This window comes from Psychrobacillus sp. NPDC093180 (genome assembly GCF_044754065.1).
Taxonomy (GTDB): domain Bacteria; phylum Bacillota; class Bacilli; order Bacillales_A; family Planococcaceae; genus Psychrobacillus.
In genome coordinates this window covers 1-57,671 of sequence record NZ_JBIVOJ010000013.1, presented here as the reverse complement: position 1 = coordinate 57,671, position 57,671 = coordinate 1, and the positions used below count along the sequence as shown (strand labels likewise).

The window sequence follows — 57,671 nt, the reverse complement described above, 5'->3', positions numbered from 1 at the left end:
TTTCATCTGAAATTGAACGGGTTGCGGATTTTGCAGTGAACATTGCGAAAGCAACTATTAAGATTGGTAATACAACATCTTTACTGGAGATTACGCATCTAGAGAAGATGAAAGATATATCGATTGAGATGCTCCGAAAAGCACTACAATCTTTTTTAGAGGAAAATATCCTCTATGCAAAAGAAGTTGGTGACTTAGAGGAGGAAGTGGATCAATATAGTGGCGAAACATATAAGAAGCTGACCAATTATCTAAGTGACCATCCCGAAGAAACCAATCAGCTTGTACAATTATTATTTGTTAATCGCTTTCTTGAAAGAACGGCAGACCATATAACGAATATTGCTGAAAGCACGGCATATTTGATTAAAGGTCAAATATACGATTTTAACTCCTAGGACTTAGGAAACTGAATAAAAACTGGAGGAGAAGATGAATCATTTTCTCCTCCAGTTTTTTATATTATGGCCGGATAGAAACCGGAGTTCCTATTGGAATAATACGTGCTAATTCCTCCACGTCTTTATTGTGCATGCGAATACAACCACGTGAGACTGCTTTACCAATGGAACTAGGATCATTGGTGCCGTGGATGCCGTAGTGCTCTTTTGATAAACTCATCCACATTGTGCCGAATGGTCCACCAGGATTAGGCGCTTTATTTATAATGATAAAATCTCCTACAGGTGTATTGTATACTATTCTTCCAACAGCAATTGGGTACTCTTTTTGTAAAATACCATCTCTTAGTAATCGTAGTCGACGATTGTTTATGGAAACCTCTATACGATATGGAAGCGTATTTGGGTCTGGATAGCCAGGTATAACAATGGATTGACCAATGAAAAGTACATTCGGATTTATGGATGGATTAGCACTAATGATTTTGGATAGAGGTGTACGATAGTCTCTGGCTATTTGACTCAGTGTTTCACCTCGTTGAACAGTATGAATCAGAATAAACACCTCCGTTATTATTAGTTGAAGTAATACAGTATATGCTAATTATCAAAAGTGCTTCATCTGTAAAGGGTGGAGTTCAGTTACTGTAGGAGGAAGAACTGCCCGCTGATTGCAGTATTCATGTTTCAGCTGTTTTAATAGCTGTATTTACAGTTTCTCTGCTATAATTTATTAACTAACAACTCAGCAAGTAACACAACATGAGATGGCTGGTCATAATAGTAGGAGGCTTTTAAATGGATAATAACGATATATTAATACGACTAAGGTATGCATTAGATATAAAAGACAAAGAAATGATGGAGATTTTTAATCTTGGTGGTATAGAAGTATCGAAAGAAGAACTATCAAAAATACTGACAAAATCAAAAGATGAATTCTATGATGACATAGATGTGGAAGAAACCGATGATCAAATAAAATGTACGCATAAGATGTTGGATTCCTTTTTAAATGGTTTTATTACTTTTAAACGAGGTAAACAAGACCCAAAACCTGGTCAACCTGAAAATCCTGCACCTCCCGAAAGAAGCGCTAATAACATGCTACTTAAGAAATTGAAAGTAGCATTACAATTAACAACCGAAGATATGATAGAAATATTAGATGAAGGTGGCATTATCGTAACAAAAGGGGAGCTAGGAGCTATTTTACGTAAAGAAGGACATCGAAATTATAAAGTGTGCGGTGATAATTTTGCGCGCAAATTTTTAAGAGGACTAGCTGTGAAACATCGAGAATAAGCAAGCGGAAAAACAGGTAAGATTAATAATCTTTATCCTGTTTTTTTATGTTCTATGGAAGAAAAAGTTTAAATTGTGTTGCTTGTCCAATATTTTTCTCAGAATAAGAGATCATTGTTTCATTGAGTGTATTATAGGAAGAATGTGTGCCAGTCAAAGACTTTACCGTAAAGGGAAACTGTGCGATAGTCATCGGCGTCTCACTCCAAGTAAACTTGTTTTATGAAAAATTGGTTGCTCTCAGGGGTAATTTGGTTGCTTTCAGACTGCCTCTAGTTGCTCTCAACAGTCATTTGGTTGCTCTCAGGCTAGGACTGGTTGCTTTCACTGCTGTTTGGTTGCCCTTATCCATTTTCTGGAGATACTTATTCTACTACTACATAATTGGAGGGATTTAGTGCGGTGGCACGAGCCCCAGCAGTCGCTTGCGACGAAGCCGCTCGTCGCCCGCCCGTGGAAAGCGAAGCGCCGCCGTGCCAAATTCCTAGTGGTCACCTAATAAAATTTCTTACTTCGCAGTTTCCCTATATTGAATGAACTCTCCATCTACAATGGCAGTTTTTTTATTAAAGTTTCTCCAAACTAAAAATGAAGCACCTGTTTCTTGAAAATTCCGTTATCATATAAGGTAGGGGTATGTAAGGGGATAAGCGGGAGAAAGGGGAAATAAATATGGTATCTGGACAATTGTTCAATCATAAATTACTCGATGTCGTATTTGAAAATGCAAACTATGGGACAATCATTATCGATAATAATGGAAAAATACAATATATTAGTAACAAGTATTGCGAGTTTTTGGAAGTGAAAAGAGAAGACTTGATAGGGGGATATATTGTTGATTATATTGAAAATACAAGATTACACCTTGTTGTTCAAACAGGAAAATCAGAAATGGGAGATCTACAGTTTCTAAGAGGAAGCTTTGTCATTACAAATCGTATTCCAATTTTCGATGACAAAGAAATTATCGGTGCAATAGGAACCATTATTTTTAGAGATTTAGATGATTGGAAGAAAATGAATAGCCATATTAAAGACTTATTAGCACGAAATAATTTGTATACACCCGACGGCGATCAAGGAAATGGGGCAAGATATTCTTTACATGATTTGATCGGGGACTCGCAAGCGATGAATGAATTAAAAGCGCGTGTGAAAAGAGTTGCTGGTGGAGATATTTCTGTATTGATAAGGGGCGAAAGTGGGACTGGGAAGGAAATAATCGCACAAAGTATTCATCAACTGAGTCCTCGTAGTACTAAACCATTTGTTAGTGTGAATTGTGGGTCTATTCCAGAGCATCTAATCGAGTCGGAACTGTTCGGCTATGAAGAGGGTGCCTTTACGGGTGCTAAAAAGGGTGGAAAAGTAGGGAAGTTTCAAAGTGCAGAAGGTGGAACTATTTTTCTAGATGAAATTGGAGACATGCCCCAGCATATGCAAGTCAAATTACTAAGAGTCTTGCAGGAGAGAGAATATGAACCTGTAGGAGCAGCAAACCCAAAAAAGGTGAATGTTCGTGTGATTGCGGCAACTAATCGACCATTAGAAAAAATGATGGAAAATAGGGAATTTCGAGAAGACCTATATTATAGGATAAACGCAATTCAATTAGTCAGTCCTCCCTTAAGGGAAAGAACAGAGGATATCCCGATTCTAATCCATCATTTTTTTGAAAGATCGAAAGCACGGATTGGCAAACGAGTCAATTCCATACATGATGATGTCTACGCTCTTCTAAACAAATATGAATGGCCTGGAAACATAAGAGAATTGGAGAATGTAATAGATGCAGGTGTACATTTAGCAAACGAGAATATATTGGAAATCGAAGACCTGCCGGAATATATTAAAAGAGATTCGGGAAAAAACAAAAAGAAAACGTTAAAAGAAATAATAGAAGAAACGGAAAAAAAAGAAATAGAAAAAATGCTAACGACCTGTAAATTCGATAAAAATATGGCGGCGGAAGCGCTTGGAATTAGCAATTCGACCATATACGAGAAGATAAAAAAATATAATATTATTTAAATATATAAAATCCAGGATATCGGAATAGCCTCCGATATCCTGGATTTTTTTCTTTTACCTACTTATTGAGCTGTATCAGTCAAAAGAAAAAAGCGTCTTCCGAGATTTCGGAAAAAATAGATGGTGACAAGTTTATTATATAGAGAGTAATGCCTTGAAAGTTCTTGATTTTCAAACTTGGCATGAATCTTGCTTATATAGAGAGGAGAAACGAAAGGAGGAATTTTCATTGGACGTTGGACTTATTACTAGGAAAATGGCAAATGTGTTAAATGACAATCATCAAGAAAAAATAGCAATACAAGAAGAAATGGGAAAAGCTTGGACGTATAAAGAGCTTCATACAATATCAAATGCATATGCAAATAAGCTTATTGAATTAGGAGTCCAAAAAGGAGATCGAGTTGGCGTATTGCTATACAATTGCCTAGAATATTTCGCTGTATATTTTGCTGTTGCGAAAATCGGGGCAATTGCAGTTCGTCTTAATTTCCGACTTTCGAGTGCAGAACTGGAATATGCATTAAAGGATTCCGAAACGAAAATATTATGCTTCCATTCCAATTTGGCAAATGAACTGGAGGAGATTCGCCCACATGTTTCCGTTGAACAGTACATATGCCTGGAAAATGAGGATGCCATAATTCCGGATTGGTCTAAACCTTGGAGCCTATTGGCAAGTGGCGTGGTGGATGAAGTACCAGATAATAATATTAAATTGAGTGATCCAGTCATGCTGATGTATACGTCAGGTACAACTGGTAGACCAAAAGGCGCTATTTGGACACATGATATGACACTTTGGTTTTCCTCTATGCAATCGTTGAAATGGAAGTTTACGGGACAGGAAATTGGCATGACGACAGGCCCACTTTATCATGTAGGTGCGATGGAAGACATAGGACTTCCCATACTTTTGATGGGTGGAACACTGATCATTACAAAAAGCCAAGGATTTCAAATTGGAAGAATCCTATCGGTCATTGAACAGGAAAATGTGACCGATTGCTTCTTATTCCCATTTATGATTTACGAAATGTTGAATTATGATGGCTTAGATTCCTATCAATTGAAAAACCTAAAAACTATTTACACAGGTGGCGATCCATTATTGCCATCTGCACTAGAGCAATTAAAAAAGAAATACCCGAATGTTGGGGTTGTTCAAGTATATGGATTGACGGAAGGCACTCCAATCGCAGCGTCCCTTGATCCACAGGATGCTTTTACTAAAGGACAAACAGTTGGAAAACCAATGCCACTTACCGAGATAAGCATCTTGGATGATGATGGGCTCCCATTACCAGTAGGTGAAATAGGGGAAATTGCTATTAAAAGTCCTGCTGTTTCAGTAGGGTATTGGCGAAAACCGGAAGCGACAATGGAGACGTTTGTAAATGGTTGGTGTAAAACAGGCGATTTAGGAGTATTCGATCAAGAGGGTTACTTAAAGATTGCAGGTAGAAAGAAAGATATGATTCGAAGTGGTGGGGAAAATATTTACTCCGCTGAAATTGAAGATGTTTTATACCGTCATGAGGAGATAAAGGAAGTTTCTATCATTGGTGTTCCCGACGCAAAATTCATCGAAGCTGTTTGTGCTGTTGTTGTGAAAAAGGAAGGATCGAACTTAACAGAAGAGGACGTAATCAATCATTGTGTGAATAATTTAGCAAGCTATAAAAAGCCTAGAAAAGTTATTTTCGTCGATGAATTACCAAGAACGCCTTCCGGCAAAATACAAAAATTTGTTTTGAGACAAGATTATAGTGAAGTGAAAATATAGGGCGGGGCGAGAAGAATGCAAAAGGTTCAAGTAGTTTCATGGTCGTTACAACAGAATATTGCACAAATTGTTATCGATAATCCACCTGTGAATGTCTTAAGCGCGGATGTTATTGAACAATTGAATACAATCGTAGATGAAATCGAAAAAGAATCTAAAGTGAAGGTAGTAGTTTTAACAGGTGCAGGAGAAAAAGCATTTGTTGCTGGTGGGGATATTAAAGGATTTCCAGAATGGATTGGAAAAGGAGTCGAAGTAGCAAAGCAAAAATCACTTTGGCTTCAAGAACCGCTGAATAAAATCGAACAGCTAACTCATCCGACCATTGTAGCCATTAATGGCCTAGCGTTAGGTGGAGGCTGCGAACTAGCGTTAAGCTGTGATATCCGCGTTGCGGAGGAACATGTAGAGATCGGTCTTCCAGAAGTTAAATTGGGATTATTTCCGGGGGCTGGTGGAACGCAAAGGCTACCGCGCTTAATAGGCAAAGCAAGAGCGAAAGAAATGATTTTCACTGGCGAATCTATATCAGCAGCAGAGGCAGAAAGAATTGGACTAGTGAATCATGTAGTTCCAAAGGGAAAATCGTTAGAAAAAGCACTGGAGATTGCAAGTAAAATTTGTAACCATTCTTCTATTCCAGTTTCTTTCGCGAAGCATTCGATTGATGAGGGTTATGAACAACCACTTAATGAAGGACTAGTTATTGAAGCTAGCTATTTTGGTCATGTTTTTCAAACGGAAGATGTTCAAGAAGGCGTGGAAGCTTTTATTCAAAAAAGGAAACCTAATTTTCAAGATCAATAAGAGTTTTTATAAAGACTTTTTAAAGAAGGAGCGAGATATATGTTTTCTAAAATATTAATTGCCAATCGTGGAGAAATTGCTTTAAGAGTTATCCGAACTTGTAAAAACCTTGGTATTCAAACAGTTGCCATCTATTCAGAAGCGGATGCTGACTCTTTGTTTGTTCGACAAGCTGATGAAGCGTACTGCGTTGGAAAACCACCGGTCAATCAAAGTTATTTGAATATCGACGAAATTATTCGTATCGCAAAAGAAAGTGGAGCAGAGGCTGTGCATCCAGGCTACGGACTTTTATCAGAAAACGCAGGATTTGCGCGTAGATGTGTAGAGGCGGGGCTTGTATTTATCGGACCTTCCTCGGATATTATCGCTTCCATGGGAAGTAAAATCGAGGCACGTAAAATGATGAAAGAAGCTGGTGTACCGGTTGTTGAAGGTATTGATACTGCTTTAGACAATGAAGAGCAAGCAAAAGAAGCAGGAAAAAAAATCGGCTATCCACTTATGCTTAAGGCATCTGCTGGAGGCGGTGGAATCGGAATGCAACTCGTTAATTCTGAGGAAGAGTTAGTAAAAGCTTTCGAAGGAAATAAAAAACGAGCAGAATCGTTTTTCGGCGATGGAACAATGTTCTTAGAAAAATATATCGCGGAACCTCATCATATTGAAGTACAAATATTAGCCGACACGCATGGAAATGTCATTCCACTTTGGGAAAGAGAATGCTCCATCCAACGTCGAAACCAAAAAGTGGTGGAAGAAGCACCTTCTCCATTTATCAGTGAAGAAACACGACAAAAAATGCTCGATGCAGCTGTCCAAGCAGCAAAACATATCGGATATTCCAATGCGGGGACGATTGAGTTTTTAGTGGATCGTGAGCAAAATTTCTACTTCTTAGAGATGAATACAAGACTACAAGTAGAGCACCCAGTTACAGAAGAAATCACGGGACTCGACCTAGTAGAACAACAGTTGAAAGTAGCGTATGGAGAACGTTTGTCTATTAAACGAGAAGACGTCGAGCGAAAAGGACATGCGATTGAAGTGCGTATCTATGCAGAAGATCCTAAAACATTTTTCCCTTCACCTGGCAAGATAACAGCGTTTCAGTTGCCGCAAGGAGAAGGTGTCCGTAACGAATGTGCGATAGAAGCTGGCTCACAAGTGACGCCATTCTACGATCCAATGATTGGCAAACTAATCACCTGGGGAGAAACTCGTAGTGAGGCATGCGCCAGAATGAAAGAAGCACTTGAGAATTACAAAGTAGAAGGTATTAAAACGAATATCCCAATGCTTATTGAAACAGTCAGCCACGAACAATTTTTAAGCGGTTATACAACAACTGATTTTGTAAATAAATATTATTTAGCTGAAAAAGCAACCAACTAAGGAGGAAATGAATATGACAAACATCGTAGCAAGTATGGCAGGTAGTGTATGGAAAGTATTAGTGGCAGAAGGGGAAGAAGTAAAAGAAGGGCAAGATGTAGTAATTCTTGAATCAATGAAAATGGAAATTCCAATTGCAGCTGAGACAACTGGCGTTGTAAAGAAAATTCATATTAATGAAGGCGATTTTGTTAATGATGACGATGTATTACTTGAGGTTGAATAGGAGGTTAAATCTTTGAAACTACCAAAAAGTGTAAAGATAAAAGAAGTTGGACCAAGAGACGGGTTACAAAATGAAAAACAAACTATTTCAACAGAAGATAAAATTACTTGGATTGACTCACTATCTAAAACGGGTCTGTCCTATATTGAAGTGAGCTCTTTTGTCCATCCGAAATGGATTCCGCAGTTAGCAGACGCATCGGAAGTACTTGGGAAAATTCAGCGGGAAAAAGGGGTCACGTATGCGGCCCTTGTTCCTAACATAAGAGGACTTGAGCGTGCATTAGAAGCAAATGTAGATGAAGTGAGCGTCTTCATGTCAGCAAGTGAAGCGCATAATAAAAATAATATTAACAAATCGATAGAAGAAACGTACCCAATTTTAAGCGAAGTAGTTAAGGAAGCAAAAGCAGCAGGAAAAACGGTAAGAGGTTATGTATCTACAGTGATAGGTTGTCCATATGAAGGACCAGTAGCGGCTTCACAAGTTAGGAAAGTGAGCGATCATTTATTTTCCATGGGAATAGATGAACTTTCGTTAGGTGACACAATCGGCGTTGGCGTGCCAAATCAAGTAGAACGTTTGCTAGAGGAACTACTCCCACATTTTGAAGCTAGCAAGCTAGCTATGCATTTCCATGATACAAGAGGGACTGCTCTTGCAAATATTGTGAAATCACTTGAAATGGGAATCACTATTTTTGATAGTGCGCTTGGTGGATTAGGAGGCTGTCCTTACGCCAAAGGAGCATCTGGAAATGTGGCGACCGAGGATTTATTGTATATGCTCCATGAGATGGGAATTGAAACTGGAATCGATATAAATGCGGTAATGAAATCTGCCAAGCTTATTGAAAAAGTAAGAGGGCAAAAGCTGAATAGTCGCCAAATTGATATTTTGAATGCGGAAGAAGGGGCTGTTTGCAATGGTTGAAAACGTATTAACTAATGTACAAGTAGAAAAGCGCAGCGATGGAATAGCAATTATCACTTTAAATCGAACAGATGCAGCAAATGCTTTATCAAAGCAGATGCTTCATGATTTGAAAACGGTTGCTAATGAGTTAAGAAATAATCGGGAAGTCCGTGTCATCATTTTAACCGGTGCCGGAGAAAAAGCTTTTTGCGCCGGTGCTGATTTAAAAGAGCGAAAGACAATGTCAGAAAATGAAGTTAGACAAGCTGTTCGATCTATAGGAGCTGTAGTAAACGAAGTTGCTGCACTTCCACAACCGGTTATCGCTGCTCTAAATGGAGTAGCGTTTGGAGGTGGGCTTGAATTAGCTTTGGCATGTGATATCCGTATTGGAGCCCTAGAAACAAAAGTAGGCTTAACGGAAACTTCCTTAGGTATTATTCCTGGAGCAGGAGGAACACAGCGTTTACCTCGTTTAATCGGTCTTGGAAAGGCAAAAGAACTCATTTATAGCGCCAAGAGACTGACAGCTGAGGAAGCAGAAGCACTTGGGATACTAGAATATGTAGTCCCTCGTGAAAATTTACTAGACAAAGCGCTCGAAATAGCTACATCGATGGCGAAAAATGCCCCACTTGCATTAATTCAAGCAAAAACAGCCATAAATAATGGAATCGAAGTAGACCTTAACACGGGACTAAAAATAGAAGAACTTGCATACAACGAATTGCTGCCAACGGAAGATAGATTAGAAGGTTTACGTGCATTTGCAGAAAAACGCGCACCGCAATATACGGGCAAATAAGGAGGAAACAACATGACATCGACAGTTTCACAAACAGATTATCAAATCAAAAAAGATGCCATCTTGCAAGGTGGACAGGAAAAGTATCATAAAAAAAATCAAGAACAGGCGAAAATGTTTGTTCGTGATAGATTGAATTTGCTGTTTGATGATGGCTTAAAAGCAGAAGATGGGATGTTTGCGAATTTATTAGCGGATGATCTTCCAGCAGATGGAGTAGTTACTGGGATTGGTAAAATTCATGGCCGTACGGTTTGCGTGATGGCTAATGATTCTACTATTAAAGCAGGTTCTTGGGGACAACGTACTGTAGAAAAAATTATCCGCATTCAAGAAACAGCTGTAAAGCTACGCTGTCCAATGTTGTATCTTGTTGACTCTGCTGGTGCTCGCATAACAGATCAATTAGAAATGTTCCCTGGTCGTAGAGGAGCGGGACGAATTTTCTACAACCAAGTTAAAATGTCAGGTAAAGTTCCACAAATTTGTCTTCTATTTGGACCATCGGCGGCTGGCGGAGCATATATTCCTGCATTCTGTGACGTCGTTGTAATGGTGGATGGCAATGCTTCCATGTATTTAGGCTCACCTCGTATGGCAGAAATGGTTATCGGTGAAAAAGTGTCTCTTGAAGAAATGGGCGGAGCGAAAATGCATTGTTCCGTTTCTGGATGTGGAGACGTCCTCGTTCCAAGTGAAGAAGAAGCGATCGCGTACGCTCGAAAATATTTAACGTATTTTCCGGAAAACTATACGGAAAAACCAGCTAAAGCAGAAGCGAAAGAACCAGCTTTCTTTGAAAAAAGTATAGAGCAGTTAATACCGAAAAACCAAAATGCGCCATTTGATATGTATCAACTGATCGAACGTCTTATCGACGAAGATTCTATGTGTGAAATTAAGAAGCTTTTTGCCCCTGAACTGATCACTTGTCTAGGGCGGATCAATGGACAACCTGTAGGAATTATTGCAAACCAACCACGTGTTAAAGGCGGGGTATTATTCCATGATAGTGCAGATAAAGCTGCCAAATTCATTAATCTTTGCGATGCTTATCATATTCCACTACTATTCCTTGCAGACGTACCGGGCTTCATGATTGGAACGAATGTAGAAAGAGCAGGGATCATTAGACATGGTGCAAAAATGATTTCGGCAATGAGTGAAGCGACTGTTCCTAAAATGACAGTAATCGTACGCAAAGCTTATGGTGCTGGGTTATATGCAATGGCAGGTCCAGCATTTGAACCGGATTGCTGTATTGCACTTCCAACAGCTTCCATTGCGGTAATGGGACCAGAAGCTGCAGTAAACGCAGTATATGCAAACAAAATTGCTTCTCTTCCAGAAGAAGAGAGAGCTGCTTTCATTGCTGAAAAGCGTGAAGAATATCGCGAGGACATTGATATTTATCGTCTAGCATCTGATTTAATTATTGACGATGTGGTGGAGCCGAATCGTTTACGTGAAGAACTTGCATCACGTTTAGACGTTTACATGTCTAAGTATTTAGTTTTCACTGATCGCAAGCACGGGGTGTATCCAGTTTAACTTGGCCCAGCAGATAAAACATACTGCGAAGCCATGTTAGCCTCAGTAGGAGATTCAGATTTTGATCAATTTAAAATCTGGGCGAACTCCGCTGAGGCATAATTATTCTAGTAGTATTTATAAACAAAGGGGATGTAGAAATGTTCGATAAATACTTTGAAGATTACCAACTTGGGGATGTTTGGGAGTCGAAAGGAAGAACGATAACGGAATCCGATATCGTTATGTTCTCCGCTTTAAGTGGGGATTGGTTCCCTCTTCACACGAATATTGAATATGCGAAAGAAACTCAATATAAACAACGAATTGCTCATGGAATGCTAGTACTTTCTATTACGACGGGCTTGGTACATTTTGAACCAGGGGTTGTTGTAGCATTTTATGGAATGGATAAGGTAAGATTTACAGCTCCGACTTTTATCGGGGATACGATTCACCTTGAGGGGAAAGTAATTGATTTGAAGAGTAAAGAATCGAACCAAGGGGTTGTAACGGTATTACAAGAAGTTAAAAAGCAAACAGATGAGATAGTGGCGGTTTTTGAAATGAAGCTCTTAGTGAATCAAAAAACGATAGAGTGAATGAGTAAAAAGGGGATGAAGATGGAATAACAGAGCGGTGAATATAAAATAGCTTCTAACTGAAGAGCAATATGATTTACTGTGAGTTATCGCTAGATTCATAAACCTTCCTAAGCTTTCTTTGCTAGTAAATATATCTATAGAAGGAGAAGATTTATGGATCTAATTATTATTTTATTAGCTCTAGGACTACTCATGTTTTTAGCTTATCGTGGATTTTCCGTTATTATCATTGCTCCGATATGTGCTTTACTTGCCGTGTTTTTAACGGACCCGAGCCATGTATTACCGTTCTTTTCTAATATTTTTATGGAAAAAATGGTTGGCTTTATCAAATCTTATTTTCCTGTATTTTTACTTGGAGCGATTTTCGGTAAAGTAATTGAGATGTCCGGTATCGCAGCAAGAATTGCAAAGGTAATTATTCGATTTATCGGTGTTAGACAAGCCATTTTTACTGTTGTATTGATGGGCGTTATTTTAACGTATAGTGGAGTAAGTTTATTCGTAGCCGTATTTGCGATTTATCCGTTTGCTAATCATTTATTCCGTGAAGCAAATATTCCAAAACGACTTATCCCGGCCACGATTGCTTTTAGTGCTTTTACTTTTTCTATGGATGCGATACCAGGATCGCCACAGATCCAAAATGTTATTCCAACAGGTTTCTTTAAAACGACCGTCTATGCAGCTCCAATGCTAGGTGGAATTGGGGCCCTATTTATTTTTGTAGTAGGTATGTTGTACCTAGAGAGCCGTCGCCGGAAAGCAGCGAAGAATGGTGAAGGTTATTATGGTATAGGGAAAAATGCGATTAGTGATTCCCCGGCTGCCAGTGAAATGGCTGCGACGAGTGATGCTATTGCAACTCCTAGTTCTATGTTAAACACTAAAATAGATGTGAAGGACTGGCTAGCTTTTGTTCCGCTTCTATTGGTCGGCGTGATGAATAAGCTTTTCACTACTTATATTCCTGAATGGTATGCAAATGGGTTTGATTTTGCCAAAATCAACGATAATTTAGCTAATTACGGAACCGTTAATATGGATCAACAAGTTGCACTTTGGTCGGTAGAGCTAGCGCTACTTATAGGAATCTTCGCTGCTATCGCTTTGAACTTCGATACGGTTAAAGTGAGTTTTAAGGATAGTTTAAGTGTCGGTATAAGTGGTGCTTTACTTGCTACGATGAATACCGCTTCCGAGTTTGGTTTCGGAGGAATTATCGCAGCTTTACCAGGTTTTGCTGTCGTTCAGAATTTCCTATCTACCACCTTTACGCATCCTTTAGTCAATGGTGCAGTGTTAACAAATGCACTTGCAGGTATTACAGGTTCGGGTTCGGGTGGATTGAGTTTTAGTCTAGGTATTATGGCAGATAAGTATGTGGAGGCTGCAAATGCTGCCGGTATTCCTTTAGAAGTTATGCACCGTGTCATTGCGATGGCAGCGGGTGGGATGGATACTTTACCACATAATGGAGCAGTTCTTACATTACTAATGGTTTGTGGACTCACTCATCGCCAAGCCTATAAAGATATCTTTGCGATTACGATTATAAAGACAGTAGCTTGTTTCTTTGTTATTGGTGTATATTTATTGACTGGACTTGTTTAAGAATCAAATTTAGAAATAGCCGCCAATCCTTAAGGGAATGGCGGTTATTTTTTTCTGAAATTTTTTAGTTGGAAAATTAGAGAGTTTAGTTGGAAAAATGGAAGGGTTAGTTGGAAAAATGGAGCTTTTAGTTGTAAAAATCATCGGTTTAGTTGTAATAGTAATTTTATGGAAGTGGAATTGTGATAAACAATCGACTAACATCGAGTTTCTTCAGTGGAGTTTTATATCTCAGGCATTGGGAGATAACTGATAGGAGAATAGGTGGAACGGGGTTGTAAGCAAGTGCACATTATGAATATTACTATAGAATTGATTGTCGGTTTTTTTCTTCTTTTTTTAATTGTTAAGTTTGTAGGGAAGAAAATTATTAAACAAATAAGCCCTTTTACTTTCATTGCTGCGATAGTATTAGGTGAATTACTTGGAAATGGATTGTATCATAATGATGTAGGGTTATTTTATATTATCTATACGATGGCATTATGGAGTATTTTACTTTTCATCGTTGAATTTCTTGGACAAAAGTTTTTAGCTATACGTGGAATCTTTGAAGGGAAACCATCCGCATTGATCAAAAATGGCGTGGTGGACCGAGAACAATTAAAGAAAAACCGAATGAATTTGAATCAGCTTCAAAGCTTACTTAGACAAAGTGAAACCTTTTCTATTCGAGAGGTCGCATATTGTTATTTAGAAGCAAATGGATCGTTAAGCATTTTAAAGAAATCCAAGTATCAAAAAACAACTCAAGAGGATCTTAATCTAGTTTCTAAAACAGTTTATGCGCCGGTAACCTTAATAAGAGATGGCAAAGTTTTATGGGATGAAATAGAAGACTTAGGTTTTGACGAGGCATGGCTAACCGATCAGCTTCATGCGAAAGGGATTACAAGCGATAAAGATATTCTCATCGCTGAATGGTTAGAAGGAGATGGGCTTTTTGTCCAACTTCTTCGCGATACGCCTTCTCATTTAGATAGAAAATGAAAAACAGGAAAGGGTGGATATAGTGCAACTAACGATTAGAGCAACAGGTGAAAATGTACAAGTTCTCTCTCATCTGCTTGCTAAAAATCCGAGTAATTTATACGAGCGAACCCAAAAAGATCATGCGATACGGCTCTTTTTTTCTACATTTACAGATAAACAGATGGAGATGACAATCTTTGTTACGCCTGATTCTCTATCACTTATCAATCAGTCGTCTGGTGCTTATGACATTACACATTTCATAAACGACAGGGAATTTGCGGTGAGTAGTATTTTCACTTCGCTTATTCGTCCTGCTTTGAGTACTGCATTAAATGGCAAGCCAAAAGAAGCTTATGAAAAATGGGTAGAGCACTCTTTTTCTTTCCATTTTAGTTTTGGTCCTGTGGCAACGGAGTTAAGTGAACAAGAGATTCGCAATCTTTTTGAACCGTTAGGCTATGAGATTAACATCGAGTTTGGAGAAACGGACTATTCATTTAAAATAAAAGAGAAAAGCTCAGCCTGCTATATTACACTGTCAGGAATGACCACACTCCAAAAAGGACTTCACCAGTTATTTATCCTTATCCCGGTATTGGATAACTACAAGCATTATTTTATTGACGATACAGAAATTGAAAAGTTGAAACGATACGGAGAGGGCTGGCTCGATACGCATCCCGAAAAAGAATTCATAATTCGCAAGGCATTAAGATTCAAGGAATTATACGATCAGTTTGAAGACCAAGAAGAAACCCAGCAGCCGATTCGTGCGAAGCAATTACCGTTAAACGAGCTGCGCTATGAAAAAATAGTGGACAAGGTATCAACACTTTCAAAGAAACATAAAGTAGTCGATTTTGGTTCGGGAGAAGGAAAGTTATCTGCTAAACTGGGCTTTGTAAATGGGATAGACGAAATACTAGCGGTAGAGCCTTCTGAATCTGAAACGATAAAAGCAGCGAAACGTTTTGAAAAGCTAAAGGAACAAAAAGGCTTCAACATGCCAACTATGATTTGGGGATCCCTGTTTTATTTCGACGAACGATTGAAAAACAAAGATGTCATTATTTTATGTGAAGTGATTGAGCATATAGATGAAGAAAGACTACCTAAAATAATGGAGCTTATACTAGCACACTATCAACCTAGTGCCTTAATCGTGACTACTCCAAACAAAGAATATAATCATGTCTATGAAATGTCAGAAGAAATGCGACATAGCGATCATCGTTTTGAATGGACACGACAAGAATTTAGAAAATGGTGTCAGCAAATGAATCACTCAGGTCAATATGAGCTAGTGTTTGAAGGGATAGGGGAAGAAGACATGCAGTACGGTTCTCCAACCCAAATGTGCACGTTCATCAGGAAGGAGAAGCAGCAATGAAAATTATTCTACCAAACGCTGGAATTGTCTTGCTCGTTGGGGTATCCAATAGTGGTAAAACGACGCTTTTGAATAAGTGGATAGATGAGCAGCTGATATTATCATCTGAAGTCATTAGTTCGGACGAGTATCGTGTAGTCGTTGGAGATACAGAATTTATACAATGGGCGGATCGGCCAAGAGATGAAGCAGATAGTCTTTCAGATGATTACCATGCCCTATCTCGTGAAGCCTTTCGCTTGTTAGATTCTGCTTTAGAAGCAAGATGTCGATTGAATAAATTAACATTTGTCGATGCAACTCATCTTTATGCGGAAGACCGAAAACATTATATTGAACTAGCCAAAAGACACCATGTCCCGATTACAGCGATTGTGTTAGATATCCCACAAGAAATACTTCTTGAAAGAGATGCACAACGTAAGAATCCTCGTGGGAAAAAAAGAGTAAAGCAACAGTTTCAAAATTGGAAAAGGGAATTAAGATTTATTAAGAAAGAAGGCTTTAAATCTGTTTATTTTATTCGTGAAGAGGATGATATAGATCTTATAAGAAAAGGAAATCCGCTTCTTGTGGATGTTGGAAAAGGCATCGATATGATCGGAGATGTACATGGCTGTTATGAGGAATTGATATCGCTTTTAATACAACTTGGATATGAACGGAATGAGGAGGAACTTTATATCCACCCAGAAGGCAGAAAGTTTATGTCTGTTGGGGATATCATGAGTAGAGGTCCGGAGTCATTAAAAACGACGCAATTTTTTCAACGACATGTGGAGCAGGGCTTAGCATATATGACGGACAGCAATCATGGATGGAAAATTGCCCGGTGGCTAGATGGACGGAATGTAGAGCTAAAGCATGGGGACGAGAAAGTTGCGCACGAGTTTGAACTGTACGAGAAAGAGCATGGTTTAGCTAAAGTGGAAGAATTGAAAGAAACATTAAAAAAGTTTCTTCTTCAAGCTCCCTCCCATTACGTGTTAGTGAAAAACGGGGTAAAGACAGCAGTTTGCACCCATGCCGGCATAAAGGACGAGTATATTGGGAAGCAATCTACTACTATCCAAGATTTCTGTCGGTACGGTGATACGGATGAAACAAATACTGACGGAAAACCGATTCGTAAAGACTGGTATGTTCACCACAAAGGAAGCTTAACCATTGTATGGGGGCATGATCCAAAGCCACAGCCGCTTCGTATAAATAACACGATTAATATTGATCAAGGGGTCGTTTTTGGAGGTAAGCTCACAGCGATGCGGTACCCGGAACAACAATTTGTCTCTGTCAAAGCTCTAAAAGATTATTCAGGAACATCAGATAATCCGCTGAAAAAGTGGGAAATGGAGCGTCTAATTCCCCCTAATATTGAAAAGTTTATAAACGGATATTCTGTACAAACGGAACAACTAGGGGAAGTAAAGATTCACGGAAATATTGCAAAATCTGCTATCGATACGGTTTCTCATTACACCGTCCCGATTGAACAGTTACTTTATATTCCACCTACAATGAGCCCGACTCCATCGGTATCTGCGCTTTCAGATTACTTAGAGCACCCAAAAGAAGCGATTGAATATTATCGAAGTCAAGGGATTGAAACGATGGTTGCCGAGAAAAAGCATATGGGTAGTCGAGCAGTTCTACTTCTATTTAAAAATCAAGCAGTCGCTAAAAAAGAAATTGGCTTCGAAATAGATGGGGTTATATATACAAGAACAGGCAGAAGATTTTTTGATAGATCAACAGAGCAAGAAGTGGTACGAAAGTTAACGGAAGAGCTCACACATAAACGCTATTTTGAAAAATATCAAACGGATTATGTGCTTTTAGATGCTGAAATCATGCCATGGAATTTAAAAGCGAAAGAATTGATTAGTAGCCAGTACGCACATGTATCGGAAAATGCATTGTTAGACCGGATAAAAATCTTGGAAAAGCTAAAGTCTGCAAATGATATAAATGTAGAGAATTGGATAAGGGAGTATGATGAAAAATTAAATAATGCAGAAATCTTTAAAGAAGTTTTCCAAAAATATTGCTGGGATATAGAAGAAACAGAGGCCATTCAAATTGCACCTTTTCACGTATTGGCTCATAGTGGAGAAACATTCTTTCATAAACCGCACACTTGGCATATGGAAATGAATAAGGAATTTGCAGAGGATTCCTCTCTTTTCGTAACAACCGAATATAAAATTATATCGGATAGTAATAGCGAGCAAGATGTCATCACTTGGTGGGAAGAAATGACAAAAGAAGGGCATGAAGGAATCGTCATCAAACCTGAAATTTTCACTTCTACATTTAAAGGGCGGCTAATCCAACCTGCCATTAAAGTAAGAGGCCGCAAATATTTGCATATCATTTATGGAATGGATTATTTAAGCCTGGAAAACTTGAAGCGTTTAAAAAATAGAAATACAGGCAAAAAACAAAAGCTTGCTTTAAAAGAATTTGCCTTAGGGCTGGAAGGTATAAGACGTTTTGTTGACGGCGAATCCATAGAACGTGTACATGAATGTGTACTCGCCACACTGGCATTGGAATCAGATCCGGTAGATCCTAGGCTTTAAAGAAATCATCGGATTGAATAAAAATAGTAGTACAAATCTTATTAATGATTTGTACTACTATTTTTAAATGTTTTACACACTACTATTTTTATTCTTTTGAAATAGAGAAACTATTAATTCAATTAAAGCAATCACTATTAACGACAAGCCGAAGAGTGGCATTATTATACCGAGAATTACTAACAGAACAATGAATCCTCCAAAACTTTTACCCATCGGTGTTTTGGGTGGAGCTGATAATTGACCTTTTACTTTTCTATCTCCCCACATCTTGTAGCCCCAAATAATAATCGTTAAAAATGCCAAACAAACGAGTAGATTAATTATTTTATTTGGCCATCCAAATAAATGTCCTTCATGTAATGGGATACCCCAAGTATACCATTTTCCTAAGATACCATAATCTTCGTAACCAACTTTCGATATCAACTTGCCGCTATATTGATCAAAATAGCTAGTCACTTCTTCATTTGGACTAACATCTAGACCAGTGACACCCGTATTGCTCCCTTTTGAAACGGTATATACACCATCTTCACTCATTGGATAAACGATAGAGTATGGTTTAGAGATATGTGATTCGTCAATTTTCTCCATCAGTTGTTGCAAGCTGATCATATTTTCGTTATCGGCCATATTACTAGCCATACCATGATGGTGAGCGTGAGCATCGGCTGAAGTAGGAGCTTCATTTTTACGAGTAGCCCAAGGGATTTCGTTTATCTCTGATGTTGGTGGAACTTGTTGTAATTCTGGAATACCAATGGATGGATGTGATTGTGCCGTTGAGTATATGACATCACCCATAAGAGCTGACCAAGGTAAACCAGTAAAGATTAATATAACCATTGGAATGGCTATTATTGTACCAGTAATAGCATGAAGTTTTTTATGCTTTTGTCTCTTATTTTTGGTTCCTTTCTGTCTTTTAAAAACCTTCCCTTTAAAGGACATATAAACTCCTGAAATAAGTAGAAATATAGCCCAACATGCTGCTAATTCAACCAAATAGTTTACAACGGTGCCACCTACAAATAAAGAACTATGTAAACCTCTCATCACATTCGAATAAGTAGTTGCTGTATTCTGACTCCCTACGATCTGATTATGATCATCAATAAAGACATATTTCTGATCGCCTTCTGTATTAGTCATTGTAAATCTTGTATTATAATCATCATTCAAAACGCTAATCTTTGCTACACTATACCCGTTAAAGTTGCTTTCTGCATTTTCTATCGCTCTGTCTATAGAGACACTTTCATCTTTGTTGCTGTTACCAAAAAATAAATGATCATACAATTGATTTTCCACATTTGTATAAAATAAATATCCGATACCACTGATTGTTAACGTTATCAGTAAGGGGGCAATAAATATCCCCGCGTAAAAATGCCACCGCCAAAAAATAGTATAAAAGCGCTTTTTATTCTTCAAATTTGTTCCCCCATATTTGAATTTCCGTTCTGAATTTTATTTTATAAAACGGTTGTGAAATTTGATTGAAATATAAAGCTTATGTAAAAATATTTTGGAGTGTAGTTGGCAACGAAATGCTGCTTCTATTTTAATTAAAATCATTACCTTGACTTCAAGATAAAAACACAATAAACTTAATTAAACCAAGAAGAAAACTATGTATTTAAAAATTATTAAATAGAAGAGGATGATAAAAATGGAAAAGCAGCAGAAAAAAGCACCAAATGAAGTGGATGAAAAAGGAAAATTTAATCGTCAACAAAATCGCTTTAATACCCCTTTTGGAAATAACGCTGGTGAACTTCCGGTAGAAGCAGGACGATACCGTCTTCTATGGGCTGCTGTTTGTCCATGGGCGCATCGCTCTGTCATTGTGAGAAGCTTACTAGGTTTAGAGAATGTCATTAGTTTAGGTACAGCAAGTCCAATGCGTCCTAATATCGAACGCGTAGATTGGGAATTTTCTTTAGATAAAGACGGAGTAGACCCTGTTTTAGGTATTCAATATATAAGCGAAGTGTATAAAAAGGCAGACCCAGAGTATGTGGGTAGACCAACTGTTCCTGTTATTGTGGATATTGAAGAACGAAAAGCAGTGAATAACGATTATTTTAGATTAACCAATCATTTGGAAACTGCCTGGGCTCCATTTCACAAGGAAAATGCACCAGATTTATATCCGGAGCATTTACGCGAAGAAATCGACGCATTAAGTGACGTTATTTTCCATGAAGTAAATAATGGTGTGTACAAATGTGGATTTGCCCGTTCACAAGAAGCGTATGAAGAGGCATATGATGTGTTGTTTGAGCGATTGGATGAATTGGAACAGCGTTTAGCCACGAAGCGCTTCTTATTTGGAGACTTTATAACTGATTCCGATGTTCGATTGTATGCAACGCTTGTCCGCTTTGATGTTGCGTATTATTCTGCTTTTAAAACGAATCGAAATCGTATTGTAGACTTCCCGAATTTATGGGGATATTTAAGAGATTTATACCAAACACCTGGTTTTGGAGATACAACGGATTTTGAGGCGATTAAAATACATTATCATTTATCTAATCATATCGCGAGTGATGATCAAAAAAGCCTAAATATTTTACCAAAAGGTCCGGATACTTCTAACTTCCATTCTGCACATAACCGCGAAGATTTAAGTGGAAATAAAGAAAAGTTTCTCATTCACGAAAGTAAATAAGATGTAAGGAGATGGAGAATCAGTGATTATCCGAGATGCTGTACCAGAAGAACTTTCTTATATAAGCGAGCTAAGATTAGCTGCATATGACGAGCATGCAGCAAAAATACCAGAAGCCCATTGGCAGGCTCTAAGAAAATCCATCTTATCGGATGGAGATATTGAAACTGGTGTGGAACGAATAGTAGTAGAAGATGACGGAGAAATTTTAGGAAGTGTTGCTTTGTTTTCTCCTGATATAAAAGCATATGAAGGTCTCTTGGAAGACGAACTTGGATATCCCGAGTTACGAATGCTTGCTACCTCTTCTAAAGCTAGAGGTAAAGGTGTGGCAACATTGCTCATTAATGAATGTATTAAACGAGCAAAGGAGAAGGGTTTCTCGGAAATGGGTCTTCATACTGCAGATTTTATGGAAAATGCTATAAAATTATATGAACATTTAGGTTTTGAACGGTTGCCTCAGTTTGACTTTGAACCAGCAAATGATGGTATTATCGTAAAAGCTTTTCGCATTCGTTTTCAGTGAAACATTTTCAAAAGAACCGGCTACAACGACTTAAGGGTCACTATAGCTGGTTTTTATTATGTATGAATTCACTCTATCTAGATATACGCGTAAATGAATCAGAAAAAAGTTTAGTTGTATAGTAGGTAGATTTAGTTGGAGAAAAGGGAAAGTTAGTTGTAAAATATGAGCGAATAGTTGTAATAGTTTTTTTACGGAAGAAATATTTAGAAAAGGAGAAATCAGCCATCAATACTAGCCCAAAAACTTTAAGAAAATGCGAAAAAGGACACGAATACTACAAAAGTAGCGACTGTCCTACATGTCCGACTTGTGAACAGGAACGAAAACCTGCAACTGGGTTTCTTTCTCTACTTTCTGCCCCTGCAAGACGTGCATTAGAAAACAATGGAATCACCTCATTGGAGCAACTATCAAGCTTTAGCGAAAAAGACATTCTAAAGTTTCACGGTATGGGACCGGCATCTTTACCAAAGCTAAGAGTTGCGCTAGACACGGAAGGCTTATCATTTAAAAAATGAAGTATTTAAAGGTATCAGATTCTGAAATTTATTAGAATCCGATACCTTTCTTATTTTAATGGAATACTCTGAATATAATGTTATACAATTAAGATAACTAATTTTCATTAGAAATGAAATGGGGGATAGGTAGCATGAGTGACCATTTGAAAAAAGAGTTTACTAAGCAAAAGAAAGTATTAGAGAATCTGGACCGAATGAATGTAAATTTAAATGTAGAAGAGTTCTACGATGATTTGACAAAGCTAGCAAATCGGAAATATTTTACCGAATTTCTTTCACAATTGTGGAATGATGAAGGCAGTGCAGATATCTGGGTGGCTTTACTAATTATAGATCTTGATTATTTTAAACGATATAATGATTTTCATGGTTCTATAGAAGGGGACCGTGCTTTACAGCAAATAGCAGCTTGCATGAAGAAAATCATTGAAAAGCATGGAGGATTAGTAGGAAGATTTGGTGGTGATGAGTTCGTTGTTTTTTTGAAGCATATTAGACAAAGTGAATTAAAACATATTGCAAAAGAATTGAGGACTGCCGTAGAGGAAATGTCTTTACTCTATTGTTCGGAACAACACGCTTACACTGTAACGATTAGTGTAGGGGGAGCATGGGGTCAGTGCAACCAGTTTGATAGCTTGGATAGTATGTATGTGATTGCTGGTGAAGAGTTAAATAACGCAAAAATAAACGGACTGAACCAACTAAAGATTTATGTAAAATAGGAGGATTGAAATGGCTAATACCCATTGTCCGCTTTGCGGAGAGGAAAACAAATGCATGGTAGATGCAACCGAGCCAAATGGATGTTGGTGTACGATAGAGAAATTTCCAAAAGGGATTTTTGAATTAGTCCCGGAAGAAAGTATAAGAAAGCATTGTATTTGCCAAAATTGCGTAACGAAATATAAAGAGGAAGTGCAAAAAATCTGAATGCCGTTTTCTGTGGTATTCAGATTTTTTTCTATGGAGAATTTGATTAATCTTATATTCTAAAAGAGTTACAAGTAAAGCTTGCTTGCAATTTCATATAATTATAAAGAAGTCGAGCATGTCTTCCTTGTTGTGTATAAGAGTTCATATTAGGACGTAGACGCTCGAGAAACTCGCGGTCACATTCACATCGATTTCTACCTCTACTATAACATTCATCATGGGCTTTACATGCTGCATCTACTTCATTTATAGGTGCACCGGGGCCGCTACAACCAGGTCCACACCAATTATATCCTGGAAATATACAAAAACGAGGATTTCTTCTACGTGTCAATTTTATAACCTCCTTTGATTATTTTTTACCTCTTATAAGCTATTCAATAAAAAACACATATGTATAAACTACTACCTATTCTTTTCTGGATAATAAAAAATATTTTGATGCTGACGATTGAAGGACAATCAAGTACATAATTATATAAAAAATTAACAAATACTTAACACAGCTATAGTATAATAGTAACTAACAATAACGGGACTATTATGATGGGGTGCTTATATAGATGAGTAGGAGAAAATTCACGTTTTTAATAAGTATTCTTGTAATAAGCTTCATCATAACAAGTTGTGCTACTACTCCTAAAAAATTAACAATCGGAATGATTCCTGTAAAAAATGCAAATGAAATGGAAATGGAGTTTGAACCTATTCGACTGTATCTAGAAGAACAATTGGGTATTCCTATAGAAGTATACGCAACCGATAGTTATGTTAGCTTAATAGAAGGAATGAAAAAAGAAACAATCGATATAGGGTGGTATGGAGCATTTTCTTATGTTGCGGCTGAAAGTGAAATGGAGCTTACACCTTTAATTGTTCAACAAAGAAAAGGTACAGACATTTACTATAATTCACTAATTATAGCAAGGAAAGATTCAGGTATTAGCAGCATTAAGGAACTAAAAGAAAAGAAGTTTGCATTCGTTGACTCTGGTTCAACAAGTGGATTTGTACTTCCTTACGCATTGTTAAAGAGTAGAAATATAGCATACAAAACGTACTTCAACGAAACCCAGTATGCAGGTTCACATGATCAAGTGCTAGCTAAAATTCTTTCAAAAGAAGTAGATGCCGGAGCTATTAGTAGTGTTCAGTATGAAAACTTAATCGAAAAAGGGGAAGTAAGATCGGAAGATATGATCATCATTTGGAAATCGGAAAATATTCCCGGAGCTCCCTACGTTGCAAGAAGTGATTTAGACAAGAAAATACAAAAACGTTTTTCAAAAGCTATGTTAGAAATACATACAGAAAAACCAGATGCTTTGAATAGCTTTGATAATACAATTGAGAAATACATAGAAGTAGACAATAAATATTATCACTCTATAAGAAATATAGCGAACATACTTGGCAAAGAGTATATGTACGAGTATTTCTTAAAAGGCGAATAATAGACATGGGTTGCAGGAGATGGGTGGACCTTTTGAAAATAAGAAGTATTAAATTTTGGATAACAACTTTGATTGTGTCAATGTGTATTGTGACAATGTCTCTATTTATTTTATTGTCATATAAAAATTTAAATGAAAGTTTGGAAGAACTGTATAAAAAGGAAGCAGAATCTGTCCTCATGCAAACCTTTTTATCTTTTGGATATCAATTTTTAACGGTGGAGAATACGTTGAATCAGCTTAGTCATTCCTTGCTAATGTTAAATGACTATTCTAGTAGTCAAGCTGAGATTGCATCCATGTTAGAAGAATATCAAAAAAATTCTGTTGTGAATGGAAAAATGATGTATGGCCTAGCGAATGGTGAATTTTACAGAGGAGAATATAAGGAAATTCCGGACGATTATCATCCAGCAGAACAGCTTTGGTACAAGCTTGCTATGCAAAATCCAGGAGAAGTATGTTGGACGGAGCTTTACCTAGACTATGTGACACAGGAGATAATAATAACAGCTTCCAAATCCATCGAAAGTCCAAAGGGAACACTAGGTGTTATTGCGATAGATATGAACCTCCCAAAAATGAGTAGTCAAATAAGTAACTCGAAAATTGGAGAAGATGGATTCGTTCTATTATTAAGTAGTAATGGCACCATATTAGCTAATCGTGATAATCATATGATTGGTGAAACGCTTTTTGGAAATGAACACGCCAAAATTGTAAAAGAAACAGAAAAAAGTTATGTGCCATACACTATACAGAATAAGGACTATATAGTACGGTCTCATCCGATTGTGGAAAATGACATGAGTATTGTCACCGTGATAAGCAAAGAAGAAATAATTAGAAACCTTATAAAAAGGCATCAACCTATACTGGCAATCGGACTATTTTGTCTTCTCCTATTTGGTGTTATTGCTTATTTTGCTACGTTAAGAGGCGTTCGACCATTAAAAAAACTTGGAAAACTAATGATTTCCGTTGAAAATGGAAATTATGACGTGCAGGCAAAGGTACATGATTATGAGGAAATAGAGCGTCTAGCGAATGGCTTTAATAGTATGATTTTGGCTATAAAAACGAGAGAGGACAAGATAAAACATTTAGCATCCTATGATTCGCTCACGGGTTTATTAAATAGAAGAAGCCTACAAGAATCGCTAACTGCAGCCTTACAAAACAATCTAAGTGAGCACTTAAAAGCAATTATTTTTGTTGATTTAGATAATTTTAAAACAGTGAACGATACTCTTGGACACTCTTTTGGAGATAAGCTAATTGCAGAGGTAGCCAAAAAGCTAAATGCATTATCAGCCGCAAATAAAGAAATTGCGCGCATAAGTGGTGATGAATTTATCGTCGTTATGCATGATTTGGAGTCAGTAGAACAAGCAAAAAGCTTGGCGGAGGAAATCATCCATCAGTTTGATATACCTTTTATGGTAGATTCTAGAATCTTAAATGTTACCGCAAGTGTTGGCGTTTCCTTATATCCACTTCACGCTAATACGTCAGAAGAATTATTAAAGCTTGCTGATATGGCAATGTACCAAGCGAAAAGCTTAGGGAAAAACGGATATAGAATATTTGATGAAGGAATGAAAAAGCAGCTAGAAGATAAATTTAAAATAGAAAATGGAATTCGAGAATGTCTCGATAAAGATGTATTTGAGTTGTTTTTCCAACCATTATTTAAACCGGATGAAGAAAGAATTGCTAGCATAGAAGCACTTTTAAGAACAAACGCACCAGCGCTTTCTAATTACAATATTTTACAAATAATTCAAGTCGCTGAAATGACTGGTCAAATAGTAGATATAGATAAATGGGTATTAAAGCAAGCATGTAGAACAATTCAAGAAATCAATAAAGATAGGAAACGTCCAGTGAGCATAGCCGTCAACATTTCTCCAGTGCATATTATGCAACAAGATTTTGTCGATAATATAAGAGAAATAGTAGAATCTTCGGGTGTTTCTCCTAACTGGATAGAACTCGAAATTACAGAAACTGCTATGATGAAATCATTTGATTTAAACAAGCAAAAACTAGTGGAACTAAAGAAACTTGGATTTTCTATTCATCTTGATGATTTCGGAACCGGCTATTCTTCTTTAAGCTACTTAAATAGCTTACCAATCAATCATGTAAAGATTGATAAAAGCTTTGTAGACGGAATGCTTCAATCTGAAAAAGACGCTAAATTTATAGAGACGATTATTAAGCTAGCGCATACAATAGGCTTACATGTTGTGGCAGAAGGTGTGGAGCATAAGGAACAATATGATATGCTTCAAAGCTATAATTGTGAGTTGATTCAAGGATATTATATAAGTAAGCCGGTGAGCTATAAAGAGATTGTTAATCTTTTAGAACAACCTTCGTAACGTACCAGTATGAATTAATAGTAGATCAAAAAGAAGTGTAGACCAAATGATGGAACTGCACTTCTTTATTTATTTTAGTATGAAAATGAGAAGAGATGTTGCGCATAATAGGGATAGTGCGAAATAAGAGGTAGGCAAAATGCACAACATTTCCCTTCAAACCTGCAACACCGTAATCCGATTGCGCAATGATTATAAATAACTGGTTATAATCATCGGCGTCTCACATCAAGTAAACTTGTTATTTTAAGAAATGGTTGCTTTCACTAGTAATTTGGTTGCTCTTCTGCTCATTTAGTTGCTTTTCAAATAGAATTGATTGCTTTTAACGACTGGTTGGTTGCTCTTAGCCATTAACTGGATTTACATAGTCGAAGAACTGTTTAGAATTTGCTTGTTAGCATGTTCCTACAACTGTAAATTAGCATTAAACAATTTCTAAATGACCATTTTCAAGGGTAATTTTTTTGTCTAAGTTTTCATTTGGAAAAATAAACGTCCATGGCATACTACTTTTCGCTTGAATGCTAATCGAAGGTATTGTGAAGGTATGCTCGATGAGAACATCATTTGATTCAATATATCTTAGTTTTGTGTTTTGAAAGGAAAAAGCATGCATGGTGAAGTTATGGATAAGTACGGTTACTAATAATTCACCTTTATGATTGAAAGCTTGCCATAGTGGTGTAAGCTGAATACCCTGATTGTCGGATTGGCTTGTTTCGAGAAAGATTGCTTCAATTTCTTTGCGGTCCTTATTGGATATCGTTTTATCCCATGCTGATTCAAATATAAGCTTTTGCATTAACTCATTCCCCCAATATAAATAATTTCATTTTAACACATCTACTAATACGCACTTCGTTTGTACTAGTATTAATCATAATCCAATTGTTCATGCTAGAAATGAGGAGGTGTGAAACTATGGCTCAAGATGTTCTTTGTGAAGTAAACAACTGTACGTATTGGGGATCTGGAAACAAGTGTAATGCTACTGCTATTTATGTTGTAAGTAATAAAGGGAAACAAGCTTCCAATAGTGAAGAAACAGATTGTAAAACATTTGAACCAGAAGCGTAGTACACCTAGGACAACCATCTATTTGGTTGTCCTTTTTAAATTTTATAAGCTCTGTCTCATTCAATTGTTGATATTCGTTTCCAACAGGCTTATCTAGGCGATATTTTTATTGTACTATTGGACATAGTTCTTTTGCGATTTCAACATAATAAGAAGTTCCTAAAATTAATGCATCTTCATCTATATTGAATTTAGGATGATGTAATGGATATGCTTCACCGAGTTTCTCATGGTGAACACCGATAAATTGATAGCTAGAAGGTACTTGCTCAGCCATTATTGCAAAATCCTCTGTACCAAACATTGGCTGCTCTAATTCAATGATATTTTCGAATATCTTTAATGCTGCTGAAATTGAGATATCTGTAGTATCAATATCATTAAATACAGCTGAGCAACCAAGCTCCCATGTAATTGAAGCTGTCGCGCCGTGTGTCTGGGCAATACCATGTACCGTTTGTTCAAGTAATTGTCTTGCAAAGATACGGGAGTCTTCATGATGAGAGCGAATTGTACCACCTAGTTCTGCCTGATCCGCAATAATATTAAGTGAGGTACCACAATGGAATTTTGTCACCGATAAAACAGGTGCTGTACCATTGGCGATTTTACGTGAAACAATTGTTTGCAATGCCTGTACAATTTCACTGCCAATTAGAAGGGGATCGATAGTTTCAGCTGGCATACCGGCATGACCACCGCTCCCTAAAACCGTAATTTCAAAATCATCTGCTGCAGAAGAAATAGCCTTCTTACGGAATGCCAACTGACCGCTAAGGTGATTGGGGGATACGTGTAGGGCAAAGGCATGTTCAACATCTTGTAAGACGCCTTGCGCTACCATTTGCTCTGCGCCGCCTGGTGAAACTTCTTCTGCATGCTGGAACAAAAAGCGAATTTCACCTGCAAAGTTTGTACCACGGTTGTGAAGTGCAAACGCAGCACCTAAAAGCATTGCTGCATGTGCATCATGACCGCAAGCATGCATTACGCCAACTACTTGTGAACGAAATGATACATCTGTTTCCTCTTGAATTGGTAATGCATCAATGTCTGCACGGTAGGCAATGATTTTTCCATGCTTTTGCCCCTTTAAAACAGCCATCACACTTGTATTTGTTGGTCGTGTTACGATGAAATTCTTACATTGACGGAGCTGATCCTCGATAAACTGGGATGTCTTGACTTCTTCAAAAGATAGTTCCGGTTGTTGATGCAAAGTACGTCTCCACGTAATCACTTGTTCCTTTAAGGTTGTTGTTGTTGTTGTTGTTGTCATAATATCCACCTCAATTGTTTAAAATGGGCCGTACTGAATCGCTTGGGCGATAATAATAAAAACTATTGCAATTAATGTTAAAAATCCTAAATACGGAAGTATCCATTTGAACCACTTTGTATAGGAAATACCTGCAATTGATAAGCCTGCTAATAATACCCCACTTGTTGGCATAACTAAGTTTGAAATACCGTCTCCTAATTGGAAGGCAAGTACAGTTGTTTGACGTGTCACTCCAATTAAATCTGCTAACGGTGCTAAAATTGGCATCGTTAAAGCAGCTTGACCGCTACCAGACGGCACAATGAAATTCATCACCATTTGTAAAAATAGCATGCCGACTGCATTAACTGAAGCAGGAATATTGCCTAGAACACTAGATACATAGTATAAAATCGTATCAATTAAATTACCGTTTGTTGCAATGACTAAAATAGCTTGGGCAAAACCAATAATCAAAGCTCCTTCAATCATATCTTTTGAACCATTGATAAACCCCTTTGTCATTTCGTCAATCGTTGTACGGCAAATAAGAGACATAACAATCGATGCAAGTATGAATATTGCACAAATTTCAGAAATGTACCAGCCTAATCGAATGACACCGAAAATTAGCAGGGTAAAACTTCCAAGTAACACTAGCAGTGCTAATAAATGACGAATGCTCATTTTAGATGAGACATCAAGATTAACCGTGTCATTTGGGTTGAATTTTCCGTAAATCCCTAGTTCAGGATTTTTTTGAACTTTCTTAGCATGACGAATAATATAAAACACTGTAAAGACATACATCACAGTAAATAACGCAATTCGTAACCCCATCCCCGAATACATCGGTAATTCAGAAATTGTTTGCGCAACCCCAACATTAAATGGGTTTGTAATCCCAGCTGTAAAACCTGTTGCAAGTGTACCAAGCATGACAATCGCAAATCCAGTAATGGCATCAAAACGTAAAACCATCATTAGTGGAATTACGATTGCGATATACACTAACGTATCTTCCGCTGATCCAATTAAAGCACCTAAACTAGCAAAGACGAGTACTAATATTGGTATTACGATGAATTGACGGTGACGGAATTTAATCGCTAGTGCTTGAATAAAGGCATCAATTGTTCCTGTTTTTTGCATAATTCCAAGTGCGCCACCAAATAGAATCACGAATAAAATAATGGGCGCACCCAGCACTAAACCTTGGTGGATACTTGTGAAAATATCAAAAAAGCCAACAGATGTTGATTCAATAAATGTAAAAGACGATGGATCAACGACTGTGCGTCCGTCTATCTCTACACGTTCATATTGTCCCGCAGGTAGAATGTACGTTAAGATGGCCATGGCAATCATAATACCAAACATTAATGCAAATGAATTAATATTTTTAATACGTGGTTGCTTATTCTTTAATAGATGCGAATGTTCTGGCATTACAGTTGAAGTCTGCTTCGAATCAAGTTGGACCATAGAAAAACCCCCTGAATGATTTAATTACATGTGTTCAATTGTTCAATAACAGATGCTAATAAGATCGGCATTTCTTCATATGGATTTTATATGAAGGCGTTTACAAAAGTGATGCGGATCTTTTTTCAAATAGTCCAACTTTCATCAAAGTAGCTGACAGAGTCTAGCCAATTGTAGCAAAGTCTCGACCAATCATAACTGTTACCTCATTTAACATTGGTAGGGAAATAATCAATTCTCAAGATGATATTGCATTAAAATATCAAGAAACAATTGTTCTTTAATAAAGGCATGTACAACGTTTGATCCAACTGAATAACATAAAGATTTTCAGCCTCATTGTAATGTTTGTTGGCTACGAAATGCTTCGCTTGGATGCTCGACAATAATTAATAAAATCTAATGAAAGATACATAGAAAAACAGAACATTATCCCCCTCTCTACTTTTCCGTTGAGTGGAAACGTTTTTCACCTAAAGGAATTCTGTTTTTATTTTCCTTTAATATAAATGAAAAGTCAATAATTTTCGGAAAAATTAATTTATTCGTGAAGTTTAGAAAACCGTCTATTTAGCACCCATCTAATTGCTAGAACCATAGTAATAATAAAAACATTACTAGGTAAAAATAACTATATTTAACTCCATAAAAACCTTTTAGAAAGTGACAAAATACAATTCGAGCGTAATTAGTATTTGTAATGGTACTATTAGAGAAGAAGTTTAACTATTAAAAAAATGAGGTGTAACTAATGGCAATTGAGGTAGTAAGAGATCATTTTAAACAATTTGGAATCGAAGAAAGAATCTTGGAATACGAGGCATCTAGTGCAACGGTTGAGTTAGCCGCTCAAGCTCTAAATATAGAAGGAGCACGTATTGCCAAAACATTATCCTTTAAAAAAGAAGATAAATGTATTTTGGTAGTAGCGGCAGGCGACGCTAAAATCGATAATGCTAAATTCAAAGCGACTTTTGGAGTAAAAGCAAAAATGCTAACTCCAGATGAAGTACTCGACCACGTAGGACATGCAGTAGGTGGTGTTTGTCCGTTTGGTATTCCAGATGATGTAGCTGTGTATTTAGATGAGTCCTTAAAACGTTTTGAAACTGTTTTTCCTGCTTGTGGCAGCAGTAATAGTGCTATAGAACTTACTTGTGAGGAGTTATTTACATATGCAAACGGGCAGGAATGGGTAGACGTTTGTAAAGGATGGGAATAAACATGGATATCTCATTTCAAACAGTAGAAGGCAGATTCAATTACCGGGTAGCAGGGTTATTAATACATGACGGTAAATTACTCATCATGAAAGATGAAAACCAATCGTATTATTATGTTCCAGGAGGCAGGGTAACGCTGAACGAAACAAGTGAAAGGGCAGTAACACGTGAAATGGAAGAAGAGCTTTCCATAAAAGTGAATGTCAAACGTCTGTTATGGGTAAATGAAAACTTTTTTACGGAAGCTATGTTGCAGGAAAAATTTCATGAAATTTGTTTTTTCTATTTAGTAGAGTTGCAAAACGAGGAATTATTAAACAGAGGAAATGAATTTACCGTAAATGAAAATGGAAAAATACATACATATTATTGGATTGCCTTGGAAGAATTAAAAGATATGAGCTTATATCCTCTATTTCTAAAAGAGAGAATATTAGATTTGCCAATGAGTGTAAATCATATAGTAGAATAAAATAATAGGAGAATAAATACTCATGATTACTAGACAACAACTTGAAAATAACCAAGTTTGGCTATATGTTATTGTGTTAGTAATGGGAGCTGGATTTGGACTAATAGTTCCTGATTTTTCAGGACAATTAGATATAATAATTTCTATGATCATTGCTATTTTAATGTATAGCATGTTTTCACAGATTCCTTTTACATCATTAAAAAAGTCGTTCACCAATCGACGTTTTATCAGGGCGCTATTAACCGTTAACTATATAGCAGTCCCTATTGTGGTATGGCTTTTATCTAAGTTATTACCCGATTTTCCACCGTTATTACTTGGTGTCTATTTAGTTCTACTAACGCCTTGCATTGACTATGTTATTGTTTTTACAGCTTTAGGTCGAGGAAATGAAAAGCTGATACTGATGGCAACACCGATCCTCTTTATTACACAAATGCTTCTTTTGCCTTTGTATTTATGGCTGTTTATGGGAGAGGATGCAGCAGGCATCGTGGAACCTGTTCCATTCTTGGAAGCATTTTTCGGTCTCATCGTTATTCCACTAGGAATTGCTATTGCTATACAGCTGCTTGCAAGAAAAGCCCCTGTTGGCAATAAAATAATAAATCTATCAACATGGCTTCCCGTTCCATTCATGGCACTTACGCTTTTTGTAGTTGTTGCATCTCAAATCGGCAAATTATCATCCTATATAGACTTAATTCTCAAGGTTATTCCGATATATGTTGCATTTATGATCATCGTGCCTGTTGTTTCTCGATTTATCGCTAAGTGGTTTAAGCTCGATGTAGAATCAGGTCGTGCTCTTATCTTCAGTGGATCAACACGAAATTCGCTTGTGGTTCTTCCTCTCGCCTTGGCGTTACCTGATGAGTTAAGCATGCTGGTAGCCGCCGTCATAGTAACGCAAACAATCGTTGAACTTGCAGGTGAGCTAATTTATATTCGACTAGTACCGAATTTACTGTTACCTAAATAAACAAAAAGATCTCGAAGTTAACTAAAAGGGGGAGCGTGGAAGATGTTATTTCAAAATGACAAGCTATCTGTTCGATTATTAGAGCAACAAGACAGTTCTTTATTAGCCAAATGGCTTTCCGATCCAGCTGTGCTAGAGTTTTATGAAGGAAGAGACAACCCATTTGACGCCAAAAAAGTGAAGGAGAAATTTTACAACCATGAAAATGAAGTAGTCAGGTGTATTATCGAGTTTGACAAAGCTCCAATTGGATATATTCAATTTTATCCAGTGGATCGTGATGAGCGAAAATTATATGGTTATGCAGATATCACTGAAGTTTTATATGGTATGGATCAATTCATTGGAGAAGTTGCCTATTGGAATAAAGGTATAGGAACACTCTTAGTGAACTCTACTGTGAAGTTTTTACTTGAACAAAAACAAGCAGACAGAGTGGTGATGGATCCTCAAACATGGAATGAAAGAGCAATCCGCTGTTATGAAAAATGTGGATTTAAGAAAGTTAAGCTCTTGCCTAAAAACGAGCTCCACGAAGGTGAATATCGGGATTGCTGGTTAATCGAATATACTAAAAGAGAGCTTATGGATTGATAAGTAATGTTTTGAACACCTAGTTCGATACAATTTTAAATTGTGTCAGAGCTAGGTGTTTTTATGGCTTAGGGAGTTATAAGCTCTCTTTGGCTCGTCGATAAGTATAGGGAAACTGCGACATAGTTGGTTGATGAAGTGTCCGCTAGATTTTCACTGCAGGTCGGACGCTTTCCGCCGGCTTGGCTTCAGCCGCTTCCTTCGCTACGCTCAGTCCAGGGTCTTCACCTCAAGCTAAGATGCCCTTCCGCTACAATCTATGAAGCATAACGCTATCTAATAGCCGTCACTGTTTGACATATAAAACTCCTTCAAAGGTTTTCCAACTATTGAATGCCAATAAACAGTGGAACGTGACGAAGCCGAGCAATACGAAGATTTTGGAAAAGTAATCTTAGTCAATGCTCTATTATTATTTTCATCTCAATCCAAGTTTACTTGTTTTAGGAAAATTGGTTGCTCTCAGGGGTAATTTGGTTGCTTTCAGACTGCCTCTAGTTGCTCTTAACATTCGATTGGTTGCTCTCAGACTAGAACTGGTTGCTTTCAACAGCTTTTGATCGCCCTTATCCATTAACCGGATAATAATGCAGGGAGATACTTAAGTTATGAGCAGACTGCGCAGTAGTTTTCGGCGTCCTAATCCAAGTAAACTTGCTTTATCGAAATTGTTTGCTCTCAGACTAAAACTGGTTGATTTTGACAGCTTTTTGGTTGCCCTTAGCCATTTATTGGATTCATTCAATCCAAATAGGGTTGAGGATGTTGATGTTTTTGTTTTTAGCAACTCGAACATTAATAAAAAAGAGATTACCATTGATTTTTGCTACAGACGGCGACTCCTGTGGGATGAGTGGGCTAATGAGACATCCCAACGACGCCCAAAGCGGAGGGGATGGCTCATCGCTCACCCCACGGAAAGCGTCCGAATGTAGTGAAAATCACGGCGGACACTTCATCAACCACCTACCGCACAGTTTCCCTATAATGTGCGGCATCCCAATATAATTGCACATTTCCATTCGACATATTGGGGCAGAGATATACTCAGTAGCACTTTTGTTCTTTTGAAATGCATAGAAAGACATATCTTAATATCTGATAAAAAATATCTATTCTTAATGTACTAATTTTTTTAAAAATAGTATTGTAATTCTATTTTTAATGACGTATTATGATAATGATAATCGTTATCAATTAAACTCGGCCTAGTTTAATAAATATGAAAAGGAGTTAGTTATAAAATGACAATGAGAAAGTATTGGTTTATTGGTGCATCGGCACTACTAGCTTTAACTTTAGCTGCATGCAGTGATCAAGAAAAGGAAGCAACTGCAAAAGAAGAAAAAACGGAAGAGGTTGCGGATGTAGAACAAGAAGCGAAAACAGAGGTTAAAGAAGAAGCTACCACAGAACAAACGATTACATATTTAGGGGAAGATTATGTCTTACCAGCACAGGTGAATAATATTGTGGCCGCTAGTCTTGAGTCAATGGAAGACGCAGCAATTTTAGGGGTAAAGCCAGTGGGAGTATTGGAAATTGCCGGTGAAATTCCAGGTTATTTAGCAAAAGAACTAGAAGGTGCATCATTAGTTGGGGATAAATTTGCACCAAACAATGAGGCGATTTTAGCGTTAGATCCTGATGTTATTTTAGGCTCCTCTAAACATGGTGAGGATGTCGTATCATCCTTAAACAAAATCCAAACAATGATTCCTTATTCTCATATTTCAACTAACTGGAAAGAGAATTTAAGATTACTAGGTCAATTAACGGGAAAAGATGCTGAAGCAGAAAGTATTATTACAGATTATGATGCAAAGGCTTCTGAAGCGAAAGGGAAAATTCAAGAATCTTTAAAAGATAAAAGTGTCTTAGTTGTTCGTATTCGTCAAGGCAGCATGTGTGTTTATCCAGCAGGCGTTTATTTAAACCCAGTAATTTATGAAGATTTAGGTGTAACTGTTCCAGAAGTAATTACTAAAACGGAGGCACAGGCTGAACTTTCACTGGAAGCTTTAGCGGAGATTAATCCAGATTATATCTTCTTACAATTTGAAACGAGCGAAAATACAGATAATGCAACTGCGCTTGACGATTTATTAAATAACCCTATTTTCAAAAGCGTAGAAGCTGCTAAAAACGATCATGTATTTGTGAATGCTGTAGATCCATTAGCACAAGGTGGAACTGCATGGTCGAAAGTGAAATTTTTAGACGCGGCAATTGAAGACTTACTGAAGTAAAAGATAAGGTGCGATGAATGTAAATGAACAAGACAAATTGGATAGCAACTACTATTCTAGTAACCTCTCCAGTGTTCATCGTACTAGCAATTGTCTTATCCGTTTTATATGGTGCAAAGGATATTAGTGCATTAACTGTATGGCAAGCGATTACGCAATTCGACGCTAATAATGTGGATCACAACATTATTAGAACATCTCGATTACCGCGCGTAATCGCTGCTTTATTAGTTGGCGCATTTTTAGCAGTTGCTGGTTCTGTGATGCAAGGCATCACACGAAATTATCTTGCATCCCCTTCCATTATGGGTGTAAATGACGGTTCGGCATTTGTTATTACGTTGGCGATGGTGTTTTTTCCAGGATTACCAAATTATCAAATGATTTTACTATCAATGGTTGGTTCTGCCATTGGGGCCGGTTTAGTATTCGGCTTTGGGTCGCTTATAAAAGGTGGATTATCACCTGTTAGGCTAGCGATTATTGGGACAGTTATTGGAACGTTCCTTAGCAGTATTGCATCAGCGGTTGCAATGTATTTTCAAGTTTCGCAAAGTGTCAGCGTTTGGTATAACGCAAAAATACATACAGTAAATCCCGATATGCTAGTGCTATCCATTCCTTTTGGTTTAGTTGGGCTAATACTTGCTCTGAGTATCGCCAAATCGGTAACGATTTCTTCGTTAGGAGAAGACATAGCAGTCAATTTAGGACAACGAACAAAATGGGTGAAGGCGATTAGTATTTTATCGGTTGTGTGTTTAACGGGAACTGCAGTTGCATTAGTCGGAAAAATTGCATTTGTTGGTCTAGTCATTCCACATATAACTCGCTTTATCGTTGGAGTGGACTATCGTTTTGCCATCCCCTGCTCTGCCGTTATTGGCGCAGTTTTTTTAGCGTTTTGTGATGTTATCAGTAGATTTATTAACTTTCCGTTTGAAACGCCTGTTGGGGTAGTAACAGCGATTATCGGTGTTCCTTTCTTCCTTTATTTAATTCGGACGAGAGGAGGAGAACAGCGTGCGTAAAGAACAGTTTGGTCGCTTCTTAACAATGATGCTCGTTTTTATAGGGCTAACATTCGTTGCTTTTTATTTTCATATTACAAATGGAGCATTTGACATGTCTGTCATGGATGTGGTGAAGACAATGCTACGAATAGATCCCAATGAGAAACACGACTTAGTTATTTTTGAGTTTCGTTTACCTCGTATTGTTATTGCCGCATTAGTAGGAATCGGTTTAGGAATGGCAGGGACTGTTATTCAAGGAGTAACGAGAAATGGCTTAGCTGATCCGGGTATTTTAGGTATTAATGCAGGAGCTGGGGCATCTATAGTTATTTTTATGTTCTTTTTTCAAATGTCTTCTAATAACTTGACGGATGATAGTTGGTCTTCAATTTTAATGATGCCACTTTTTGGCTTTGTCGGAGGGGCGGTAGCAGCTGGTTTAATCTATCTTTTTTCTTGGCGAAATGGCGTATTGGATATGCAACGGCTTATTTTAACTGGTATAGCGATAAGTAGTGGGTTTGGCGCATTGTCTCTCTATACATCACTTAAAATGAATGCCAGTGATTATGAGATGGCAGCAGTTTGGATAGCAGGTAGTATTTATAGTGCAAACTGGTCGTTTGTTTTATCAATGTTACCGTGGATTGTCATTTTGGGATATGTCATTTATCGAAAAAGTCATTTGTTAGATTATTTTCAACTAGAAGAGGCAAGTGCAAAGAGTCTTGGAATTTCCGTAGAAAAGGAAAAGTCTATTTTGTTATTAAGCAGTGTTGGTATAGTTAGTGCTTGTGTTTCCGTTTCTGGAGGCATTGGATTTATCGGTTTGATGGCACCGCATATTGCCAAACGACTTGTCGGTATTCAACATCGTTTTGTCCTACCGATGAGTGCAATGATTGGAATGTTTTTACTTGTTTTTTCTGATTATATTGCAAAGACTGTATTTGAGCCTTCCGAATTACCAGTAGGAATTGTAGTGTCTATCATTGGAATTCCTTACTTTTTATATTTGTTAGTAAAATCTAGAGCATAGGAGGATTTTAATGGTAAACAGTGTATTGCGAGTAGAGGAATTATGTTCCGGTTACGAAAAGCAAACCGTTTTTACTAATTTGAGTACATCTATTCAAGAAGGTAAAATTACAACGATTATTGGACCAAATGGATGCGGAAAATCCACGCTTTTAAAAACAATCGGACGAATTTTAAAGCAAACTAGCGGAAATGTCTATTTACAAGAGCAAAATATGCAAGCAATCTCCACAAAAGAAATAGCAAAGCAGCTTGCACTGCTGTCACAAAATCCAGAAGCACCTGCACAACTAAAAGTGGAAGAGCTTATATCATATGGTCGTTATCCCCATCGAAAAAATGTTGGAACTCTTTCCAAAAAAGACATCGAAGTAATTGAATGGGCAATGGAAGTGACGAAGACAACCCAATTTCGAAAAAGAGAAATCAGTCAGTTGTCAGGCGGGCAACGCCAAAAAGTATGGCTAGCTATGGCATTAGCACAAGAAACTGACATTCTGTTGCTTGATGAACCTACCACTTACTTAGATATGGCACATCAATTGGAAATGCTTAAAATTGTAGACGATTTAAATAAAAAACATCAATGTACAATTGTGATGGTACTGCATGATATTAATCATGCTGCTCGCTTTTCAGATGAACTGATTGCCATGAAAGACGGAGAAATTATTACAGTTGGAACACCGTCAGAAATATTAACGAAGGATGTAATGAAGCGCGTCTTTCAAATTGACGCCAAAATAATGATAGATGAAGAGAATGGCTCGCCTGTTTGTTATGGCTATGATATTTAAGGTTAAACTTCAAACAGTGGGGAAGGGCACACAGGGCGTCGTATTACCCGTAATGCGGGATAAAATGGAGGATGAAGAAATGATGGATAAAGTTTGGCTAGAAGATACAGAGTTTTGGGAAATGAAATCAAACATAATGGATTATACGTATGACATAAAAGTGTCCATTCCCAATGAAGAAGCGCCAGAAAAAGGGTTTCCAATCTATTATATGTTAGATGGGAATTGGTATTTCCAGTTTGGTCGTGATGTTGTACGATTGCAAGCAGGAAATGGTCCAAAAACGCTCATCTCTCCTGCAATTGTTGTAGGAATCGGACATAAAGGTACGAAAGAAGACGTAGGAAAAAGAAGATTTTATGAGTTTACACCTTTCGCTGAAACATATAAATACCCAGAACGTTTCAAAGGAACACAAATTTGGGATCATGGCGGAGCAGAAAAGCTTCTAGCGTTTATCGAGCAAGAATTGATGCCGGTTATTAATGAAAAATATGCGGTTAATAGGGATAAACAGACACTATTTGGTCATTCATTAAGTGGATTATTTGTAGTTTGGGCTTTATTTAAACGTCCAGATTTGTTCCCTTATTATGTAGCAACTAGCCCTTCTATTTGGTGGAATGAGCATGAGTTATTCATGCATGCAGAACAATATTTTCAGGAAGGCTTGCCACATGCCCATAGAAAGTTGTTAATGTTGGTTGGCAGTGAAGAGGATTTTATGGTCGATGATGCCAAGCAATTGTATGCAAAAATGAGCGAGCACAAAACAGAACAATTGGAAGTTGAGTTGTATATTGCACAAGATGAAAACCATGCCTCTGTGGTTCCCACCATTATGAGTAGAGCCTTTCGCTTTATGAATAAATAAGGAGGAAGACAAGTGACTTCGAAGGTTGAAGGAGAGTTTATCGAGTTAGAAATATTGAGGCGTAAAATAATTATGTACTTGCCTATCGAGTACAAGTTGGATGCTGAACGCATTTTTCCAGTCGTTTTTTTACATGATGGAGACTTTTTATTTAGAAGGTCGATCGATGTAATTGAACAAAATGTAAGAGCAGGTGTGACGGAGCCGGTTGTTTTTGTTGGAATAGAGTCTGAAAAAAGAAATGATGAGTATACACCTTGGGAACAAGAAGCACTATTCGGAAATTGGTCATTCGGTGGTAAAGGAGATGTATATTTGGAATCTATTTATCAAACGATAGTTCCATATGTGCAAAAGCATTTTCGTATCTCGTCGGAGGCTAGAAATATGGCGTTGGGTGGCGTGTCTTTAGGTGGATTAATCACCCTTTACGCAATGTATAGGACAGAAAGCGTATTTAATAACTTTATATTAATCTCCGCTTCTCTCTGGTTTAAAGATTTTATATCATTCATGAAAGACTCTTTGTTGGCGGATGATTTGAATATTTATATGTACGTTGGAGAACGAGAAGGTATGAAAAAGTCTAATGCTCAGAAATGGATGGTTCCAAACAATAAGATTGCTTATCATATTTTGCAGGAAGCGAGTTCAGATCCAAACAAAAGCATAAAGTTTGAAACGGATCCACTTGGTACGCATGAAGACTCTTTCTTCCTTCAATACTTTCCGAATAGTATTAAGTTTTTATTTCCCGCTCGGAAGGACTAACAACTAAAGCCCCGAATCTTAGGCGTAATGATAAATGCTAGATTCGGGGTTATTACTTTAATAGGTTGTAATTTTTAATAGCTTTTGTAGTGAGTATATCCATCGTTGCCACCAAGTAAATCCATCCTGAAATTCCTCTAAATCTACTGTATACATAGCGTCTTCATTATTCCAAAGTCGTTCGAAATAATCTTCCATTTGTAAGACAAGCTCACTATCATTTGGTGCAAGAACTCGCAAGTTATTTTCTAAATTATAATTGTCCAATGTGCGTTCTGTGTAGTTAGCAGACCCGTTTGAAATGATTGTGTGCTTTTTCGTTTGAATCCAAATTGCTTTCGTGTGATATTGGCCGATAACGGTGTTATACCACCTGATGTTCATTTTTCCTTCTGTATCTTCCACCATTTCTTGGACGACGGGGCGATTTGGTAAACCTGATTTTTCTTGGCCAAAGGAGTTTTCATTTGGATCAAGTATTAGATTTACTTCTACTCCGCGGTTTGCAGCATCGATTAATGCATTGACAATATCCCGCTTTGCTACAAAAAACATACCAAGCCAAATTTTGTCTCCTTTTTTGGTAACTGCTACATCTGCAAGTAACTTATCTAAAATCTTTTTCTCTGTTAAATATTGCACTTCATATTCTCCCTTTACTTCTTCTGCTTCGATGCGCGGAAGTTTAGGACCACCAGAGAACAAAGTTACTACCTCTTCTGACTTTAAAATATCATTAATGATAGGACCATCTACTGTTAATGCAATATTTCCATGAAAGCCGCTCGCATCATGTGGATTGGAAGACGTCACCATTGCTTCCTTTTCTGTTATGACTGCTTTTCGATGATTTGCCTTCACATTCAGTAATGTCATATACGAAGCAATTGTCATTTTAGGTGCATCACTTGCCATCGCGTTTGCTATCCAGCCCTTTCCTCCAATATCAAACCACTGAAAAAATATTCGATAAATGCCTGAGTAAATTGGAGTGGAGTCCCGCAATGGATCCAAGTCGGTATAGACTATTTCTACACCAGCATCTCTCATTTTTTTGAACCATTCATTTTCATAAGATCCGTAACCACGATTGAGCGGATCAGTAATGAATACTACTGGCATATTAGGATTCTCTTCTTTCTTATTCGCGAGGGTAGTAGATAAGTTGTCTGCAATTTTGGGGAAGTCTTCATCTTCATCATAATAACCATCAAACAAGAAAAAATCGACGACGACAAATTCTTTTGCCTCGTTAATCATTGTATTTACTTCCTCAAAAATATGATTTTCATGTATCATTCCAGTTCCTTCCCGATCTTGTGCATAGGTAAGGTCTGTTATAAATTCTACATGATTCGTTTTATGTATATTCCCTTCGAAGGAAACCCCTTCTGGCAGTGGTTTATACGTATGCCATAAAATAACCGCTATATAGATAAGAGCGAACAGACATAGAAATCCGATAAATATCCGCTTCTTTTGCTTTTTAACCATCTTTGTTTCCTCCTACTTGCATCATTTCCACATATATATTCCCGAGAATAAGAGAAAGAAAACAATCAGAGAATTTTAATATAACGACTATTGAAAACGGATACAATAATCACTACAATATAATAATAGAGAGAAAATTTGTAAGTTTCTAAAAATTAAACAGTGCGGAGGTGTGAGTACTTGGGAATCTTAAATGGGTTGAAAGTTTTAGACTTTTCGACCTTACTGCCTGGACCATTTGCCACTATGATGTTAGCAGATATGGGAGCAGAAGTGTTGAAAGTGGAAGCCCCAAATCGAGAGGACTTAGTAAAATATTTGGGCCCAATCGATGGGGAAGTATCCGCTACTTTTGGACATTTAAATCGTTCTAAGCGTTCTTTAGCATTGGATCTAAAACAGAGTGAAGCGAAAGAAATCATCTATCAACTGATACAAGAATACGATATTGTTATCGAACAATTTCGTCCAGGAGTAATGGATAAATTGGGAATAGGGTATGAAAAGTTAAAAGAAATCAATCCTAAAATTATTTTTTGCTCCATTACTGGATACGGACAAACTGGTCCTCTACGTAATCGTGCAGGACATGATATTAACTATTTATCATTGGCTGGTCTTTCGAGTTATTCCTTTAGAAAAGATCAGCTTCCTGTACCAGCAGGAGTGCAGGTAGCTGACATTGCAGGAGGTTCCATGCCTGCTGTAATAGGGATTTTAGCGGCTGTCTATCATCGTGAAAAAACTGGAGAAGGTCAGCGGATTGATATAAGCATTACAGATGTATCTTTTTCACTGAATGCAATGTATGGCCCTGGATATCTAGTAGGTAAGGAAGAGCCTGAGCCTGAATCCTTATTATTAAATGGAGGCTCTTTCTATGATTACTATGAAACGAAAGATAAACGTTATCTGTCTATTGGTAGTTTAGAGCCACCATTTCAAGCGATGCTGTGTGAGTTAATCGGCGACCCTAGTTTAATAAAGTTAAGCAGTAGTGAACGTAAAGAAGAACAGCAGGCTTTTAAAGAAATTCTAGAAAAAGCTATTAAGCAAAAAACTTTATATGAATGGGTAAGTATTCTAGAAGAGGGCTTTGATGGGTGCATTGAACCAGTATTGAGTTTCTCGGAAGCTGTTAATCATCCACAAATAAAAGCAAGAGAAATGATAGTTGCTGTACCAAAGAAAGAAGGAGGTACGCAGAGTCAAATTGCTTTTCCTATTAAATTTTCCACGCAACAAGCAAACTACCGTTTTGCAGGGGTGAACACAGGAAATGACTCAGAAGAAATCTTAAGGGAAATGGGTCATAACAAAGATACGATAGACACACTTAAGCAAAAAGGGGTCTTTGGATCAATCGTACAAAAAGAAATTTCATTCTAAAAGAGGAGTTGGTTGGAATGTTTGCTGCATTAACACCATTAGATTGGAAAAGAAGAGCGATCAAATATTATCCGAAAAAAACTGCGGTAATCGATGGAGAGAAACAGTTTACATATGAAGAGTTTGGGGAACGGACGGATAGACTATCTATTGCTTTAGCAAAGGCTGGAGTTCAAAAAGGAGATCATATTGCAGTCATGTTGCCAAATACCCATTATATGTTAGAAAGTTTTTATGGGATTTGTCAGCTCGGCGCTGTACATGTCCCTTTAAATTATCGATTAATTGCAGAAGACTTAGAATACATTATCAAACATAGTGATTCTAAAATACTCATTGTGGATGAAGAATATAGTCATTTAATAGAAGGAATCCGCGATAGCTTGTCCTTAGAAAAAATTATTGTTGTTGCAGTGGAAGGGCATACGAATTTATTGGAAGGTATTTATTATGAAGAATTTATCAATCAAGACTTTGATGATGCTTCACTTCCAAAAGTGGATATAGATGAAAATCAATTACTTACATTAAATTATACAAGTGGTACGACTTCCAAACCAAAAGGGGTTATGCTAACACATCGAGGTAATTACTTAAATGCAGCTAACTTTATGTATCATCTAAGTGTAAAGCATGATGATGTGTATCTTCATACATTGCCGATGTTCCATGCGAATGGTTGGGGTGGGGTGTGGGCAATTACCGCCACTGGAGCAACACATGTGTGCTTACGTAAGGTAGATCCACCGCTTATTTTGGATCTATTTGAAAAACATAAAATCAGCTTATTATGTGGTGCACCTACCGTTGTAAATATGCTAGTGAATGAACCAAAAGCAAAAGAAGTGAAGATTACAACAAAACCTCGAATGGGCACTGCAGGAGCGCCACCAGCGGCAGCACTTATAGGGAAAGCGCAAGAGATTCTTGGACTAAATATGATGCATGTTTATGGACTGACCGAAACATCTCCATTCATTCTATATAGCGAATGGAAAAAAGAATTCGATGATAAATCACCGGATGAACAAGCAACGATAAAAGCTAGACAAGGTATTGAACTAGCATTTAATGGGGAAACAAAAGTGGTCAGTCAGGAAGATGGAAAAGAAGTTGCTTGGAATGGTAAGGAAATTGGTGAAATAATCACGCGTGGGAATGTCGTCATGGAAGGCTATTACAAAGATCCGGAAAAAACAGCAGAAGCTATCGTAGACGGTTGGTTCCATACGGGTGATTTGGCAGTAACACATCCAGATGGGTATATCGAAATTCAAGATCGTATAAAGGACATGATTATTTCTGGTGGGGAGAATATCTCATCTACGGAAATTGAAGGGGTATTATATAAGCATCCGGATGTTTTAGAGACAGCTGTTATTGCTGTACCAGATGAAAAATGGGGAGAGGTCCCTAAAGCGATTGTTGTGCTTCGTGAAGAAAAGAATGTGACGGAGCAAGAGATGATCGACTATTGCAGATCCGTTATGGCACATTTCAAAGTACCAAAATCATTTGAGTTCGTAGAGACATTACCAAAAACAGCAACTGGGAAGCTCCAAAAATTCTTATTGCGAGAAATGTACTGGAATGGGGTTAAAAAAGTAAATTGAAAAGTGTACTGCCCAGAGTTAAGAAACTTTATTAAACTGAAATATTAAGAAGGAGTGAGTTTCTTGTACTCACTCCTTTTACATGTATGTTACTTCGAGGATACGACTAAAAATCGTACCGGTTTATTCGTTAAGTTATACCAATAGTGCGTTTTGTTTGCATCAAACATGGTTGATTGTTGCTCCCCTAATTCTTCTTTTTTCTCGTCTACTACTACAGTTAAAGTACCTTCAATAACATATAAAAATTCATGGCCACTATGAGCAAAGGCATTTCCTTCATTTTCCCCTGGCTGCAGTGTGACTAAGATAGGTAAATAGGAAGCATCAAGAATCCCATTCGATAAATCTTGGTAAAAAAATTGCTGTCTGATGGAATTTAAATCATCTGTCTGTGAATGATCGGTAAAAAATATAGTAGGATTTACTTTTAATGCATCTGCAATTTTTTTCAAGGATTCTAAGGTGACGCTCGATTTACCGCGCTCTACTTGGGATAAGAAGCTAATTGAGACACCCGTAAGTTCTGCTAGACTTTTTAAAGTAAGCTTCCGTTCTTTTCGTAATTGTTTTAATATCTGTCCTATTGAATGTGAAGACATATTTAATACCCCTTTTATAATACTCTTAAGTAAATCATACATTACTTTTTACGGAACGCCCATTGCAAATAATTTGCAACGTATATTGACAGAAAATTTCAAACTACTTACAATGAAAATGGGAGAATTAAAGTGTCACTTCAATTTTGATAAAGGGGAGAGTTAAAATGGATTCAAAACAAATGAGGAAAGTGTGGATTGCTAGTTTAGTAGGAAGTTCGATTGAATGGTTTGATTACTTTTTGTATGGAACGGTAGCAGCCCTTGTATTTAACCAATTATTCTTTGTTACGGAAGATCCATCGGTTGGAACTATTCTTGCTTATGCATCATTTGCACTGGCTTTCTTTATACGTCCATTCGGAGGAGTTATCTTCAGTCATATTGGCGATAGAATTGGACGAAAGAAGACGCTTGTTCTTACGTTAAGTTTAATGGGGATTGCAACATTTGGGATGGGATTACTTCCTACTTATCAAGCGATAGGTGTTTGGGCTCCAATTCTTTTAATAACGCTACGTCTTGTTCAAGGCTTAGGTATTGGAGGAGAATGGGGAGGAGCTTTACTTCTTGCAGTTGAGTATGCGCCGAAAGAAAAACGCGGATTATATGGCGCTATTCCTCAAATGGGTGTAACAATAGGGATGGTTCTAGGGACTGTTGCATTATCGATCATGACTTTGCTGCCGGAAGGTTCATTTATGACTTGGGGTTGGCGTATTCCCTTCATCTTTAGTGCATTATTAGTTGTTTTTGGTTTATGGATTCGTAAAGGAATTGACGAAACACCATCCTTCAAAAAGGTACAACAATCAGGCGAAATTCCTAAACTGCCAATAGTAGATACGTTAAAGTATCATTGGCGCGAAGTACTAATCGCAATCGGGGAAAAAGTAGTAGAAACAGCACCATTCTATATCTTCGGTACGTTTGTCGTATCTTACGCGACAACAAATCTAGGATTCTCAAGAACAGCCGTGTTAAATTCCGTTATGATAGCTACAATAGTTACTACGATTTTAATACCGATTATGGGAAGTCTTTCTGATAAAATAGGTCGTAAAAAGCTTTACGTCACTGGAACTATTGGGATGATTGTTTTTGCTTTCCCATACTTCTGGATGTTACATCAGCAATCTGTTGCATTATTAGTTATTGCGACGATTATTGGATTAGGTATCATTTGGTCACCGATTACTGCAGTATTAGGGACGATGTTTTCCGAAATTTTTGATGCAAAAGTGCGATATACAGGAATTACGCTTGGGTACCAAATTGGTGCAGCGGTGGCTGGTGGTACTGCACCACTCGTTGCGGCAAGTTTACTGTTGAAGTTTAATGATTCATATATTCCAGTTGCCTGCTACATTATATTCACTGCTGTTATTTCTTTGTTAGCAATATGGGCAGTAAAAGATCGTAGTCAAGAGCATTTAGATGACATTAGCAAAGTAGATACAGAAAGCACAAAAGAACAGTCTAAGGTTTCCAATACATTGGGCAAAGCACAATAAATAAAGCGATAATAGAAAATATCTCGTCTTTCGCTCGTGTTAATGAAAGACGAGTTTTTTTATTAATGGAGGTTTTTGCATGTTAATAGTAAATGAACAACAAATTATCAATACATATCTTATGAAAGATGCCATTCAAGATGTTACGGAAGTATTAAAAGGGAAGGAAGCCAAAAAGATTGCAAGCCCTCATCGTACAGTAATCGAATTTCCGCCATATGAAGCCTCGGCGTTATATATGCCAAGTGCTGACTTAGTAGGAGAAGTAGCGGCGGTAAAGGTTGTTACTATTTTTCCGCATAATCCGGCGAACGGAAAAGCGACAACCCAAGGGGTCATTTTACTCTCAGATGCTTCCAATGGAGAACATTTAGCTATGTTAAATGCCTCTTATTTAACAAGACTTCGGACAGGGGCATTAAGTGGAATCGCAACAAATTATTTAGCGAAACAAGATGCAAAAGTGCTGGCAGTAATTGGTACAGGTGCGATGGCATTTGAACAGGTGCTTGGTGTACTTGCTGTCCGTCCAATTGAACTCATTCTACTCGTGAACCGAAACTTAGAAAAAGCAAAAGCATTTGGCGAAAAACTCAAAGCGTTTGGAGTGCAAACAGCCTATGAGCTAATAGAAGATGTAGCAACTGCTGTTCGCCAAGCCGATATTATTAACTGTGCGACTCGTGCCAATGAACCTGTTTTTGATGGAGATGATTTGAAAGCTGGCGCCCATGTGAATGGTGTTGGCTCCTATTTACCGCATATGCATGAAGTGGATCTCACAACTATAACTCGTGCAGCTAAAATTGTTGTGGACGACTTAGCGGGTGTTAAAGAGGAAGCAGGAGAGCTTATAGATGCAGAAGAGCGAGGTAAATGGTCTTTTGAACAAGTCTATGGAGAAATTGGTCAGCTTGTCGTTGGTGCTATAAAAGGTAGAGAGAATAAGGAAGAAATCACCTTTTTCAAATCAGTAGGAGCTGCTTATTTTGATTTGGCAGTTGCAAAAGGTGTATATGCAAAAGCAAAAGAACAACAAATAGGAACAGAAATAGACGTGTAATGTTTCTAATAAATATGACCATAATAACATTAGGAACTGTCCCAATACTTTAAAGTTTTGAGGACAGTTTCTATTTGTTTGACATGGATTTTTTATCATGTTAAAATTACCTTGAATTAGAGATATTTTAATTAAAGGTAATATAAAATGGAGGAATTTAATATGAATCATTTAAAAGGTATGCACCATGTAACTGCAATTACAAGTAGTGCAGAAGAAAACTATAAATTTTTCACATATACATTAGGTATGCGTTTAGTTAAAAAAACAGTAAATCAAGATGATATTCAAACATACCACCTGTTTTTTGCCGATGATGTAGGTGGAGCAGGAACAGATATGACATTTTTCGATTTCCCAGGTATCCCAAAAGGAACTCATGGAACAAATGAAATATATAAAACAGGCTTCCGCGTGCCAAGCGATGCTGCCCTAGATTACTGGGTAAAGCGTTTTGATCGGTTAGAAGTGAAGCATACTGGAATTCAAGAACAATTCGGTGTAAAGGTACTTTCTTTTGTAGACTTTGATGACCAACAATATCAATTAGTGTCAGATGAAAATAATGAAGGAATTGCATCTGGAATACCATGGCAAAAGGGCCCAATACCTTTAGAGTATGCTATTACAGGACTAGGACCGATTCATATTCGAATTGCTGAGTTCGATTATATGAAAGAAGTGTTAGAAAAAGTAATGCTATTTAAAGAAACTGCACAGGAAGGATCTTTGCATTTGTTTGAAGTTGGAGAAGGAGGAAATGGTGCTCAAGTAATTGTGGAAAAAAATATTATTCTCCCTCCTGGTAGACAAGGTTTCGGAACAGTCCATCATGCAGCATTCCGTGTAGAAGATCGTTCCGTTTTAGATGAATGGACGAATCGTATGGAGAGCTTTGGATTCCAAACATCAGGTTTTGTGGATCGTTTCTTCTTCCAAAGTTTATACGCAAGAGTTGCCAATGGTATTTTGTTCGAGTTTGCGACAGATGGTCCAGGATTTATGGGAGATGAACCTTATGAAACGCTTGGAGAAAAATTATCTCTACCACCGTTTTTAGAACCAAAGCGTGCACAAATAGAAAGTTTAGTTCGCCCAATCGATACGGTAAGAAGTACGATTGATTTTGTAAAAGAATAATAACGAAAAAAGAGATCCTTCCTGTCAATAGGGATGATCTCTTTTTATTTATAATTTGTAAATAAATTAGAAAAAATGTATAGGTTACATTTGCTATGAGTTAGGTATTAAAGATTATATTTTTTGGTCGATAAATTACTTGGAGTCGAAAAGTACATACAATTGTTGAGATTTTGATGTGATAGAAGGACTACAACCTATTACTTACAATTTTATCAAAGGGGAAAAATAAATGAAAATACGTTCAAAACTTTTTATCATTTCTATATGTCTATTATTGATACCTAGTTTAATAATAGGGGTTAGTAGTTATATCTCAGCTAAAAAAAATCTGGATGAGCTAGGAGAAAAAACACTTAAGAATGGCGTAGAAATGGCACTTTTACTAATTGATTCTAAAAATGAGGCAGTTGAAAACGGTGATCTAACGCTAGAAGAAGCGCAAGAACAAGTGAAGCAATATTTACTTGGTGAATTACAAAGTGATGGCAAGCGGGCCATAACGAGCAAAGTAGACTTAGGAGCAAATGGTTACTTTGTGATTTATGGAAAGAATGGAGATGAAATTGCCCATCCTACCATAGAAGGAACCAATGCATGGGAAACTAAAGATATTGATGGAAAATACATTGTCCAGGATATGATCAAAACTGCAGAAGCAGGAGGAGGTTATTATTATTATAAATGGGACTTACCAAATCAGCCTGGAACTGCGGCAACAAAAATCACCTATAATACAGTAGATCCAAATTGGGGATGGGTTATAAGCGCCGGAACATATATGGAAGATTTTAATAAGGGGATTAATTCCATACTTATGACTATTGTGACTACACTAGTTTTAAGTACGATAATTGGTTTAATCGTCATTGTATTGTTCGCAAGACATCTGGGTAACCCTATTAAATTAATCGCTGATAGTGTAAATTTGATTGCTCAACAAGACTTAGCAATTGAGCATGTAAAGGTTAAAAATAAAGATGAGCTAGGTAATCTAGCTAATGGAATAAATACAATGACAACAAATTTAAGAGAAGTAATTGAATCTGTATCTATGTCGGCACAGCAAGTAGCAGCTACCTCTGAAGAACTGACTGCCAGCAGTGAACAAACTAGTAGAGCATCAGAGGAAATCACGGAGTCTATTCAACAAATTTCTTCTGGTCAAGAAAGTCAGTTATTTGGAGTGCAGGAAGCGAAAAACTCTGTTTCCCAAATTTCCTCTAGCATTACAGAGATAACAACGAATATTAAAGAATTAAATGACCTATCCATTGAGACTTCTAAAACTTCTCTTTCTGGTAATGAAGTGATTAAACAAACCGTGGAACAAATGAATCAAATTAACAATCAAAGTACGGTAACAACAGAAGCGATGATTGTATTAGAAAGAAAATCTCAAGAAATTGGGGAAATTATTAATGTAATTACGAGCATTGCAGAGCAAACGAATTTACTAGCTCTGAACGCTGCAATTGAAGCTGCTCGAGCAGGCGAACATGGTAAAGGTTTTGCAGTAGTGGCTGATGAAGTAAGAAAGTTAGCAGAGGAATCAGGAAATGCAGCAAAAAATATTTCCTCGCTTATTAATGAGATTCAAATAGATACAACTCATACTGTTCAAACCGTTAATGAAGGAAAAATAACAATAGAAAATGGTATGAATTACGTTTCAAACGCAGGTGAAACATTCGAAAAAATAGCCGAAGACATAAATACTATTAATAGTAAATTATCTATTATTTCATCAGAAATTCAAGGAATAAATAGTAATGCGGAAGTTCTTGTAACACAAGTAAATAATACAAAAGATGTTATAGAAAAATCTACGGATTACACACAAAATGTTGTTGCAGCAGCGGAAGAACAATATGCATCCATGATTGAAATGACAGCAGCATCCCGTTCTTTAGCAGAAATGTCTGAGAAACTTCAAGATGTAGTTTCCGATTTTAAATTGAATTAAGCAAAAAGCAGCAGATTTTTTACACGAGGATGAGGTGTATGAATCTGCTCTTTTTAAGTTCAATTATTTTGTTTTTACCTCGTTGTACGCTATCGTTAATGCAGTATGATGAATTAGAAGTAAGGAGACGAGATAATTGAGTGCAACTAAAACCTTAGATCAAATCAAATATTCCGTATTAGATTTAGCGCCCATTATTCAAGGGGCTACTCCAGCTGAAGCCTTTCAAAATACGAAAGATTTAGCGCAGCATGCAGAGAAGTGGGGATATAATCGTGTATGGCTTGCGGAACATCATAGTATGCCAGGTATTGCAAGTTCAGCAACCTCTGTCGTAATGGGATATGTAGCTGCAGCCACAGAAAAAATTCGTGTCGGATCGGGTGGCATTATGCTGCCAAACCATGCACCTCTTGTTATAGCAGAGCAATTTGGAACGCTTGAAGCTATGTACCCAGGTAGAATAGATTTAGGATTAGGTAGAGCTCCCGGAACGGATCAGACAACCGCGATGGCTCTTCGACGTGATTCTAGAAGCAGCGGACATGAGTTTCCTCAGCAATTAGAAGAGCTTCGAGGTTATTTAGATGCAAATTCTAAGCACAATAGAGTACGAGCTATTCCAGGAGAAGGACAGGATATACCAATTTGGCTTCTTGGGTCGAGTGGTTTTAGTGCGACTTTAGCTGGTCAGTTAGGATTACCTTTTTCATTTGCAAGTCATTTTTCACCAGAAAATACATTGCCTGCGCTTGAAAGATATCGTCATTATTTTGAGCCATCAGCAGTCTTAGATAAACCATATGCAATGGTTGGTGTCAATGTCGTTGCGGCAGATACGACAGAAGAAGCAAAAATACTTTCTACAACCCATCAACAACAGTTTTTAAGTCTTATTCGAAATACGCCTAGTCAGATACAACCGCCAGTAGAAACGATGGATGGTATTTGGAGTCCACTTGAAAAAGAAAGTATTCTCCATCAATTAAAATCGACTATTGTTGGAAATCCAACAGAAGTAAAAGAGAAGCTTCAAGCATTTTTAGAGGAAACTGGAGCAGATGAAATCATTATAAACTCAACGATATATGACCATCAAGCTCGCTTAAGATCCTATGAAATTGTAGCAGAAGTGACAGGGATGAAATAATAAGAACCAAACCAGATTCTATAACATTGAGAATCTGGTTTTTTTATGCTTCAAACAGACATTTTAGGGTATATATAATAACAGTTAAATATAGTGTAATAAGGGGGAAAGATTAGTTGATCCAATTTGACAAGGTAACGAAAGTGTTTGAGGATGGGACAGAAGCTCTAAAGGATGTCTCATTAACGATTCCCGCAGAAGAGTTAGTGGTCCTTATTGGTCCAAGTGGTTGCGGAAAAACAACATTGATGAAAATGATCAATCGGCTAGAAATTCCAACCTCCGGAGAAGTATATGTAGGTGGTAAAGCTGTTTCTTCAGTGGACGCAGTGGAGCTTCGAAAAACAATTGGCTACGTTATTCAACGAATTGGCTTGTTTCCACATATGTCTGTTGAAAGAAATGCATCGCTTGTACCAAATTTAAAAGGATGGACAAAAACAAAAACAACGGAACAGGTTTATGAATTAATGCAAATGGTTGGCCTCGATTCGAAGGAATACTTGTCTAAATATCCACTAGAGCTGAGCGGAGGGCAACAGCAGCGAATAGGAGTAGTAAGAGCGTTAGCCGGAAATCCAGCTATCGTTTTGATGGATGAACCGTTTAGCGCATTAGACCCTATTAGTCGAGAGCAATTACAAATGGAAATAAAAAATATACAAAAAAAACTGAAGAAAACAATCGTATTTGTTACACATGATATGGATGAAGCATTAAAAATAGCAGATACAATTGTCATTATGAGAAACGGTCAAATTGAGCAGACAGGCACACCTACTGAACTAATAGAGAGCCCCATCAATCAATTTGTTCAAGACTTCATAGGTATTGAGCGTATCAATCAAAAAAAGTCAATTGGAAAGCGTGAGCTACAAGATTTAATCCCTTCATTTAAACGAAGCGAACAATCCTCCTATTTAATCGTAGAAGCAAACATATTAGTAGAAGAAGCGATCAATTTATTAGAAAACGAAGGAATCGAAAGCTTGCTTGTAAAAAAAGGAAATAAGGAATTAGGCTTTGTAAACCAATCCACTCTTCTACGTGCAATGCTCACAAAGGAAGAGGTGTCGTAAATGCAAACATTTTTAGACACATTTTTCAGTAGAAGTGATTTAATACAAGAAGCATTTTTACAACATATTTATTTATCTTTTATTGCTTTAGCGATAGGCATTGGTATCGCATTACCGCTAGGAATTTTTGTAGCTAGGTATCGAAAACTTGCGGAACCGATTATTGGAGTGACTGCTATTTTTCAAACTATTCCTAGTCTAGCGTTGTTTGGTTTTCTAGTACCACTCATTGGAATAGGCACGATGACTGCACTGATTGCCTTAATCATTTATGCACTTTTACCTATTTTACGAAATACATATACAGGCATTACAACAATCGATGAATCTATTATTGAAGCAGGTCGTGGAATGGGAATGACGACAGGTCAATTGTTGCGTCAGATTGAGTTTCCGCTAGCTTTACCCTTCATCATGGCAGGAATTCGAACAGCTACCGTTTTGACGGTGGGTATTGCGACACTTGCTACTTTTGTTGGGGCAGGTGGATTAGGTGATGTTATTTATAGAGGTTTGCAATCATATAATAATGCGCTCGTCTTAGCAGGGGCATTACCTGTTGCAATATTAGCCATTTTGTTTGATCTTATCTTGAAGTGGATTGAGAAAAAAGCAACACCAAAAGGATTAAAGACTGGGAGATGATGACGTATGAAGAAAATGTTCGTTACGATAGGAGTTGCATCGACTCTTTTATTGGGTGCCTGTACAAATTCAGAGGAAACACTAGTTATTGGTGGAAAACCTTGGACAGAACAATATATACTGCCACAAATTTTAGGGCAATATATTGAAGAGCATACAGATTATCAAGTGGAGTATAAAGAAGGACTTGGAGAAGTGGCGATTATGACACCAGCTCTTGAGAAAGGCGATATAGACTTATATGTAGAATATACAGGTACAGGTTTAAAGGATGTCCTAAAAGAAGAATCTGAGGTTGGAGAAAGCTCCGAAAGTGTGTTGGAGCGAGTGAAAAAAGGGTATGAAGAAAAATTCCAAGCAACTTGGTTAACCCCACTAGGATTTGAAAATACGTATACTTTAGCATATGCGAAAGACAAAGATTATGACGCAAAGACTTATTCAGATCTTGTAGAGGTCTCTAGGTTTGGGGATATGGTCTTTGGGGCGCCTCATGCTTTTTATGAACGACAAGGAGACGGTTTTGATGATTTAATCAATTCTTATCCCTTCACATTCACGGAAACGAAAAGTCTCGATCCAAATCTTATGTATGAGGCTGTAAAAAATGGGGAAGTCGATGTGATTCCGGCATTTACAACAGATGGGCGCATTGAACGTTTTGAATTACAGACAACACAAGATGATTTAGGATTTTTCCCTAAGTATGATGCTGCACCAGTTGTTCGTTTAGATGCGTTGGAAAAGTTTCCAGAACTCGAAAAAGTATTAAATGAACTGGCAGGGAAAATTTCCGAAGAGGATATGTTAAAGATGAATGCAAAAGTAGATATGGACGGAGAAAAAGCGGAAGACGTTGCGCATGATTTCTTAGTGGAGAAAGGTTTGATTCAAAAATAAAAACAGCACCCGGTTCTAGTTAGAATCGGGTGCACGTTATTTAAATCAATGATTTGAAATTTAATCGTTTGTTTAAAGCAATCATAAGTGCAATACCTACTGCTAATACAACGAATTCACCTATTGCAACAGTTAACCAAAGTTCTAGGAAGGTATCTTTAATATCTATAAAGACAAGCTTCAATTCGAATGCAATGATGAACATCATGAATGAAAAGATGAGTGTATTAAAAATCATACGTCCTAGATAACCTTTAATAAACTTGGATGCTAAAATAGTGAGTGACAAGGATATAATCGAATGTGCTACACCAAAAGCTAAGTCATACAAGCCCAGAGGTGAGAAAAAATTTGTTACGATTACTCCTAATACTATTCCAAAAAAGTATTTTTTATTAAAGACAATTAGGTGGTTGAACATTTCAGCAATACGAAATTGTAGCGCGCCAAATGCAAAAGGTGCAATTAGAAGCGAGACAGCAACATACAAAGCCGCAATAATACCACTTATTGCTAATGTTTTTGTTTTCATTATTCATTTCTCCTTAGTTTTTTTATGTGGGAGGTTCTCGAACCACATTTTATAATCACAATTGATAATTTTATGACAGGCATAGGGCAATTGTCAAGGAAATTTTACAACTATTAAATGGAAATCCTATAATGAATTTCTCTATGATAAAATAGTAAGGCTATAAAAAAGGAAGGTATAAAATGAAATATATAATATCAATCATAAGTGCATTTTTGATTTTCGTTACATTTGGCTGCACGATGGAAATGCAAAATGAAAGCCAAGAAAAAAAAGTAGAAACAAACGCTGAGAAACAAATGAGTGTTCATTTTATAGATGTTGGACAAGGAGATTCTATACTCATTCAATCTCCTACAGGGAAGAATATGCTTATTGACGGAGGGAAAAAAGAAAAAGGAAAGGACGTAGTGAATTATTTACGGCAACATGGAGTGGAGAAGTTAGATTATGTGGTAGCAACTCATCCAGATGCGGATCATATTGGCGGATTGCTCTCCGTATTAAACTCCGTTTCTATTAAAAACTTCATAGATTCAGGAAAAGAGCATACTACAGATACGTATGAGCAAATGCTACAGCTTATTTTGGACAAGAATATCCCATTTGTTGTACCAAGTATAGGTGATACAATTCCTTTAGATTCGGATGTAGAAATAACTGTCTTGCATACGAGTGATGATGCCAACGAAAATAATGAAGCTTCTATAGTGTTGAAGGTCCAATATAAGGACGTGTCGTTCTTGTTAACTGGGGACGCTGATGCAGCTGTGGAGAAAAGCATGATAAAAAAATATGACCTAAAATCTACTATATTAAAAGCGGGACATCATGGTTCGGATACAAGTAGTTCGGACGCTTTTATCCGTGAGGTTCAACCAGAAGTAGCAATTTTAAGTTATGGGGAAAATAATATGTATGGTCACCCTACTCCTATCGTCGTGACGAGATTGAAAAAAGCTAACGCAGAAATTTATAGTACAGCAGAATTAGGAAATATTGTAGTGGAGACAGATGGAAGAGATTATAATGTTTCGGCGGATTCATTTCCTGCTGAAAAGGAAACAGTAGCAGAAACACCGCTTTTCATATCAGAGAAAGATGTTCGGGAAGAAATCGTTGCTATTACAAACCAAGGAAATGCAGCAGTGAACATGGAAGGGTGGCAGTTGGTTTCCGTAGCGGGCAATCAAGTATATAACTTTCCGGATATATCTATTCAGCCGGGTGAAACTTTATATGTAACAAGCGGTCCTGAAGCAAAAGAAGACGGTATACATTTGAAATGGACGAATAGACAAATGTGGAGAAACGAAGGAGATACAGCGCAATTATTAAATGAGAAAGGGGTAGTGATGAGTGAACTCAAATAAATACACACTTGATCGAGTAGAAGGAGAGCTCGCAGTATTTTTAAAATATCCAAATGAAACAAAAAGACTGCATATCGCTATTTCAGAACTTGATGAAGAAGTAAAAGAAGGAGATATTGTCCTTATCTCTATCGAAAATGACACATATAAAGTGGAAAGATTAGTAGCGGACACAGAGAAACAAAGAGAAAAAGTACGTGGTTTATTAGAAAAGCTGAAGAATCAGCAAAAGTAAAGCTTTTATTGATACAGTTATGTTACTGATACCAGGTAACATAACTGTATTTTTTGTTGGTTAGGAAACTATAGAAGACTTAGATATGTGGAAACTTTTTTCGAGTAACATTATAGGGAAACTGCGAAGTAGGGAGTGAAAGAAAGTGACCACTTGGATTTAGCGAGGTCACTGAAAAAGTCCAATATTTAAATTAGGCAGTTGAAAGTTCGATTTAATTGAACTTTCAACTGCCTTTTTACTTTATAATA

Annotated in this window: 54 protein-coding genes and 1 riboswitch (1 of these 55 running past the window's edge); of the genes, 45 read left to right on the top strand and 9 right to left on the bottom strand. The window is 37.2% G+C overall.

Annotation, left to right across the window (positions count from 1 at the left end; translation table 11 throughout):
- Positions 1-398 carry the 3' portion of a phosphate signaling complex protein PhoU gene (gene phoU, locus ACIP9W_RS18160; protein ID WP_400792239.1) on the top strand. It extends 262 nt beyond the left edge of the window, so the window shows 398 of its 660 coding nt (coding positions 263-660); the start codon falls outside the window, past its left edge; its stop codon occupies positions 396-398.
- A 64-nt stretch (positions 399-462) separates the two neighbouring features.
- Here phoU and ACIP9W_RS18155 read toward each other — a convergent pair whose 3' ends face one another.
- Positions 463-957, bottom strand: coding sequence for a L,D-transpeptidase family protein (locus ACIP9W_RS18155; RefSeq protein WP_400792398.1), 495 nt, complete (start codon positions 955-957; stop codon positions 463-465).
- A 242-nt stretch (positions 958-1,199) separates the two neighbouring features.
- Here ACIP9W_RS18155 and ACIP9W_RS18150 point away from each other — a divergent pair, with 242 nt between their 5' ends.
- The 14 genes from ACIP9W_RS18150 (at position 1,200) to ACIP9W_RS18085 (ending at position 18,370) form a co-directional block, all read left to right on the top strand.
- The gene (locus ACIP9W_RS18150) at positions 1,200-1,706 is read left to right on the top strand and encodes a YehS family protein (protein ID WP_400792236.1); all 507 of its coding nucleotides are present in this window, start codon (positions 1,200-1,202) and stop codon (positions 1,704-1,706) included.
- Between the two features lie 672 nt (positions 1,707-2,378).
- Entirely contained in the window at positions 2,379-3,740 is a 1,362-nt protein-coding gene (locus ACIP9W_RS18145) for a sigma-54 interaction domain-containing protein (protein WP_400792233.1), read from the top strand.
- A gap of 229 nt (positions 3,741-3,969) precedes the next feature.
- Entirely contained in the window at positions 3,970-5,526 is a 1,557-nt protein-coding gene (locus ACIP9W_RS18140; RefSeq protein ID WP_400792230.1) for an acyl-CoA synthetase, read from the top strand.
- A 15-nt stretch (positions 5,527-5,541) separates the two neighbouring features.
- Positions 5,542-6,333 (top strand): enoyl-CoA hydratase, encoded by a 792-nt coding sequence (locus ACIP9W_RS18135; RefSeq protein WP_400792227.1) that lies wholly within the window; start codon positions 5,542-5,544, stop codon positions 6,331-6,333.
- Between the two features lie 39 nt (positions 6,334-6,372).
- A complete protein-coding gene (locus tag ACIP9W_RS18130; RefSeq protein WP_400792224.1) occupies positions 6,373-7,728 on the top strand; it encodes an acetyl-CoA carboxylase biotin carboxylase subunit in 1,356 nt (451 codons plus the stop codon).
- Between the two features lie 13 nt (positions 7,729-7,741).
- Complete coding sequence (locus ACIP9W_RS18125; protein WP_282243889.1) at positions 7,742-7,954, top strand: acetyl-CoA carboxylase biotin carboxyl carrier protein subunit; 213 nt, start codon at positions 7,742-7,744, stop codon at positions 7,952-7,954.
- A gap of 12 nt (positions 7,955-7,966) precedes the next feature.
- Positions 7,967-8,887, top strand: coding sequence for a hydroxymethylglutaryl-CoA lyase (locus ACIP9W_RS18120; protein WP_400792221.1), 921 nt, complete (start codon positions 7,967-7,969; stop codon positions 8,885-8,887).
- Positions 8,880-9,674, top strand: a complete 795-nt coding sequence (locus tag ACIP9W_RS18115; RefSeq protein ID WP_400792219.1) for an enoyl-CoA hydratase — start codon at positions 8,880-8,882, stop codon at positions 9,672-9,674. The genes ACIP9W_RS18120 and ACIP9W_RS18115 overlap by 8 nt, the downstream gene beginning before the upstream one ends.
- 12 nt (positions 9,675-9,686) lie before the next feature.
- Positions 9,687-11,225, top strand: a complete 1,539-nt coding sequence (locus ACIP9W_RS18110) for an acyl-CoA carboxylase subunit beta (protein ID WP_400792216.1) — start codon at positions 9,687-9,689, stop codon at positions 11,223-11,225.
- A gap of 140 nt (positions 11,226-11,365) precedes the next feature.
- Positions 11,366-11,806, top strand: coding sequence for a MaoC/PaaZ C-terminal domain-containing protein (locus ACIP9W_RS18105; protein WP_400792213.1), 441 nt, complete (start codon positions 11,366-11,368; stop codon positions 11,804-11,806).
- Between the two features lie 156 nt (positions 11,807-11,962).
- On the top strand, positions 11,963-13,423 hold the full coding sequence (locus ACIP9W_RS18100) for a GntP family permease (RefSeq protein ID WP_400792210.1): 1,461 nt from the start codon (positions 11,963-11,965) through the stop codon (positions 13,421-13,423).
- 294 nt (positions 13,424-13,717) lie between these two features.
- Positions 13,718-14,413 carry a DUF421 domain-containing protein gene (locus ACIP9W_RS18095; protein WP_400792207.1) on the top strand — a complete coding sequence of 232 codons (696 nt, stop codon included), beginning with the start codon at positions 13,718-13,720 and terminating at the stop codon, positions 14,411-14,413.
- A gap of 22 nt (positions 14,414-14,435) precedes the next feature.
- Positions 14,436-15,788: a 3' terminal RNA ribose 2'-O-methyltransferase Hen1 gene (locus tag ACIP9W_RS18090; RefSeq protein ID WP_400792205.1), complete on the top strand. Its 1,353-nt coding sequence runs from the start codon at positions 14,436-14,438 to the stop codon at positions 15,786-15,788.
- The gene (locus tag ACIP9W_RS18085; RefSeq protein ID WP_400792203.1) at positions 15,785-18,370 is read left to right on the top strand and encodes a polynucleotide kinase-phosphatase; all 2,586 of its coding nucleotides are present in this window, start codon (positions 15,785-15,787) and stop codon (positions 18,368-18,370) included. Before ACIP9W_RS18090 ends, ACIP9W_RS18085 begins: the two co-directional genes overlap by 4 nt.
- A gap of 72 nt (positions 18,371-18,442) precedes the next feature.
- On the opposite strand, the gene ACIP9W_RS18080 is transcribed toward ACIP9W_RS18085, so the two are convergent.
- On the bottom strand, positions 18,443-19,807 hold the full coding sequence (locus tag ACIP9W_RS18080) for a PepSY-associated TM helix domain-containing protein (protein ID WP_400792201.1): 1,365 nt from the start codon (positions 19,805-19,807) through the stop codon (positions 18,443-18,445).
- 238 nt (positions 19,808-20,045) lie between these two features.
- Between ACIP9W_RS18080 and ACIP9W_RS18075 the strand changes: the two genes are divergently transcribed.
- The 5 genes from ACIP9W_RS18075 to ACIP9W_RS18055 all read left to right on the top strand — a co-directional run bounded on the left by ACIP9W_RS18075 (position 20,046) and on the right by ACIP9W_RS18055 (position 23,036).
- Positions 20,046-21,050, top strand: a complete 1,005-nt coding sequence (locus ACIP9W_RS18075; RefSeq protein ID WP_400792199.1) for a glutathione S-transferase family protein — start codon at positions 20,046-20,048, stop codon at positions 21,048-21,050.
- A gap of 22 nt (positions 21,051-21,072) precedes the next feature.
- On the top strand, positions 21,073-21,579 hold the full coding sequence (locus ACIP9W_RS18070; RefSeq protein ID WP_400792197.1) for a GNAT family N-acetyltransferase: 507 nt from the start codon (positions 21,073-21,075) through the stop codon (positions 21,577-21,579).
- 227 nt (positions 21,580-21,806) lie between these two features.
- Complete coding sequence (locus ACIP9W_RS18065) at positions 21,807-22,100, top strand: RNA polymerase alpha subunit C-terminal domain-containing protein (RefSeq protein ID WP_400792395.1); 294 nt, start codon at positions 21,807-21,809, stop codon at positions 22,098-22,100.
- 134 nt (positions 22,101-22,234) lie between these two features.
- Positions 22,235-22,828, top strand: a complete 594-nt coding sequence (locus ACIP9W_RS18060) for a GGDEF domain-containing protein (protein ID WP_400792194.1) — start codon at positions 22,235-22,237, stop codon at positions 22,826-22,828.
- Positions 22,829-22,838: 10 nt separating this feature from the next.
- A complete protein-coding gene (locus tag ACIP9W_RS18055; RefSeq protein WP_282243878.1) occupies positions 22,839-23,036 on the top strand; it encodes a cysteine-rich CWC family protein in 198 nt (65 codons plus the stop codon).
- Positions 23,037-23,088: 52 nt separating this feature from the next.
- Here ACIP9W_RS18055 and ACIP9W_RS18050 read toward each other — a convergent pair whose 3' ends face one another.
- On the bottom strand, positions 23,089-23,373 hold the full coding sequence (locus ACIP9W_RS18050) for a phospholipase (protein ID WP_400792190.1): 285 nt from the start codon (positions 23,371-23,373) through the stop codon (positions 23,089-23,091).
- A 229-nt stretch (positions 23,374-23,602) separates the two neighbouring features.
- On the opposite strand from ACIP9W_RS18050, the gene ACIP9W_RS18045 reads away from it, so the two are divergent.
- Positions 23,603-24,493, top strand: coding sequence for a phosphate/phosphite/phosphonate ABC transporter substrate-binding protein (locus ACIP9W_RS18045; protein ID WP_400792188.1), 891 nt, complete (start codon positions 23,603-23,605; stop codon positions 24,491-24,493).
- A 95-nt stretch (positions 24,494-24,588) separates the two neighbouring features.
- On the top strand, positions 24,589-26,880 hold the full coding sequence (locus tag ACIP9W_RS18040) for a bifunctional diguanylate cyclase/phosphodiesterase (RefSeq protein WP_400792185.1): 2,292 nt from the start codon (positions 24,589-24,591) through the stop codon (positions 26,878-26,880).
- 427 nt (positions 26,881-27,307) lie between these two features.
- Here the strand turns inward: ACIP9W_RS18040 and ACIP9W_RS18035 are convergent, their stop codons facing one another.
- Complete coding sequence (locus ACIP9W_RS18035; protein WP_400792183.1) at positions 27,308-27,685, bottom strand: SLAP domain-containing protein; 378 nt, start codon at positions 27,683-27,685, stop codon at positions 27,308-27,310.
- Positions 27,686-27,804: 119 nt separating this feature from the next.
- On the opposite strand from ACIP9W_RS18035, the gene ACIP9W_RS18030 reads away from it, so the two are divergent.
- Entirely contained in the window at positions 27,805-27,960 is a 156-nt protein-coding gene (locus ACIP9W_RS18030; RefSeq protein ID WP_142540271.1) for a DUF1540 domain-containing protein, read from the top strand.
- 106 nt (positions 27,961-28,066) lie between these two features.
- Here the strand turns inward: ACIP9W_RS18030 and ACIP9W_RS18025 are convergent, their stop codons facing one another.
- Both ACIP9W_RS18025 and ACIP9W_RS18020 read right to left on the bottom strand, forming a co-directional pair.
- On the bottom strand, positions 28,067-29,239 hold the full coding sequence (locus tag ACIP9W_RS18025) for a M20 metallopeptidase family protein (RefSeq protein WP_400792181.1): 1,173 nt from the start codon (positions 29,237-29,239) through the stop codon (positions 28,067-28,069).
- Between the two features lie 18 nt (positions 29,240-29,257).
- Positions 29,258-30,706 carry a YfcC family protein gene (locus ACIP9W_RS18020; RefSeq protein ID WP_400792178.1) on the bottom strand — a complete coding sequence of 483 codons (1,449 nt, stop codon included), beginning with the start codon at positions 30,704-30,706 and terminating at the stop codon, positions 29,258-29,260.
- 751 nt (positions 30,707-31,457) lie between these two features.
- Between ACIP9W_RS18020 and ACIP9W_RS18015 the strand changes: the two genes are divergently transcribed.
- The 10 genes from ACIP9W_RS18015 (at position 31,458) to ACIP9W_RS17970 (ending at position 40,725) form a co-directional block, all read left to right on the top strand.
- Positions 31,458-31,928 carry a YbaK/EbsC family protein gene (locus ACIP9W_RS18015; protein ID WP_400792175.1) on the top strand — a complete coding sequence of 157 codons (471 nt, stop codon included), beginning with the start codon at positions 31,458-31,460 and terminating at the stop codon, positions 31,926-31,928.
- Between the two features lie 2 nt (positions 31,929-31,930).
- Positions 31,931-32,401: an NUDIX hydrolase gene (locus tag ACIP9W_RS18010; protein WP_400792173.1), complete on the top strand. Its 471-nt coding sequence runs from the start codon at positions 31,931-31,933 to the stop codon at positions 32,399-32,401.
- 22 nt (positions 32,402-32,423) lie between these two features.
- Positions 32,424-33,386, top strand: a complete 963-nt coding sequence (locus ACIP9W_RS18005; protein WP_400792171.1) for an arsenic resistance protein — start codon at positions 32,424-32,426, stop codon at positions 33,384-33,386.
- Positions 33,387-33,428: 42 nt separating this feature from the next.
- A complete protein-coding gene (locus ACIP9W_RS18000) occupies positions 33,429-33,980 on the top strand; it encodes a GNAT family N-acetyltransferase (RefSeq protein ID WP_400792168.1) in 552 nt (183 codons plus the stop codon).
- A 1,250-nt stretch (positions 33,981-35,230) separates the two neighbouring features.
- Positions 35,231-36,229 carry an ABC transporter substrate-binding protein gene (locus ACIP9W_RS17995; protein WP_400792392.1) on the top strand — a complete coding sequence of 333 codons (999 nt, stop codon included), beginning with the start codon at positions 35,231-35,233 and terminating at the stop codon, positions 36,227-36,229.
- Between the two features lie 23 nt (positions 36,230-36,252).
- The gene (locus ACIP9W_RS17990) at positions 36,253-37,260 is read left to right on the top strand and encodes a FecCD family ABC transporter permease (protein WP_400792166.1); all 1,008 of its coding nucleotides are present in this window, start codon (positions 36,253-36,255) and stop codon (positions 37,258-37,260) included.
- Positions 37,253-38,284, top strand: a complete 1,032-nt coding sequence (locus ACIP9W_RS17985; RefSeq protein ID WP_400792164.1) for a FecCD family ABC transporter permease — start codon at positions 37,253-37,255, stop codon at positions 38,282-38,284. The genes ACIP9W_RS17990 and ACIP9W_RS17985 overlap by 8 nt, the downstream gene beginning before the upstream one ends.
- A gap of 10 nt (positions 38,285-38,294) precedes the next feature.
- Positions 38,295-39,080 carry an ABC transporter ATP-binding protein gene (locus ACIP9W_RS17980; RefSeq protein ID WP_400792162.1) on the top strand — a complete coding sequence of 262 codons (786 nt, stop codon included), beginning with the start codon at positions 38,295-38,297 and terminating at the stop codon, positions 39,078-39,080.
- A gap of 79 nt (positions 39,081-39,159) precedes the next feature.
- Positions 39,160-39,954: an alpha/beta hydrolase gene (locus ACIP9W_RS17975; RefSeq protein WP_400792160.1), complete on the top strand. Its 795-nt coding sequence runs from the start codon at positions 39,160-39,162 to the stop codon at positions 39,952-39,954.
- A 12-nt stretch (positions 39,955-39,966) separates the two neighbouring features.
- On the top strand, positions 39,967-40,725 hold the full coding sequence (locus tag ACIP9W_RS17970; protein ID WP_400792158.1) for an alpha/beta hydrolase: 759 nt from the start codon (positions 39,967-39,969) through the stop codon (positions 40,723-40,725).
- 57 nt (positions 40,726-40,782) lie between these two features.
- Here the strand turns inward: ACIP9W_RS17970 and ACIP9W_RS17965 are convergent, their stop codons facing one another.
- Positions 40,783-42,219 carry a phospholipase D family protein gene (locus ACIP9W_RS17965; RefSeq protein WP_400792156.1) on the bottom strand — a complete coding sequence of 479 codons (1,437 nt, stop codon included), beginning with the start codon at positions 42,217-42,219 and terminating at the stop codon, positions 40,783-40,785.
- Positions 42,220-42,399: 180 nt separating this feature from the next.
- On the opposite strand from ACIP9W_RS17965, the gene ACIP9W_RS17960 reads away from it, so the two are divergent.
- Together ACIP9W_RS17960 and ACIP9W_RS17955 are read left to right on the top strand one after the other, a co-directional pair.
- A complete protein-coding gene (locus tag ACIP9W_RS17960) occupies positions 42,400-43,608 on the top strand; it encodes a CaiB/BaiF CoA transferase family protein (protein WP_400792154.1) in 1,209 nt (402 codons plus the stop codon).
- Positions 43,609-43,625: 17 nt separating this feature from the next.
- The gene (locus ACIP9W_RS17955; RefSeq protein ID WP_400792151.1) at positions 43,626-45,221 is read left to right on the top strand and encodes a long-chain-fatty-acid--CoA ligase; all 1,596 of its coding nucleotides are present in this window, start codon (positions 43,626-43,628) and stop codon (positions 45,219-45,221) included.
- Positions 45,222-45,310: 89 nt separating this feature from the next.
- On the opposite strand, the gene ACIP9W_RS17950 is transcribed toward ACIP9W_RS17955, so the two are convergent.
- Complete coding sequence (locus tag ACIP9W_RS17950; protein WP_400792149.1) at positions 45,311-45,823, bottom strand: helix-turn-helix domain-containing protein; 513 nt, start codon at positions 45,821-45,823, stop codon at positions 45,311-45,313.
- 167 nt (positions 45,824-45,990) lie between these two features.
- Here ACIP9W_RS17950 and ACIP9W_RS17945 point away from each other — a divergent pair, with 167 nt between their 5' ends.
- The 8 genes from ACIP9W_RS17945 to ACIP9W_RS17910 all read left to right on the top strand — a co-directional run bounded on the left by ACIP9W_RS17945 (position 45,991) and on the right by ACIP9W_RS17910 (position 55,280).
- Positions 45,991-47,337 (top strand): MFS transporter, encoded by a 1,347-nt coding sequence (locus ACIP9W_RS17945; protein WP_400792147.1) that lies wholly within the window; start codon positions 45,991-45,993, stop codon positions 47,335-47,337.
- Between the two features lie 79 nt (positions 47,338-47,416).
- The gene (locus tag ACIP9W_RS17940) at positions 47,417-48,400 is read left to right on the top strand and encodes an ornithine cyclodeaminase family protein (RefSeq protein WP_400792145.1); all 984 of its coding nucleotides are present in this window, start codon (positions 47,417-47,419) and stop codon (positions 48,398-48,400) included.
- A gap of 162 nt (positions 48,401-48,562) precedes the next feature.
- A complete protein-coding gene (locus ACIP9W_RS17935) occupies positions 48,563-49,540 on the top strand; it encodes a ring-cleaving dioxygenase (RefSeq protein WP_400792143.1) in 978 nt (325 codons plus the stop codon).
- 232 nt (positions 49,541-49,772) lie between these two features.
- Complete coding sequence (locus ACIP9W_RS17930; RefSeq protein ID WP_400792141.1) at positions 49,773-51,506, top strand: methyl-accepting chemotaxis protein; 1,734 nt, start codon at positions 49,773-49,775, stop codon at positions 51,504-51,506.
- A gap of 136 nt (positions 51,507-51,642) precedes the next feature.
- Positions 51,643-52,656 (top strand): LLM class flavin-dependent oxidoreductase, encoded by a 1,014-nt coding sequence (locus ACIP9W_RS17925; RefSeq protein WP_400792139.1) that lies wholly within the window; start codon positions 51,643-51,645, stop codon positions 52,654-52,656.
- A 116-nt stretch (positions 52,657-52,772) separates the two neighbouring features.
- On the top strand, positions 52,773-53,735 hold the full coding sequence (locus tag ACIP9W_RS17920) for an ABC transporter ATP-binding protein (protein WP_400792137.1): 963 nt from the start codon (positions 52,773-52,775) through the stop codon (positions 53,733-53,735).
- On the top strand, positions 53,736-54,380 hold the full coding sequence (locus ACIP9W_RS17915) for an ABC transporter permease (protein WP_400792135.1): 645 nt from the start codon (positions 53,736-53,738) through the stop codon (positions 54,378-54,380). It abuts the gene before it with no gap.
- Between the two features lie 6 nt (positions 54,381-54,386).
- Positions 54,387-55,280, top strand: coding sequence for a glycine betaine ABC transporter substrate-binding protein (locus tag ACIP9W_RS17910; RefSeq protein WP_400792132.1), 894 nt, complete (start codon positions 54,387-54,389; stop codon positions 55,278-55,280).
- A 40-nt stretch (positions 55,281-55,320) separates the two neighbouring features.
- On the opposite strand, the gene ACIP9W_RS17905 is transcribed toward ACIP9W_RS17910, so the two are convergent.
- Positions 55,321-55,812 carry a QueT transporter family protein gene (locus ACIP9W_RS17905; protein WP_400792130.1) on the bottom strand — a complete coding sequence of 164 codons (492 nt, stop codon included), beginning with the start codon at positions 55,810-55,812 and terminating at the stop codon, positions 55,321-55,323.
- A 7-nt stretch (positions 55,813-55,819) separates the two neighbouring features.
- Positions 55,820-55,864, bottom strand: a riboswitch (PreQ1 riboswitch).
- Positions 55,865-55,994: 130 nt separating this feature from the next.
- Here ACIP9W_RS17905 and ACIP9W_RS17900 point away from each other — a divergent pair.
- Positions 55,995-57,185, top strand: coding sequence for an MBL fold metallo-hydrolase (locus ACIP9W_RS17900; protein ID WP_400792128.1), 1,191 nt, complete (start codon positions 55,995-55,997; stop codon positions 57,183-57,185).
- On the top strand, positions 57,172-57,420 hold the full coding sequence (locus ACIP9W_RS17895; RefSeq protein ID WP_400792125.1) for a DUF3006 domain-containing protein: 249 nt from the start codon (positions 57,172-57,174) through the stop codon (positions 57,418-57,420). The genes ACIP9W_RS17900 and ACIP9W_RS17895 overlap by 14 nt, the downstream gene beginning before the upstream one ends.
- Positions 57,421-57,671: the final 251 nt, after the last annotated feature.

Coding starts and splice junctions, on each gene's coding strand:
- ACIP9W_RS18105 (WP_400792213.1), top strand. CDS start 11,366: ATGTTCGATAAATACTTTGAAGATTACCAACTTGGGGATGTTTGGGAG.
- ACIP9W_RS18045 (WP_400792188.1), top strand. CDS start 23,603: ATGAGTAGGAGAAAATTCACGTTTTTAATAAGTATTCTTGTAATAAGC.
- ACIP9W_RS17990 (WP_400792166.1), top strand. CDS start 36,253: ATGAACAAGACAAATTGGATAGCAACTACTATTCTAGTAACCTCTCCA.
- ACIP9W_RS18115 (WP_400792219.1), top strand. CDS start 8,880: ATGGTTGAAAACGTATTAACTAATGTACAAGTAGAAAAGCGCAGCGAT.
- ACIP9W_RS18055 (WP_282243878.1), top strand. CDS start 22,839: ATGGCTAATACCCATTGTCCGCTTTGCGGAGAGGAAAACAAATGCATG.
- ACIP9W_RS17950 (WP_400792149.1), bottom strand. CDS start 45,823: ATGTCTTCACATTCAATAGGACAGATATTAAAACAATTACGAAAAGAA.
- ACIP9W_RS18040 (WP_400792185.1), top strand. CDS start 24,589: ATGTCTCTATTTATTTTATTGTCATATAAAAATTTAAATGAAAGTTTG.
- ACIP9W_RS17935 (WP_400792143.1), top strand. CDS start 48,563: ATGAATCATTTAAAAGGTATGCACCATGTAACTGCAATTACAAGTAGT.
- ACIP9W_RS17965 (WP_400792156.1), bottom strand. CDS start 42,219: ATGGTTAAAAAGCAAAAGAAGCGGATATTTATCGGATTTCTATGTCTG.
- ACIP9W_RS17900 (WP_400792128.1), top strand. CDS start 55,995: ATGAAATATATAATATCAATCATAAGTGCATTTTTGATTTTCGTTACA.
- ACIP9W_RS17980 (WP_400792162.1), top strand. CDS start 38,295: ATGGTAAACAGTGTATTGCGAGTAGAGGAATTATGTTCCGGTTACGAA.
- ACIP9W_RS18035 (WP_400792183.1), bottom strand. CDS start 27,685: ATGCAAAAGCTTATATTTGAATCAGCATGGGATAAAACGATATCCAAT.
- ACIP9W_RS18130 (WP_400792224.1), top strand. CDS start 6,373: ATGTTTTCTAAAATATTAATTGCCAATCGTGGAGAAATTGCTTTAAGA.
- ACIP9W_RS18145 (WP_400792233.1), top strand. CDS start 2,379: ATGGTATCTGGACAATTGTTCAATCATAAATTACTCGATGTCGTATTT.
- ACIP9W_RS18085 (WP_400792203.1), top strand. CDS start 15,785: ATGAAAATTATTCTACCAAACGCTGGAATTGTCTTGCTCGTTGGGGTA.
- ACIP9W_RS18095 (WP_400792207.1), top strand. CDS start 13,718: ATGAATATTACTATAGAATTGATTGTCGGTTTTTTTCTTCTTTTTTTA.
- ACIP9W_RS18005 (WP_400792171.1), top strand. CDS start 32,424: ATGATTACTAGACAACAACTTGAAAATAACCAAGTTTGGCTATATGTT.
- ACIP9W_RS18110 (WP_400792216.1), top strand. CDS start 9,687: ATGACATCGACAGTTTCACAAACAGATTATCAAATCAAAAAAGATGCC.
- ACIP9W_RS18015 (WP_400792175.1), top strand. CDS start 31,458: ATGGCAATTGAGGTAGTAAGAGATCATTTTAAACAATTTGGAATCGAA.
- ACIP9W_RS18075 (WP_400792199.1), top strand. CDS start 20,046: ATGGAAAAGCAGCAGAAAAAAGCACCAAATGAAGTGGATGAAAAAGGA.
- ACIP9W_RS17955 (WP_400792151.1), top strand. CDS start 43,626: ATGTTTGCTGCATTAACACCATTAGATTGGAAAAGAAGAGCGATCAAA.
- ACIP9W_RS18020 (WP_400792178.1), bottom strand. CDS start 30,706: ATGGTCCAACTTGATTCGAAGCAGACTTCAACTGTAATGCCAGAACAT.
- ACIP9W_RS17995 (WP_400792392.1), top strand. CDS start 35,231: ATGAGAAAGTATTGGTTTATTGGTGCATCGGCACTACTAGCTTTAACT.
- ACIP9W_RS18100 (WP_400792210.1), top strand. CDS start 11,963: ATGGATCTAATTATTATTTTATTAGCTCTAGGACTACTCATGTTTTTA.
- ACIP9W_RS17945 (WP_400792147.1), top strand. CDS start 45,991: ATGGATTCAAAACAAATGAGGAAAGTGTGGATTGCTAGTTTAGTAGGA.
- ACIP9W_RS18125 (WP_282243889.1), top strand. CDS start 7,742: ATGACAAACATCGTAGCAAGTATGGCAGGTAGTGTATGGAAAGTATTA.
- ACIP9W_RS17915 (WP_400792135.1), top strand. CDS start 53,736: ATGCAAACATTTTTAGACACATTTTTCAGTAGAAGTGATTTAATACAA.
- ACIP9W_RS18135 (WP_400792227.1), top strand. CDS start 5,542: ATGCAAAAGGTTCAAGTAGTTTCATGGTCGTTACAACAGAATATTGCA.
- ACIP9W_RS17940 (WP_400792145.1), top strand. CDS start 47,417: ATGTTAATAGTAAATGAACAACAAATTATCAATACATATCTTATGAAA.
- ACIP9W_RS17930 (WP_400792141.1), top strand. CDS start 49,773: ATGAAAATACGTTCAAAACTTTTTATCATTTCTATATGTCTATTATTG.
- ACIP9W_RS18030 (WP_142540271.1), top strand. CDS start 27,805: ATGGCTCAAGATGTTCTTTGTGAAGTAAACAACTGTACGTATTGGGGA.
- ACIP9W_RS17910 (WP_400792132.1), top strand. CDS start 54,387: ATGAAGAAAATGTTCGTTACGATAGGAGTTGCATCGACTCTTTTATTG.
- ACIP9W_RS18025 (WP_400792181.1), bottom strand. CDS start 29,239: ATGACAACAACAACAACAACAACAACCTTAAAGGAACAAGTGATTACG.
- ACIP9W_RS18000 (WP_400792168.1), top strand. CDS start 33,429: ATGTTATTTCAAAATGACAAGCTATCTGTTCGATTATTAGAGCAACAA.
- ACIP9W_RS18010 (WP_400792173.1), top strand. CDS start 31,931: ATGGATATCTCATTTCAAACAGTAGAAGGCAGATTCAATTACCGGGTA.
- ACIP9W_RS17975 (WP_400792160.1), top strand. CDS start 39,160: ATGATGGATAAAGTTTGGCTAGAAGATACAGAGTTTTGGGAAATGAAA.
- ACIP9W_RS18150 (WP_400792236.1), top strand. CDS start 1,200: ATGGATAATAACGATATATTAATACGACTAAGGTATGCATTAGATATA.
- ACIP9W_RS17905 (WP_400792130.1), bottom strand. CDS start 55,812: ATGAAAACAAAAACATTAGCAATAAGTGGTATTATTGCGGCTTTGTAT.
- ACIP9W_RS18060 (WP_400792194.1), top strand. CDS start 22,235: ATGAGTGACCATTTGAAAAAAGAGTTTACTAAGCAAAAGAAAGTATTA.